This window comes from Lacticaseibacillus absianus (assembly GCF_013407595.1).
In the GTDB taxonomy this organism is placed as follows: Bacteria; Bacillota; Bacilli; order Lactobacillales; family Lactobacillaceae; genus Lacticaseibacillus; species Lacticaseibacillus absianus.
On record NZ_JABEKX010000003.1, the window covers coordinates 170660 to 228330 of the forward strand.

The 57671-nt window shown below is 62.1% G+C and carries 50 protein-coding genes (1 of these 50 cut by a window edge); 44 read left to right on the top strand and 6 right to left on the bottom strand.

The window, feature by feature from the left end; genetic code table 11:
* From HII33_RS11455 to HII33_RS11465, 3 genes are all read right to left on the bottom strand, one after another.
* Positions 1 to 841, bottom strand: partial view of a hypothetical protein gene (locus HII33_RS11455; RefSeq protein WP_179395944.1) — the 5' portion only. Its footprint begins 413 nt before the window's first position; 841 of the gene's 1254 nt are visible here — the first part of the coding sequence; the start codon lies at positions 839 to 841; its stop codon lies off the left edge, out of view.
* The gene (locus tag HII33_RS11460) at positions 842 to 1936 is read right to left on the bottom strand and encodes a hypothetical protein (RefSeq protein WP_179395945.1); all 1095 of its coding nucleotides are present in this window, start codon (positions 1934 to 1936) and stop codon (positions 842 to 844) included. It lies immediately after the preceding gene.
* A gap of 288 nt (positions 1937 to 2224) precedes the next feature.
* A complete protein-coding gene (locus HII33_RS11465) occupies positions 2225 to 3451 on the bottom strand; it encodes a hypothetical protein (RefSeq protein WP_179395946.1) in 1227 nt (408 codons plus the stop codon).
* 218 nt (positions 3452 to 3669) lie between these two features.
* Here HII33_RS11465 and HII33_RS11470 point away from each other — a divergent pair, with 218 nt between their 5' ends.
* The 8 genes from HII33_RS11470 to HII33_RS11505 all read left to right on the top strand — a co-directional run bounded on the left by HII33_RS11470 (position 3670) and on the right by HII33_RS11505 (position 13732).
* Positions 3670 to 3864 carry a hypothetical protein gene (locus HII33_RS11470; protein ID WP_179395947.1) on the top strand — a complete coding sequence of 65 codons (195 nt, stop codon included), beginning with the start codon at positions 3670 to 3672 and terminating at the stop codon, positions 3862 to 3864.
* An 11-nt stretch (positions 3865 to 3875) separates the two neighbouring features.
* The gene (locus HII33_RS11475) at positions 3876 to 4304 is read left to right on the top strand and encodes a hypothetical protein (protein ID WP_179395948.1); all 429 of its coding nucleotides are present in this window, start codon (positions 3876 to 3878) and stop codon (positions 4302 to 4304) included.
* 47 nt (positions 4305 to 4351) lie between these two features.
* Entirely contained in the window at positions 4352 to 5518 is a 1167-nt protein-coding gene (locus HII33_RS11480) for an MFS transporter (RefSeq protein WP_179395949.1), read from the top strand.
* The gene (locus tag HII33_RS11485; RefSeq protein WP_179395950.1) at positions 5518 to 5865 is read left to right on the top strand and encodes a DUF1827 family protein; all 348 of its coding nucleotides are present in this window, start codon (positions 5518 to 5520) and stop codon (positions 5863 to 5865) included. The genes HII33_RS11480 and HII33_RS11485 overlap by 1 nt, the downstream gene beginning before the upstream one ends.
* 362 nt (positions 5866 to 6227) lie before the next feature.
* Positions 6228 to 8063 carry an APC family permease gene (locus HII33_RS11490; RefSeq protein WP_179395951.1) on the top strand — a complete coding sequence of 612 codons (1836 nt, stop codon included), beginning with the start codon at positions 6228 to 6230 and terminating at the stop codon, positions 8061 to 8063.
* 391 nt (positions 8064 to 8454) lie between these two features.
* The gene (mutS, locus tag HII33_RS11495) at positions 8455 to 11169 is read left to right on the top strand and encodes a DNA mismatch repair protein MutS (protein WP_179395952.1); all 2715 of its coding nucleotides are present in this window, start codon (positions 8455 to 8457) and stop codon (positions 11167 to 11169) included.
* Between the two features lie 5 nt (positions 11170 to 11174).
* On the top strand, positions 11175 to 13175 hold the full coding sequence (gene mutL, locus HII33_RS11500) for a DNA mismatch repair endonuclease MutL (RefSeq protein WP_179395953.1): 2001 nt from the start codon (positions 11175 to 11177) through the stop codon (positions 13173 to 13175).
* Positions 13172 to 13732, top strand: coding sequence for a Maf family nucleotide pyrophosphatase (locus HII33_RS11505; protein ID WP_179395954.1), 561 nt, complete (start codon positions 13172 to 13174; stop codon positions 13730 to 13732). Before mutL ends, HII33_RS11505 begins: the two co-directional genes overlap by 4 nt.
* 246 nt (positions 13733 to 13978) lie before the next feature.
* Here HII33_RS11505 and HII33_RS11510 read toward each other — a convergent pair whose 3' ends face one another.
* Complete coding sequence (locus HII33_RS11510) at positions 13979 to 14518, bottom strand: VanZ family protein (protein WP_179395955.1); 540 nt, start codon at positions 14516 to 14518, stop codon at positions 13979 to 13981.
* 278 nt (positions 14519 to 14796) lie between these two features.
* Between HII33_RS11510 and HII33_RS11515 the strand changes: the two genes are divergently transcribed.
* Entirely contained in the window at positions 14797 to 15513 is a 717-nt protein-coding gene (locus tag HII33_RS11515; RefSeq protein WP_179395956.1) for a hypothetical protein, read from the top strand.
* Positions 15514 to 15671: 158 nt separating this feature from the next.
* Here HII33_RS11515 and HII33_RS11520 read toward each other — a convergent pair whose 3' ends face one another.
* Positions 15672 to 16265: a TVP38/TMEM64 family protein gene (locus tag HII33_RS11520; RefSeq protein ID WP_179395957.1), complete on the bottom strand. Its 594-nt coding sequence runs from the start codon at positions 16263 to 16265 to the stop codon at positions 15672 to 15674.
* 221 nt (positions 16266 to 16486) lie between these two features.
* Here HII33_RS11520 and ruvA point away from each other — a divergent pair, with 221 nt between their 5' ends.
* The 35 genes from ruvA to trxA all read left to right on the top strand — a co-directional run bounded on the left by ruvA (position 16487) and on the right by trxA (position 57114).
* Entirely contained in the window at positions 16487 to 17068 is a 582-nt protein-coding gene (gene ruvA / locus HII33_RS11525) for a Holliday junction branch migration protein RuvA (RefSeq protein ID WP_179395958.1), read from the top strand.
* 21 nt (positions 17069 to 17089) lie between these two features.
* Positions 17090 to 18091: a Holliday junction branch migration DNA helicase RuvB gene (gene ruvB, locus HII33_RS11530; protein ID WP_179395959.1), complete on the top strand. Its 1002-nt coding sequence runs from the start codon at positions 17090 to 17092 to the stop codon at positions 18089 to 18091.
* Positions 18092 to 18107: 16 nt separating this feature from the next.
* A complete protein-coding gene (queA, locus tag HII33_RS11535) occupies positions 18108 to 19142 on the top strand; it encodes a tRNA preQ1(34) S-adenosylmethionine ribosyltransferase-isomerase QueA (protein WP_179395960.1) in 1035 nt (344 codons plus the stop codon).
* 258 nt (positions 19143 to 19400) lie between these two features.
* Entirely contained in the window at positions 19401 to 20543 is a 1143-nt protein-coding gene (gene tgt / locus HII33_RS11540) for a tRNA guanosine(34) transglycosylase Tgt (protein ID WP_179395961.1), read from the top strand.
* A 68-nt stretch (positions 20544 to 20611) separates the two neighbouring features.
* A complete protein-coding gene (yajC, locus tag HII33_RS11545; RefSeq protein ID WP_179395962.1) occupies positions 20612 to 20986 on the top strand; it encodes a preprotein translocase subunit YajC in 375 nt (124 codons plus the stop codon).
* 150 nt (positions 20987 to 21136) lie between these two features.
* Positions 21137 to 22804, top strand: a complete 1668-nt coding sequence (locus HII33_RS11550; RefSeq protein WP_179395963.1) for a glycoside hydrolase family 13 protein — start codon at positions 21137 to 21139, stop codon at positions 22802 to 22804.
* Complete coding sequence (locus HII33_RS11555; RefSeq protein ID WP_179395964.1) at positions 22801 to 24549, top strand: glycoside hydrolase family 13 protein; 1749 nt, start codon at positions 22801 to 22803, stop codon at positions 24547 to 24549. Before HII33_RS11550 ends, HII33_RS11555 begins: the two co-directional genes overlap by 4 nt.
* Before the next feature lie 103 nt (positions 24550 to 24652).
* A complete protein-coding gene (locus HII33_RS11560) occupies positions 24653 to 26914 on the top strand; it encodes a family 65 glycosyl hydrolase domain-containing protein (RefSeq protein ID WP_179396023.1) in 2262 nt (753 codons plus the stop codon).
* Positions 26907 to 27578 carry a beta-phosphoglucomutase gene (gene pgmB, locus HII33_RS11565; protein WP_179395965.1) on the top strand — a complete coding sequence of 224 codons (672 nt, stop codon included), beginning with the start codon at positions 26907 to 26909 and terminating at the stop codon, positions 27576 to 27578. The genes HII33_RS11560 and pgmB overlap by 8 nt, the downstream gene beginning before the upstream one ends.
* Positions 27578 to 29230 carry a glycoside hydrolase family 13 protein gene (locus HII33_RS11570; protein WP_179395966.1) on the top strand — a complete coding sequence of 551 codons (1653 nt, stop codon included), beginning with the start codon at positions 27578 to 27580 and terminating at the stop codon, positions 29228 to 29230. The genes pgmB and HII33_RS11570 overlap by 1 nt, the downstream gene beginning before the upstream one ends.
* Positions 29230 to 30462, top strand: a complete 1233-nt coding sequence (locus HII33_RS11575) for an extracellular solute-binding protein (protein WP_179395967.1) — start codon at positions 29230 to 29232, stop codon at positions 30460 to 30462. Before HII33_RS11570 ends, HII33_RS11575 begins: the two co-directional genes overlap by 1 nt.
* 98 nt (positions 30463 to 30560) lie before the next feature.
* A complete protein-coding gene (locus HII33_RS11580; protein WP_179395968.1) occupies positions 30561 to 31922 on the top strand; it encodes a carbohydrate ABC transporter permease in 1362 nt (453 codons plus the stop codon).
* Between the two features lie 3 nt (positions 31923 to 31925).
* Positions 31926 to 32783: a sugar ABC transporter permease gene (locus HII33_RS11585; protein WP_179395969.1), complete on the top strand. Its 858-nt coding sequence runs from the start codon at positions 31926 to 31928 to the stop codon at positions 32781 to 32783.
* A 217-nt stretch (positions 32784 to 33000) separates the two neighbouring features.
* Positions 33001 to 33954 carry a LacI family DNA-binding transcriptional regulator gene (locus HII33_RS11590; RefSeq protein WP_179395970.1) on the top strand — a complete coding sequence of 318 codons (954 nt, stop codon included), beginning with the start codon at positions 33001 to 33003 and terminating at the stop codon, positions 33952 to 33954.
* 322 nt (positions 33955 to 34276) lie between these two features.
* The gene (gene adhE / locus HII33_RS11595; RefSeq protein WP_179395971.1) at positions 34277 to 36892 is read left to right on the top strand and encodes a bifunctional acetaldehyde-CoA/alcohol dehydrogenase; all 2616 of its coding nucleotides are present in this window, start codon (positions 34277 to 34279) and stop codon (positions 36890 to 36892) included.
* Positions 36893 to 37065: 173 nt separating this feature from the next.
* Entirely contained in the window at positions 37066 to 37716 is a 651-nt protein-coding gene (locus tag HII33_RS11600) for a metal-dependent transcriptional regulator (protein WP_179395972.1), read from the top strand.
* A 19-nt stretch (positions 37717 to 37735) separates the two neighbouring features.
* On the top strand, positions 37736 to 39217 hold the full coding sequence (zwf, locus tag HII33_RS11605) for a glucose-6-phosphate dehydrogenase (RefSeq protein WP_179395973.1): 1482 nt from the start codon (positions 37736 to 37738) through the stop codon (positions 39215 to 39217).
* Between the two features lie 110 nt (positions 39218 to 39327).
* Positions 39328 to 40425 (top strand): DNA polymerase IV, encoded by a 1098-nt coding sequence (dinB, locus tag HII33_RS11610; RefSeq protein ID WP_179395974.1) that lies wholly within the window; start codon positions 39328 to 39330, stop codon positions 40423 to 40425.
* Between the two features lie 64 nt (positions 40426 to 40489).
* A complete protein-coding gene (locus HII33_RS11615) occupies positions 40490 to 41812 on the top strand; it encodes a DRTGG domain-containing protein (protein WP_179395975.1) in 1323 nt (440 codons plus the stop codon).
* Complete coding sequence (locus HII33_RS11620; protein WP_179395976.1) at positions 41809 to 42756, top strand: DHH family phosphoesterase; 948 nt, start codon at positions 41809 to 41811, stop codon at positions 42754 to 42756. Before HII33_RS11615 ends, HII33_RS11620 begins: the two co-directional genes overlap by 4 nt.
* A gap of 2 nt (positions 42757 to 42758) precedes the next feature.
* A complete protein-coding gene (locus HII33_RS11625; RefSeq protein WP_179395977.1) occupies positions 42759 to 44102 on the top strand; it encodes a DEAD/DEAH box helicase in 1344 nt (447 codons plus the stop codon).
* Between the two features lie 12 nt (positions 44103 to 44114).
* The gene (locus HII33_RS11630; RefSeq protein ID WP_179395978.1) at positions 44115 to 45047 is read left to right on the top strand and encodes a hypothetical protein; all 933 of its coding nucleotides are present in this window, start codon (positions 44115 to 44117) and stop codon (positions 45045 to 45047) included.
* A gap of 529 nt (positions 45048 to 45576) precedes the next feature.
* Complete coding sequence (locus HII33_RS11635) at positions 45577 to 46383, top strand: hypothetical protein (protein ID WP_179395979.1); 807 nt, start codon at positions 45577 to 45579, stop codon at positions 46381 to 46383.
* Positions 46370 to 47074 (top strand): hypothetical protein, encoded by a 705-nt coding sequence (locus HII33_RS11640; protein ID WP_179395980.1) that lies wholly within the window; start codon positions 46370 to 46372, stop codon positions 47072 to 47074. The genes HII33_RS11635 and HII33_RS11640 overlap by 14 nt, the downstream gene beginning before the upstream one ends.
* Positions 47071 to 47730 (top strand): hypothetical protein, encoded by a 660-nt coding sequence (locus HII33_RS11645; protein ID WP_179395981.1) that lies wholly within the window; start codon positions 47071 to 47073, stop codon positions 47728 to 47730. The genes HII33_RS11640 and HII33_RS11645 overlap by 4 nt, the downstream gene beginning before the upstream one ends.
* A 5-nt stretch (positions 47731 to 47735) precedes the next feature.
* Positions 47736 to 48383, top strand: coding sequence for an ATP-binding cassette domain-containing protein (locus HII33_RS11650; RefSeq protein ID WP_179395982.1), 648 nt, complete (start codon positions 47736 to 47738; stop codon positions 48381 to 48383).
* On the top strand, positions 48380 to 48844 hold the full coding sequence (locus HII33_RS11655) for a hypothetical protein (RefSeq protein ID WP_179395983.1): 465 nt from the start codon (positions 48380 to 48382) through the stop codon (positions 48842 to 48844). Before HII33_RS11650 ends, HII33_RS11655 begins: the two co-directional genes overlap by 4 nt.
* Before the next feature lie 649 nt (positions 48845 to 49493).
* Positions 49494 to 52136 carry an alanine--tRNA ligase gene (alaS, locus tag HII33_RS11660; RefSeq protein WP_179395984.1) on the top strand — a complete coding sequence of 881 codons (2643 nt, stop codon included), beginning with the start codon at positions 49494 to 49496 and terminating at the stop codon, positions 52134 to 52136.
* 89 nt (positions 52137 to 52225) lie between these two features.
* Positions 52226 to 52486: an IreB family regulatory phosphoprotein gene (locus HII33_RS11665; protein WP_179395985.1), complete on the top strand. Its 261-nt coding sequence runs from the start codon at positions 52226 to 52228 to the stop codon at positions 52484 to 52486.
* A complete protein-coding gene (gene ruvX / locus HII33_RS11670; protein ID WP_179395986.1) occupies positions 52487 to 52909 on the top strand; it encodes a Holliday junction resolvase RuvX in 423 nt (140 codons plus the stop codon).
* A gap of 21 nt (positions 52910 to 52930) precedes the next feature.
* Positions 52931 to 53251, top strand: a complete 321-nt coding sequence (locus HII33_RS11675) for a DUF1292 domain-containing protein (RefSeq protein WP_179395987.1) — start codon at positions 52931 to 52933, stop codon at positions 53249 to 53251.
* 250 nt (positions 53252 to 53501) lie between these two features.
* Positions 53502 to 53741: a cell division protein ZapA gene (locus tag HII33_RS11680; protein WP_179395988.1), complete on the top strand. Its 240-nt coding sequence runs from the start codon at positions 53502 to 53504 to the stop codon at positions 53739 to 53741.
* 4 nt (positions 53742 to 53745) lie between these two features.
* The gene (locus tag HII33_RS11685) at positions 53746 to 54285 is read left to right on the top strand and encodes a CvpA family protein (protein WP_179395989.1); all 540 of its coding nucleotides are present in this window, start codon (positions 53746 to 53748) and stop codon (positions 54283 to 54285) included.
* A gap of 81 nt (positions 54286 to 54366) precedes the next feature.
* On the top strand, positions 54367 to 56724 hold the full coding sequence (locus HII33_RS11690) for an endonuclease MutS2 (protein WP_179395990.1): 2358 nt from the start codon (positions 54367 to 54369) through the stop codon (positions 56722 to 56724).
* Positions 56725 to 56802: 78 nt separating this feature from the next.
* Entirely contained in the window at positions 56803 to 57114 is a 312-nt protein-coding gene (gene trxA, locus HII33_RS11695) for a thioredoxin (protein WP_179395991.1), read from the top strand.
* A gap of 74 nt (positions 57115 to 57188) precedes the next feature.
* Here trxA and HII33_RS11700 read toward each other — a convergent pair whose 3' ends face one another.
* Positions 57189 to 57656: a DUF2507 domain-containing protein gene (locus HII33_RS11700; RefSeq protein WP_179395992.1), complete on the bottom strand. Its 468-nt coding sequence runs from the start codon at positions 57654 to 57656 to the stop codon at positions 57189 to 57191.
* Between the last annotated feature and the right edge of the window lie 15 nt (positions 57657 to 57671).

Here is a 57671-nt window from a genome sequence, read left to right on the forward strand (position 1 = left end):
TGAAGCTGCCCGGACCGTTGATCAAGTAGCTGCTGAGAATGAACCCGCCGAGGACGGCGAGGCCTGCGATGACCTCACTCACGGCGACGAGCAGGAAGCTGGTGACGAGGTTGCGTTCCTCACGCACGCCGGTCAGCTGGAGCAGCACGTTTTGCTTCGTCGCGGCCTGCCGCTGGAACGTGAACCCGAGTGAAAAAACGATCGTCAAGACGGCGATCAGGATCAGCCCCGCATCTTGTTCGACCAGGTTTTGCAGTTGGTACCACCCGTACTCGTAGAACCGCGACAGCGACTGGTACCGCGCCAGGATCGCCAGGGGCGTCTGACTCTCATCGGTGTGCTCGTTGGCCAGCAGGCGGGCCGGCATCATCGGGACGAGGGCGTTTTGTTGAACCAGGGTCAACTCCGTCATCGCACTGTAGAGCTCACCGACGTTAGGGTCCGAGAACGCGGCATTCCTCAATACGGCCTCAGGGGTCTTGACGGCAGCGATCGGGTGGCCGGTGTCGTCGACTGACCGCATCGCGGCGGGCGTTTTCCCATAGGCCTTGAGCGTTGAGAGGTACGCCGCAAGATAGGTCGTCGGGGAACTGAAGGAGAGGGTGTGCTCGCGTTGAAGTTTTTGTCTTCTGGCGAGCGAATCTTTATCCTGGGCGGGGGACTGGCGATTCTTCGCGACCTGGGTCTGGATCTCTGCCCGGTAAGCGGTCAAATAATCCTGGCGTTGCTTCTCGGCGACCCAAAGGCTCCCAAACAGCGCCAAGACCGTCAGGATCAGGGGCCACCACAGGGGGAAGAACCGGCGGCGCACGATGTGTAGCCAGAGCCATACTGCTTGCATCTACAACACCGCCTTTCCTTGCGCAAAGCGGGTGCCGAGCAGCGTTGCAAGCCCGGCGCTGACGAGGAGGCTGACCCCGAGAACCGGCAGCCCAGGGACCGTGATCAGCCACGCGGCGGGATTCCAGGCCTGCTGCAGCGCCGTGATCAGCAGCGTCACGAGCGTCCAGCCCGCGACAGCGGCGCCCAGTAGCCCCGCCATCAAGTAAGGGCGGAACGCGCGCCACAAGACGAGCTGCAGGAGGCTCGCCAATAGGAGCGAAAAACTGACAAAGCCCACACCGCGACCGAGCACGAGCGTGACCAGCGGTTGCGGGACCTCCGCGAACCGCACGTGCCAGCCCGTTCGCCCGAGACTACCGATCAGGAAGGGGTGCCCGAACAGGTGGCCGGCCGCCCAGCAGGTGCCAACCGTCACCAGCAGCCCGGCACCCAGCAGCCCAACGACGGTCATGAGCTGGAAGGGCACGAGTTGCCAGCGCCTCTGCGCGCCCAAGACCCAGACGGTTCGATCAGGGCGGGTCCGGTCCAGGAGCAGGTCGAGCGTCAGAAGCGTGGTGGCAGCCAGCGCGCCCATGCCCGAAAACAGGACGCGCAAGACCATCAGCAGATTGTTCGGAAAGAGCGTGCTCGCGTCGAGGGGCTCCAGCAGCTCGTGGCGGCGCACTTTTTGCTGATAGATCGCGACCTTGGGCTTGAGCATCGCCTGGGGTTCAGCCAGGAGCCAGACACCGGCGGACCGCTGATACACGCCACTTGCGCGGTAGGTCTCGATGACCGCCTTCATGTACGTCTCGCCGTTGAGCTTGTCCAGGCTGGCCGATTGCGCATCTAGGCCGTCGCTGATCGCAAAGACTTGATCGAGTGCGCGCTGATTGGCCTTGGTGGGCATCGCCTTGTTGAGCGCCCGCAGGTTCTCGATCGTCTGGCCGATCCGGGCCGCATCACCCGCAATGGCCTGGTTCCAGCGCGTGATCGTGGCCTCCTGCGTCTGAACTGCCCTGAAGTTCAGCAAGAGGACCGCGGCCACCAGGATCGCAAGCACCGAGATCCAGACGGCCGACTTGCGTGTTTTGTTCACCCAAAATCTAACCATTTACTCACCCCAATTTAACGGTTTCACACATTATATATTTACTTACTTATAAATGCATCAACAAAAAAATGGTTAAAAGTAGCCACACTATGCACTAGCCTGAGAAAGGCAGGGGGGAGATCCTGTGTTGATAACGCTTAGCTGCGCGCGATCATGATGGCGTCGTGGCGAAGACTCTGGGCGGCCTCTGACCGATCAGCTGCGGCCGCGTCACGCCTGACTAGGCGCGCAAAAAGACGCGATCAGACTGATCGCGCCGCTTGTTGGGGCTTGAGACGAGGGCCACGCTCACAGCCCCGGCCGCGGGGCGTACCACATCAGTGCGGCCTTGACTGCGCGAAACGGGGCACCGGCCTTGCCGCTGGTGGTCGCGTGGTAGGCGGTGACCAGCCGACGCAGGTCGAGACGTGCCAGCGGGGTGGCTGTTGGCGTGTGAGTCAGGCCGTCCGTGCTGGTCGCGATGGCAAAAGTCGCCAGCGCGTCGGCCGTCGTCGCGACCCGCACGTGGCCAGTCGCGTAGAAGGCGACTTGATCACCCTTGGTCCAGGTATAAAAAGTGAAGACTTCGCCGGCGTCACCGGCGGTCGTCCAGTACACCGTCAGGTCGCGGCCGTACTGGTGGCAGTAGTACTCGCGGGTGACGCGGGCCATCTGGGCGGGCAGGGTACCGTCGGTCAGTGCCCAGTAGGCCATCTGGGCCAGCGTGGCTGCGTCGCCGCGCGCTAGGTGCTTCGTACTGGCAGGCGTCGCACGGGTCAGCGCGGCGGCCGCTGGGGTCATCTCAGTCGGGGTCTGGGTCGACTGGTCGCTAGCCGCGTCTGCGCTGGCCGTTGTCGCTGCACTTGAGGCGCTACGGGTGGCGCTGCTCGACGTGCGGCCGCTAGCTGGCTGCACCGTCGTGGGCTCGGTGCCCATGCGCGGCGACCAGACGTCGTCGCTAAGGGTGGGATCGCCGCCGATGCTGAGCCCCACGCCAGTCGCCAACACCGCCGCAAGGGCTAATCCGGTGAGGCGTAGCCGGAGGTCGCGGGTTAGGCGGTCCGCAGGGGTCCAGTAGAGGTCGCTTGGGCCGCCGGCATGGGCGGCGTCGGCCGCGCGTTGCACACCGGTCAGCCAGTGGGTGAGCCAGGCGGTCAGGCCTGCCCACGCCAGGGTGGCCAGGACGGCGACCAGCGCTAGCCCGGCGATCCAAGGGGTCGGATCGCTCAGGTCAACGGTGACCGGTGTCGGTAAGACGACCCAGCCGCGGGCGTCGGCCCACAGCGCGAGCGCCCCGGCACCGGTGAGGCCCGCCACCACGCCGACTGTGACCGCGATGGCGCGAATGCGCCGCGGACCGGTGGCTTCGCGGATCAAGCCCCGGGTGTAGGTACGGCGCGCCCCGCGGATCTGGCGCGGCAGCATCATTTTGTGCGTCGTCAGCTGTAAGTCGATGATCGCCTGCTGGTTGTGCCACCACAAGCCGAGGACGCCCAGCGCGATCACGGCCACGCCGCTCAAGACTGGCCAAGCCATGGCCATCGCCTCCTATGCGAGAATGCGCTTAGCTTAGCACAAGTGGCGCGCGCCGTCCACGCGCCGAGACTTATCCACATTGGCCACTTGGCTGACTGCGCCGGCCGCGGGGTTGTCCCCACGGTCCCCAGTGGGGCGGGGGATAACCCCGACTTATCCCCAGGGGCTCCCCGTGACCGGCAGAATATGCGATAATGCCTGTAGATGGAGGTGTTGAGATGACGGGTGTGATCGTTCCTGCAGCCCTGTTGGCGCTGATCCTGATGGGTGTCGGGATCACGTTATTGCTGTCGGCCAAAAAGGCCCCGGTGGCCAAGTTCACGCGGGTCTTGCAGACGCTGATCGGGTTGGTGATGATCGGCGGCAGTGTGTATTGGCTGTGGATTCTGTGGCAATTCGCAACGGGGTTATAGGGGGCCAGTCTATGGATGGGTTATGGCTAATCGGGGTGAGCGTGCTTGTCGGGCTAGCCGCTTTGGCTGGGTGGGTACTGCTGGCGACCACGGTTGCCCAGTTGCACAGCCGGCAGGCGCTGAGTCGGCAAGCGGCGCGGTGGAGCATCGCGCTGCTCGGGGTGACCGTGGGGCTGGACTGGCTGCGCGCCTGGCGCACCGGCGACGGCAACGCGTGGCTGACGACCGGTGTGCTCTTGGTGCTCGGCGGGCTGATCGGCGTGTCGCGCTGGGTGCACCGGCGCGGGCAGGCCGCGGTCCCGGAGACGCTGGTCCCGGAGGCCAGCGCCCTGCTGGCGGCGGGGCAGGGGCCGCTAGCGACTGTGGCCGCTTTGCGCGAAGCGCACCCGACGCTGTCGGTGGCAGTGGCCCGCCACGCGGTCGAGCGGGCCAGGGTGTGACTTGACCGGATCGGTCGTGTTCGGCCAAGTGGCCAGATCGGAGTTTCATGCAACTGAAGCGTCAACTGACAGCCGCGTACGCGTACAGTTTTCTTGCGTTCTTCGGCATCACCCAGCTGTGGGTGATCTACCTTGGCCAGCGGGGCCTGAGTCTCATGCAGATCGGACTGTGTGAGAGTATTTTTCATGTCGCGAGCTTCGGCTTCGAGGTCCCGTCCGGCGTCTTGGCCGACCGGTTCACCTACCGCCGGATGCTGGCGTTGAGCCGGCTGGCCGCCTTGGCCGCCAGCGCGATGATGCTGGCGACCGGGGGGTTCTGGTGGTTCGCGGTGAGCTTCGTGCTGTCGGCGTGGTCGTATAACCTGCAGTCCGGTACGCTGGAGGCGTTGCTGTACGAATCGCTGAAGCAGACGGGCGAGACCGGACGCTGGCCGCGGGTGACGAGCCGGTTGAACACGGTGATCGAGCTGGCCGCCAGCAGCGGGCTGCTGCTGGGGGGCGCGATGGTACACTGGCACTTCGAGTGGACGTATGTGATCGCCTGTGGTCTGGCGGTGCTCGCGCTCGGCGCGTGCCTGGCCCTGCAGGAGCCGGTGGCCCACCGGATCAGTGAGCACCAGACGATCGGCCGGATCGTGCGCACCGCCACTCAGGTGCTGCGCCACGACCGGCACTTGCGGCGCCTGATGGCTTACGATGCGGTGTTCTCAGCGGTCAGCTCGACGTATTACTATTATTTTCAAGACGTGATGGTGCGGCGCCACTTTTCAGGCGTCGTGATCACCGCACTGCTCCTGGCCGCGTCTTTGACCGCGATCGGTGTGATCCAAGGGTCGGCACGCGTGGCGACCTGGCCGCGGCGGCGTGTCGCGGTGGGGCTGCTCAGCGTGATGGCGGCGTGCCTGCTGCTGACGGCGTGGGGCACCAGCCCGGTCCTGGCCGGGGTGTACCTCGCAGTCTACGCGCTGGGGGCCCTCCTACCACCGGTGTTCACAGTCTACTACAACGCGGCGATCCCCAGCGCCCAGCGCGCGACGCTGCTGTCGGTCGCCTCGCTGCTGTATTCGGTCGTGATGATCGGGCTTTTCCCGCTGGTCGGGTGGGGGATCGACCGCTTCGGCTTCACGCTGACCTTCACGCTGATCGGCGTGTGCTTCGCCGCTTCGGCCCTGGCCTTGAGTGTGGTAAAATCAAGAAAAGGAGCTGATGCTTGATGAAGTTGATTGAAAACCCGATCCGCTTGAACGCGAGTCTGCACAAGATGCTGCCGTACACGATGCGCTACCTTTACGGGCAGAGCACCGTCAAGGCCTTTCGCCTCTACACGCTGGGCTCGGTCCACGTGTATTTCATCGAGGGGTTCGAGAAGGATGAGCTGGTGATGACACACGACACCCGCAACATCAAGGACGACGAGATCGATTTTGTCATCGAGAAGCTGTTCACTGCCGCGGATAAGCCCGCGCTGAAGGTCAACCACGCCGCCAAGAACCAGATCGAAGCCGACCTGCACCGCAAAGTGCGGGTGAAGGATCTGGTCATTGTCGAGAAGCAACACTGAGCGCTTGTTTAGGGGCTGTGCCATAACGCGGTTTTAGCCCAGAGTTATAAGAGCGATCCTCTGCAAAACCCGCACTTAGGTTTTGCAGGGGATCGCTCTTATACGGCAAGGGCGTTGCGTTATGGCACGTCACGTTCTGGAATAGTCGTGCCACCAGAGGTGATGTCACACCCCCTTTTCGCGTCTTAACGGGCCTGGTGTGCGCGGGTGTCTGCGGGTGGCAGACAGTGGCCTGTCTGGTGTAGACGGTGAAGGCGCTGCCTTTACCAATGCTTAAACTTCTGCTAGTATTTCCTCGATGTGAGTTTTATAATGCTAAGGTTTGTTAACTCGAATGATACTTGTGAAATGGAGAGTCTTGTATGTTGCATTTGAAGCGACTATTGGTGGGGAAACCCCTCAAATCCTCCGATGAAGGCGGGCAGAAGCTCGGCAAGCTCAAAGCGCTGGCGATGCTGTCCAGCGATGCGCTGTCCTCCGTGGCGTACGGGACCGAGCAGATCGTGCTGGTCTTGACCACGCTGTCGGCCGCCGCGATCTGGTACTCGCTGCCGATCGCGGCCTTCGTGCTGATCCTGCTGCTGGCGCTGACCCTGTCGTACCGGCAGATCATCCACGCCTACCCGAGCGGTGGGGGCGCCTACCTGGTCGCCAGTGAGAACTTAGGCCAAAACGCGGGCCTAGCCGCTGGCGGGAGCCTCTTGATCGACTACATGCTGACCGCAGCGGTCTCGTCGTCCGCCGGGGCGGAGGCGATCACCTCTGCGATCCCGAGCCTGTACGGCCACGAGGCGATCATCGCCTTGATCATCATTGTGATCCTGACGGCGATGAACCTGCGCGGGCTGAGCGAGTCCGCCAACTTCCTGATGGTGCCGGTCTACCTCTTCGTGGTGTCGATCACCGCGATGATCCTCTGGGGCGGCTACCAGATCGCGACCGGTGCGATCCCGTACCACGCCACCGCGGCAGTTGGCGGTATCGTGCCGGGTATCTCCATGGCCCTGATCTTCCGCGCTTTTTCAAGCGGGTCGAGTTCTTTGACCGGGGTCGAGGCGATCAGTAACGCCGTGCCGTTCTTCAAAAAACCGCGCGAGCATAACGCCGCGACCACCCTGGCGATCATGGCCGCCATCCTCGGCTTCTTCTTCGCCGGCATCACCTTCTTGAACTACTGGTACGGGATCGTGCCAGAAGCCAAGGTGACCGTGCTCTCCCAAGTCGCCAAGGCGACCTTCGGCGGCACCGGGGTGATGTATTACGTGATCCAGCTGGCCACCGCCTTGATCTTGGCGGTCGCGGCCAACACCGGGTTCTCCGCGTTCCCGATGCTCGCGTATAACATGGCCAAGGATAAGTACATGCCCCACATGTACATGGACCGCGGCGACCGGTTGGGCTATTCCAACGGGATCTTGACGCTGGGCATCGGTGCGGGCTTCTTGATCCTCTTGTTCCAAGGCTCCACCGAGCGCTTGATCCCGCTGTACGCGGTCGGGGTGTTCATCCCGTTCACGCTGTCGCAGACCGGGATGATCCGGCACTGGTGGGCGCGGCACAAGACGGAGAAAGGGTGGATCGGCAAGAGTATCGCGAACTTCTCCGGCGCGCTGATCTCGTTTGCCATCCTCGTGATCCTGTTCGTCTACCGGTTGGCGGACATCTGGCCGTTTTTCATCATCATGCCGACCTTGGTCTTCGTCTTCTGGAAGATCCACGACCACTACAAGCAAGTCGCTGAGCAGCTGCGCCTGCCGCAAGACATCGAGCTGCACGACTACGCCGGCTCCACGGTCATCGTGCTCGTCGGCAACGTGACCCGCGTGACGCGCGGGGCGCTGAACTACGCGCAGACCATCGGGGATTACGTCATCGCGATGCACGTCTCGATGGACGAGAACCCGAACAAGGAGCAGGAGACGCAAGCCGAGTTCAAGCGCGACTTCCCGGACGTGCGCTTCGTCGACGTCCACTCGTCTTACCGCTCTGTCGAAGGCCCGACCATCCGCTTCGTGGACATCGTGGCCCGCAACGCCGCTAAGCGCAACTTCACCACGACCGTCTTGATCCCGCAGTTCGTGCCGAAGAAGCCGTGGCAGAACATCCTGCACAACCAGACGACCCTGCGCCTGCGCGCCGCGTTCGCCAGCCGCGAGAACGTCATCATCGCGACCTACAGCTACCACCTCAAGCGGTGATGGCGCGACCGGGTTGTGACATCACCTCTGGTGGCACGACTATTCCAGAACGTTACGTGCCATAACGCAACGCCCTTTCTAACGCATGTCTGCCTGTAACTCACTCCGTTCGAACGGGCAGCGCAAGCCGTATAAGAGCGACCCCCCGCAAAACCTAAGTTCGGGTTTTGCGGGGGGTCGCTCTTATACTCTCGGCTAAAACCGCGTTATGGCACAGCCCTGTTTTAGCTTCTAGGGCGAGCGAGCAGGGCACCGGCGGCTGCGCCGCGGGGCGTGGGTCAGTCCGCCGGCGTGATACCCGCCCACTTGGCCGTTGCGATCGGCCCTCTCCCCCAAACCGGCGATCAATGTTAAAATAGACCGTAATCAACCCAAGTTAAGGAGCGCCATCATGCCGCAAAAAACGCAAGATACGCCGATGATGCAACAGTATCAGGCGATCAAAGATCAGTACCCGGATGCTTTTTTGTTCTACCGCATCGGGGACTTCTATGAGCTCTTCTACGAGGACGCCATCAAGGGCTCTCAGCTTCTGGAGCTGACCCTGACGGCGCGCAACAAGAGCGCGGATGATCCGATCCCGATGTGTGGGGTGCCGCACCACGCGGCGCAGAGCTATGTCGATATTTTGGTCGATCAGGGCTACAAGGTCGCTATCTGTGAGCAGATGGAGGACCCCAAGAAGGCCGTGGGGATGGTGCGGCGCGAGGTGATCCAGCTGGTCACGCCGGGCACGAAGATGGACGTCCGCCCCGGTGAAGCGAAGGCGAACAACTACCTCGCCGCCGTGGTGCCCGCCGGTGAGCGCTACGGGCTGGCTTACGCGGATCTGTCGACCGGTGAGTTCAAGGTGACGACGCTAGCCAACCGCTTCACGCTTCAAAACGAACTGGCGGCACTGGGCACGCGGGAGGTCGTGGTGCCGACGGATCTGAGCGACGCCGACCGGACGCTGCTGGGGCAGGGGCGGCTACTCAGCCCGAGCGATGCGGCCGTGTTGGCGGAGGCCAGCTACGTCAGCCAGGACCTGACGGACACCCTGCAGGTGACGGTCGTCGCGATGCTGATGAACTACCTGCTGACGACGCAGAAGCGCAGCTTGGCCCACATCCAAAAAGCGGTGGCCTATCAGCCCAGCGAGTTTTTGGAAATGGACCAAGACGCCCGCGCGAACCTGGACATTCTGAAAAACAGCCGCACCGGGCGCAAGGGTGATACGTTGCTGGCGGTGCTCGACAAGACCAAGACCGCGATGGGCGGGCGCTTGTTGAAGCAGTGGCTGGACCGGCCGCTGCTGGACCTGGCCGCGATCACGGCGCGCCAGGAGCAGGTGCAGACCCTGATGGATCACTACTTCGAGCGCAGTGAGCTGCAGGAGCGCCTGACGAAGGTGTACGACCTGGAGCGCCTGGCCGGCCGGGTGGCGTACGGCACGGTCAACGGGCGCGACTTGATCCAGCTGCAGACCAGCTTGGATCAGATCCCTGCGCTGCAGACTATCCTGAGCACGTTGGATGACGGCAGCTTCACCGAACTGTTAGCCGCCTTGGACCCAGTGCAAGACGTCGCCAACCTGATCCGGCGCGCGATCGAACCGGAGCCGCCGATCTCGATCATGGACGGTGGGCTCATCCTGCGCGGCTACAACGAGAAACTCGATACGTACCGCGATACGATGGCCAACTCCAAGCAGTGGATCGCCGAGCTGGAGGCCAGCGAGCGCGAAGCCACCGGCATCCACAACCTGCGCATCCGCTTCAACAAGGTGTTCGGCTACTACATCGAGGTGACCCGCGCGAACCTGAGCAAGGTGCCGGCGGACCGCTACGAGCGCAAGCAGACGCTGACCAACGCCGAACGCTTTTCCACCCCGGCCTTGAAGGCCAAAGAGGCGCTGATCCTGGAAGCTCAGGAGCACGCGACGGCGCTGGAGTACGACTTGTTCCAAGACATCCGCGAGCAGGTCAAGACCCAGATCGGCCGCCTGCAGACGCTGGCCGCCAAGGTCGCCGCGCTCGACGTGTTGCAGAGCTTCGCGGTGGCCGCCGAGAACGATCACTTCGTACGCCCGAGCATGCACGCCGGCCACCACGACCTCGCGATCCACGGCGGTCGTCACCCGGTCGTCGAGCAGGTGCTCGGTGAGGCACAGTACATCCCGAACGACGTGGTGATGGACACCGAGACCGACATCCTCTTGATCACGGGGCCGAACATGTCGGGTAAAAGCACGTACATGCGCCAGCTCGCCCTGACCGTGATCATGGCGCAGGCCGGTAGCTTCGTTCCGGCGGATGACGCGAGCCTGCCAGTATTCGATCAGATCTTCACGCGCATCGGTGCGGCCGACGACCTCGCCAACGGCCAGAGCACGTTCATGGTCGAGATGATGGAGGCCGAGGCGGCCTTGAGCCACGCGACCGCCAGCTCCCTGATCTTGTTCGATGAGATCGGGCGCGGCACCGCGACCTACGACGGCATGGCGCTGGCCCAGGCGATCATCGAGTACCTGCACGATCACGTGCACGCCAAGACCCTGTTTTCGACCCACTACCATGAACTGACCGCCTTGGCCGACCGCCTTGATCAGCTGGTCAACGTCCACGTCGGGGCGGTCGAGGAGAACGGCACGCTGGTCTTTTTGCACAAAATGCTCCCGGGCCCGGCCGACAAGTCCTACGGGATCCACGTCGCCAAGCTCGCCGGCCTGCCGGCCAGCTTGTTGCACCGCGCGGATCTGATCCTCACGCAGCTGGAGGACCAGCCGCGCGCGCTGATCGACGCGCCGAGTGCGGCGGCACACCCAAGTCCGGTGGCCCTCGACGCGGCGCCGGTTGTCGCAGTCGATGCCGACGCGACGCCGCCTGTTGCGCGCGAGTCTGACGTGGCCGGCCCCAGCGCCACGCCGACGTCAGCCCGCACCGCCGTCGCACCACCGGTGGTGGCGGAGGCAGACGGCCAGCTCTCGCTGTTCGGTCCGGCACCGGTCACGACCAAGCCGGACCCGCTGCTGCGCAAGCTCGAGAAGTTCGACTTGATGGACGCGACCCCGATGGACGCAATGAACCTGCTGTATGAGATCCAAAAGCAACTCAAGAAGAGGTGAGCCACTTGGCTAAGATCCACGAATTATCCCCGACGCTCGCGAATCAGATCGCGGCCGGGGAAGTGATCGAACGACCGGCCAGCGTCGTCAAGGAGCTGGTCGAAAACGCGATCGACGCCGGCGCGACGCAGGTCGACGTGCTGGTCGAAGACGCCGGGCTGCGCCTGGTGCAGGTGATCGATAACGGCGCCGGCATCGAGCCAGACGACGTGCCCACGGCCTTCGTGCGCCATGCGACCTCCAAGATCCTGACCACGCGCGACTTGTTCAACGTGCACAGTCTCGGGTTTCGCGGGGAAGCGCTGGCCTCGATCGCCGCGGTCGCCGATGTGACGCTGGTGACCGCCACCGAGAACGGGCTGGGCACCAGCGCGCACATCGTCGGCGGCGCCATGCAGGATCAGCACACCACGGCCGCGCGGCAAGGCACGAGCCTGAGCGTGCGCGACCTCTTTTATAACACCCCTGCGCGCCTGAAGTACGTCAAGTCGCAGGCCACCGAACTGTCGCGCATCGTCGACATCGTCAACCGCCTTGCGCTGGCGCACCCAGAAGTCGCGTTCACGCTTAAGAACGGGCAGAACACGATGCTCAAAACGGCGGGGCACGGCGACCTCCAGCAGACCATCGCCGGCATCTACGGCGTGGCGACGGCCAAGAGCATGCTGCAGATCACGGGCCAGGACCTCGACTTCACCGTCCAGGGCTTCACCAGCCTGCCGGATACCACGCGCGCCAGTCGCAACTACCTGAGCCTGATGGTCAACGGCCGCTACATCAAGAACTACCAGCTGGTCAAGGCGCTGATCGCCGGCTATGGCTCCAAGCTGATGGTCGGCCGCTACCCGATCGCCGTGATCGACATCACGATGGATCCGCTGCTCGTCGACGTCAACGTGCACCCGACCAAGCAGGAGGTGCGCCTGAGCAAGGAGGAGCAGCTCAGCGAGTTGCTGACCACGGCGATCCGTAGCCGCCTGGGTCAGGAGAACCTGATCCCGGACGCCTTGCACAACCTGCGTCGCCGCGAGCCGGTCAACATGGACCAGCTGACGATCGCGCTGAACGCGGCGTCGCAGGCCAATGTGGTCAGCGATCACCAAGTTCCGTTGCCGGTCACCGAGGCCCCGGCGCCTGAACCCGACGCTTCGGTCACGCCGACAGACGCCGGCGCGACACGCACTACCGCGCGTCCAACGGCGGCGCCAGCGCAGGGGGCGTCGATCACCCCGCTTGCCCGGCCGGTCGGGCCACAAGACGACTTCGGCTTGACCATCGACGCGCTGGATCCGGCGCCGATCTTCAACGACGCTGAACGCTTGGCCGACTGGGATACGCGCCACGCTGAGCCAGTCTCGGCGCCGACGCCGCTGCGCCCGGTGGCCGCCCCGGCGCAGCGCTTTCCGCAGCTGCGCTACCTGGCCCAGCTCCACGGCACGTACCTGCTGGCGGAAGCCGACGACGGGCTGTACCTGCTGGATCAGCACGCCGCGCAGGAGCGCGTGAACTACGAGTTTTACCGCCAGGCGATCGGCCAGGTCGCCGCGGATCAGCAGGCGCTCTTGGTGCCGCTGGTGCTCGACTATCCGGCGAGCGACGCCGTCGCGATCCGCGCGCACCGCGACGTGTTGGCGAGCGTCGGGTTGTTCCTCGAGGACTGGGGCCAAAACACCTTTGAAGTCCGCCAGCACCCGACGTGGTTCAAGGCGGGCCAGGAGGAAGACACCATCCGCGAGATGGTCGACTGGGTCCTGCGCGACGGGCGCATCTCGGTCGCCAAGTTCCGGGAGAAAACCGCGATCATGATGAGCTGTAAGCGGGCGATCAAGGCCAACCACCACCTCGATGAGGCGCAGGCCAAGGCGCTCTTGGTCAAGCTCGCTGACTGCGAGAACCCGTTCAACTGCCCGCACGGCCGCCCGGTGCTCGTACAGTTCACCAACACCGACTTGGAGAAAATGTTCAAGCGCATTCAAGACAGCCACGAAAGCGGGGATGACTTGTGATCATCCTCGCCAGTGGTTCCCCCCGGCGCCGTGAGCTGCTCGCGCGCGTCGTGCCGACGTTCACCGTCGTGCCGGCGCAGATCGATGAGCGGGCGCTGCCGCTCCTGCCGCCGCGGGCCTATGTCCAGCAGCTGGCTCGCACCAAGGCGCTGGCCGTCGCGGCACAACACCCTGAAGCGACCGTGATCGCCGCAGACACCATGTGTTTTTGGCGTGACACCTTCCTCGGCCAGCCGGTGGACCGCGCAGATGCGGCGCGCATGCTGCGCCAGTTGGCGGGGCAGACCCACCAGTGCTGCACTGGGTTGGCAATCGCCCGCCCGGACCAGCCGGTGCAACAGGCCGTGGTGACGACTGAGGTGACCTTTTGGCCGCTCGACGCCGCGGCGATCGACGCCTACCTCGACACTGGCGAGTACGTCGACAAGGCGGGGGCGTACGGTATCCAGGGCCAAGGCGCCCTGCTGGTGCGCGGGCTGGTCGGCGACTACTACAACGTCGTCGGCCTCCCGATCAGCACGCTGGCGCGGATGCTGGCCGGCCAGTCGCTCGATTGAAAAAACGGTGGGGCTGTGCCCATAACGCGGTTTTAGCCCAGAGTATAAGAGCGCTCCCCTGCAAAACCCGAACTTAGGTTTTGCAGGGGAGCGCTCTTATCCGGCTTGCGCTGCCCGTTCGAACGGAGTGAGTGACAGGCAGACATGCGTTAGAAAGGGCGTTGCGTTATGGCACGTCACGTTCTGGAATAGTCGTGCCGCCAGAGGTGATGGCACAGCACCGTTTTGAGGTGCTACGGCTAGTCGTCACGCTGCAGGGTTCAGGCGGTCGACCCAGTCGGGACGCCAACGCCGGACCAAGGCGAAAGCGGCATAGCCCAGCAGGCCGCCGGCGGTATTGAGCAGCAGGTCATTGAGGTCGAAGCTGCGACGCGCTAGGTCCAGCGCGGTCAGGACCACTTGCAGACATTCGATCGTCAGGCTGGTCAGCAGGCAGAGGACCAGGACCCGGCGTAAGTGGGCGAGGTGTGGCCACAGTAGCGGGGCGATGACCGCCAGCGGGGCGAGCAGCACCAGGTTACCGAGCAGCTGGCGGGGTTGCCAGTTCAGCAGGTCGCGCAACGAAAGCGCGATGATCACGCGTGGGCCGGCACTGACACCGACTGGTTCCGGCCACAAGGTCAACACGATCACGTTTTGCACGTAGACGGCTAAGGCGGCGAGGACGGCTAGTCGCCAGCCGTTCACCTGCCTGGCGCGGCATTGACGCGCCAGGATGATGACCCAGCCGACGAGCATGGCGAGCGGGGGCACGTACGCGATCAACTGAGTCGCACTCAGATCCATGGGGATTCCCTTCCTTCAGCGGCGGTGCCTCGGTGGGCGTGGCCGCGGTATTATCGTCAGCATCGTCGAAGCGCAGGCGAGCGGTAAGACCGATCGCCACTCATCTGAGGTCGGCGTGCCACCGTGAGCACCTGGCGCAACGGCTCATTGAGGTTGGCCACGAGCCAAATGTTCGCCAAAAAGTCGGGTCAATGATAACCTATGGGCGAAGGCGCATGTGGATTGGACGCCAACAGCTGGCGCAACGGGACATCAACGCCGGATAGGAGGCGAACCAAATGAAAAAAAGTGGTTGGTGGCTCAGTAGCCTGGCGCTCGGGTCACTCTTAGTCGCAGGGCTCGGACGTTATCTTACTACGCGCGGTGGTCAAGCGACCGACGCCGCACCTTCAGCGGCCGCATTCGAGAACGGGATGAAAGACCACCAGTTTGGGCAGCGGCTATTCTTAGACGCCAAAACCAAAGGTTTCGACTCGGCAGAGGCATTAGCCCAGGCGGCGCAGTCGATCGTGATCGCGACCAAGACGGACCAGCATCAACCGACCGTCTCCTACGACCGTGATGACTTGATCGAATACGCGTATACCCGGTCTGACTTTGTCGTTGATCGAGTGATCAGGAGCAGTCAGCTTCACGCCGGTGAGACGTTCGCTGTCCTTGAGAACGAAGCGTATAATGCGCGGCAGAAAGTCACTTATCACATTGCGGGGTATACCCTCATGGACCAAGGCGCCAGATACCTCCTCTTTCTTAATTATTCGGACTCGGATGGTTGGTATATTCCCCTGGGGACCAACACAGGTAAGGTGAATCTGGATAATAACGGGACCCGATATGCTGATAAGGTCATCCAAGCAGTTCGCGATGCACCTACCGGGGGCAGTCAAGGCAAAGCAGGCGTCCGTGAGGCGCTCTTGACGAACGCCCAACGGGACACGCAGATCCACGCGGCCGCCCGTGCAAAGTACGCCCGACAGATCGCCGCTGACCAGTAGACGTGCCGATGAAGAAGACGGCCCTCAAAAAGCCAGCCCAATGACGCCCAATGTGGGCGTGCTGGGCTGGCTTTTTGAGGGGACCGACCGACGCTTCTGGTGCCACCCCCCAACCGGGCCCCGTCGCAACGCGCGCGTGGGGTCCGGTTTTGGGTGGATCAGAGCCACTGGGTCAGCCACTGCGCCCCGACGATCAGCGCGTAGCTGTAAGCGGCGATGGTGATCGGTTTGCCGAGGATGATGATCCAAAAGAAGGTCGAGAACTTCATCTTGGTCAGCCCGGCGATCAGGCAGAGCACGTCGTCTGGCGCGACTGGCGCGATGATCGCCCCGGCGAAGAGCCAGTTGAAGCGGCGCTGGTTGGTCGTCTTGGCCATGTACTTCTCGTAGGTCGCTTCGCTGATGATCGCGAGGATGAACGGCTTACCGTACCGGCGGGCGAGGGCGAAGTTGATGCACGAGCCGATCGCGATGCCGATGTAGTTGTAGGCGAACCCCGCCCACGGGCCGAAGAGCAAGACGCCGGCCGCGGTGCTGATGCCACCGGGGATGATGGGGATGACCACCTGGAGGATCTGGATGGCGATGAAGATCAGCGGGCCGATCAGGCCGATCGCACTGAGGTAGGCTTGCAGGCTCGGAATGTCGTGAAAGATCCCGAGTTTGTACCAGTACACACAGAGGCTGAGCGAGGCGATCAGGCTGAGCAGCGTGCCGACGTTGATCAGTCGACGGGTCAGGGGCGCGGACATGGGGTCACCTCCAGGCGTTGGGCAGGGTCAACAACCGATTGCTGTTGATTTAATTTTAGCAGGTGGCTTCGGTCTTGCCTAGCGGGGCCACGGGCTGAACTGCGCTCAGGCGCAGGCCCGAGCGCGCGGCACAGGGGTTTGATCCCCAACGAACAGTTTCGTCACCATGGCGTAAGTATGATAGAATGGGGACCAAACGTGTGTACTGAAAGGACGGCAACATGTACGAATATTTCAAGGGCACGATCGCCGCGGTCACGCCCAGCTATGTCGTGATCGATGTCAGCGGCGTCGGCTACCGGCTCCTGGTGACCAATCCCTACGCTTACGCGGTCGGGGCCCCGGCGACGATCTACGTCCAGCACATCATCCGCGACAACGACCAGGCGCTGTACGGCTTCGCGTCCGCGACGGACAAGCAGACGTTCAACCAGCTCCTGACGGTGACGGGTATCGGGCCCAAGTCCGCGCTCGCGATCCTGGCTAACGCCAACCCCGACGGCCTCGCCAACGCGGTGGCGGCCGGCGATGTGACTTATCTGACGAAGTTCCCCGGCATCGGCAAGAAGACCGCCCAGCAGATCATCCTCGACCTCAAGGGCAAGCTCGACGCCCCGGCCGGGGACCTGTTCACGCCGGCGGCCCCGGTCGCCGACGCCGCGCTGAGCGACGCACTAGCGGCGCTGGTCGCGCTGGGCTACCCGGAAAAAAGCGTGGAGAAGCTGACCAAGACCCTGACGCAGACCGGTGCGACGACCACCGATGCCTACTTGCGCGAAGGGCTGAAGTTGCTGAGCAAGTGATCAGACCAAAGGAGGGCCACTGTGAGCGAAGAGCGTATCGTTTCTACCCATGAATCGGCCGATGAAGACGCGATCGAGCGCAGCCTGCGTCCGCACCGCCTGAACGATTACATCGGTCAGACCGCCGTCAAGTCGCAGCTGGCGGTGTACATTCAAGCGGCCCAGAAGCGCGAAGAGGCATTGGACCACGTCTTGTTGTACGGCCCACCGGGCTTGGGCAAGACCACCTTGGCGCTGGTGATCGCGACTGAGCTGAGCGTCAACATCCGCACCACTTCCGGCCCGGCGATCGAAAAACCCGGGGACCTCGTCGCCTTGCTGAACGAGCTGCAGCCCGGTGACGTGCTGTTCATCGATGAGATCCACCGGTTGCCGAAGATCGTCGAGGAGATGCTGTACTCCGCGATGGAGGACTACTACATCGACATCGTGGTCGGGCAGGGCCCGACCGCGCATCCGGTGCATTTTCCCCTGCCGCCGTTCACCCTGATCGGGGCGACGACGCGCGCGGGGATGCTGTCTGCGCCGCTGCGCGACCGCTTCGGCATCACCGAGCACATGGCGTATTATCAAGACGCCGAGCTGCAAGAGATCGTGCTGCGCTCCGCCGGCATCTTCGACATGGCGCTGCCGACCGATTCCGCGCTCGAGATCGCGCGCCGCTCGCGCGGGACGCCGCGGATCGCCAACCGCCTGTTGAAGCGGATCCGGGACTTCGCTGACGTCGCCGAGTCCAGCGTCACGGTGCCGATCGTCGATCACGCACTGGACCAGCTGCAAGTCGACGACCGCGGGCTCGATGCGATCGACCGCAAGCTCCTGATGATGATGATCCGCGATTACGCCGGCGGGCCCGTCGGCTTGTCGACCATTGCCGCCAACATCGGTGAGGAGACAGCCACCATCGAGGAGATGTACGAGCCGTACCTGCTACAGATCGGCTTCTTGAAGCGCACGCCGCGCGGCCGCATGGTCACGCCGGCGGGCTTCGCGCACCTCGACATGCCATACCAGACCAATTAAGGGAGAAAACACTGCAATGCTGACCACTGAAGATTTTGATTACGACCTGCCCCAAGAACTGATCGCCCAGACCCCGCTGCAGAAGCGCGACGCCAGCCGTATGCTGGTGCTCAACGCTGAGACCGGGGCGCTAGAGGACAAGCATTTTTACGACATCCTCGACTACCTCGAACCCGGGGACGCGATCGTGATGAACGACACGCGCGTGATGCCAGCGCGGCTCTACGGCGTCAAGCCGGAGACCGGGGCGCACATGGAAGTCCTGTTGCTCCGCAACATCGAAGGCGATCAGTGGGAGACCCTGATGAAGCCGGCCAAAAAAGCGCCGGTCGGCACCGAGATCGACTTCGGGGACGGCCTGCTGACCGCGACCGTCGTGGAAGAGCTCGAACACGGCGGCCGCATCATCGAGTTCCACTACGACGGCATCTTCATGGAGATCCTCGACCAGCTCGGTGAGACCCCACTGCCACCGTACATCAAGGAGAAGCTCGACGACCCCGAGATGTACCAGACCGTCTACGCCAAGGAGATCGGCTCCGCGGCCGCCCCGACTGCGGGCCTGCACTGGACCGAAGCGCTGCTCCAAAAAGCGCAGGACATGGGCGTTCACCTCGTCTACCTGACCCTGCACGTCGGCTTGGGCACTTTTCGGCCCGTGTCGGTGATGAACATCGAGGACCACAAGATGCACAGCGAGTTCTACCGCTTCTCCCAAGAAGCGGCCGACACCCTGAACGCCGTCCGCAAGAACGGCGGTCGCATCATCGCGACCGGCACCACCTCGATCCGCACCCTTGAGACCATCGGCACCAAGTTCGACGGCGAGCTGCGCGCGGATTCCGGCTGGACCGACATCTTCATCAAGCCCGGCTACCAGTGGCGCGCCGTCGATGCGTTCATCACCAACTTCCACCTGCCTAAGTCGACCCTCGTGATGCTCGTCGCGTCCTTCACCGGCCGCGAGAACATCCTCAACGCATACGCGCACGCGATCCAGGAACGCTACCGCTTCTTCAGCTTCGGCGACGCGATGTTCATTCATAAGTAACCAGAGCGCCGGCCTCGCGGACTTAGCGGGGCGGGTAGCCTAGTCAAGCGCGGTGCGCCTGTACTTAGGCGCGACGTGGTTGACGTCGCTAGACGCGTCCGCGTTGCGAGACTGGGGCTCGACGAAACCAGAGCGCCGGCCTCGCGGGCTTAGCGGGGTGGGTAGCCTAGTCAAGCGCGGTGCGCCCTTGCTTTTTGGGCGCGCACCCGGTACACTGACCTTCACTGATTTTAGCCCCTCACGACAAGGAGTTGCCCTATGGAACCCGCAATCAAGTACCACCTGATCCACACAGACAAACACACCGGCGCGCGCCTCGGCGAGCTGATCACACCGCACGGGACGTTCCCGACGCCGATGTTCATGCCCGTCGGCACGCAGGCGACGGTCAAGACGCTCGCCCCAGAAGAGCTCGATGAGATGGGCGCCGGCGTGATCCTCGCCAACACCTACCACCTGTGGCTGCGGCCGGGGGAGGACCTGGTCGAGGAAGCCGGGGGCCTGCACAAGTTCATGAACTGGGACAAGGGGATCTTGACTGATTCCGGCGGTTTCCAGGTCTTTTCGCTGGCCGAGATGCGCAACATCACTGAAGAAGGCGTGCACTTCAAGAACCACCTGAACGGCGCCAAGATGTTTCTGTCGCCGGAAAAAGCGATCGCGATCGAGAACGCCTTAGGTCCGGACATCATGATGAGCCTCGACGAGTGTCCGCCGTTCTTCGAGTCTTACGACTACGTGCGCAAGTCCGTCGCGCGCACCAGTCGCTGGGCCGAGCGCGGGCTGCGCGCCCACAAGAACCCGGACTGGCAGGGGTTGTTCGGCATCGTGCAAGGTGCTGGGTACCGCGATCTGCGTGAGCAAAGCGCCAAGGACCTGGTCTCACTCGATTTTCCCGGCTACTCGATCGGCGGCCTGTCCGTCGGCGAGTCCAAGGAGGAGATGAACCACGTCCTCGACTTTACCACCCCGCTGCTGCCGGCGAACAAGCCGCGCTACTTGATGGGCGTGGGCTCGCCAGACGCGTTGATCGACGGCGTGATCCGCGGGATCGACATGTTCGATTGCGTCTTGCCGACGCGCATCGCGCGCAAGGGGACCGTGATGACGAGTCACGGGCGTGTGGTGATCAAAAACGCCCAGTACGCCCGCGACTTCACGCCGTTGGACGACCAGTGCGACTGCTACACCTGCCGCAACTACACCCGGGCCTACATCCGCCACCTGCTCAAGGCAGACGAGTCCTTCGGCGAGCGGCTGACCAGCTACCACAACGTGTATTTCCTGTTGCACCTGATGAAGCAGATCCGCGAGGCGATCGCGGCGGACCAACTGACAGAGTTTCGCGAAGCCTACTTCGAGCAGTACGGCTACAACAAGCCGAACGCCCGGAATTTCTAGGGCTGGTGTAAAGCCGGCCAATTTGGTACAGTATTCATTGAACATTCAAAGAAAACGAGGTGCCGATAATGGGGCAAGGAACATCCATGATCATCATGATGGTCGTATTGTTCGCATTCATGTACTTTGGGATGATGCGACCACAGAAGAAGCAACAACAGAAGCGTCAGGAAATGCTGAGTGGCGTGAAGAAGGGTGATAAGATCATCACCATCGGCGGTCTGCACGGTATGGTCGACTCGATCGATCAAGAGGCCGGCACGGTCGATATCGACGTCGACGGCGTCTTCTTGACCTTCAACCTATCCGCCATCCGCACCGTCAACCCGACGGCGCCGGCCGCACCGGCGACCCCGACGGAAGCCCCGAAGGCCGATGACGCGGCGTCTTCTGATGACGCTGACGACAAGGGTTACTCCGAAGGCGACGACGACAACAAGTAATGGCGCTAACGCCGCCCCTGCGCGCGACCGATCCGGTCACGCGCAGGGGCGGTTTTTCGTCCGCCTGCAATCTGATAGCGGTAACATGGCGCGGCCGCTTGTGCAAAGCGGGCCGCTTCCTTACGCTTAAAGAAGAATGGAGGTGCACACATGGCTTGGTATGACCATGCGATCATTTATCAGCTTTACCCCAAAAGTTTTCAGGACAGCAACGGCGATGGGGTCGGGGACCTCAACGGCATTCGCGCGCACATCCCGTACCTCAAGGCGTTGGGGATCACGGCGGTGTGGCTGAACCCGGTATTCACCTCGCCCCAGGTGGACAACGGCTACGATGTGGCCAACTACTACGCGATCGACCCGACGATGGGCACGATGGCGGACATGGACGCGCTGATCGACGCCTTTCACGCCGCCGGGATCCATGTGATCCTCGACTTTGTCCTCAACCACACGTCGGATCGCCACCCGTGGTTCCAAGACGCGCTCCGTGGCCCGGCCAGCCTGTACCGCGATTACTACATCTTCGCGGGGCACGACGGCCAGCGGCCCAATAACTGGGGCAGCTTCTTCGGCGGCTCGGTGTGGGCACCGGACCCCAGCGGCAGCGGGCAGTCGTATTTTCACCTGTTTGACCGCCGCATGCCGGACTTGAACTGGGCCAACCCGGAAGTGCGCCACGCGATGAGTGACGTCGCGGACTACTGGTTGCAAAAAGGGGTGGATGGGCTGCGCCTTGATGCGTTCATCCACATCGCCAAGGTCAAGCTCGACCAGGACTTTCCGGTGCCCACCGCGGATGACGCGCCGGTGTTGGCCGAACCGTTTTACGCCAACCTGCCACAGGTGCAGACGTGGCTGCGGCCGTTTTGCCAGCGCGTCAAGGCGGACTACCCAGAGGTCTTCCTGCTGGGGGAGGCGGCGAGCGCTAACGTGCAGTTGGCCGCAGCGTACACGGCGCCAGATGCGGGGCTGATGGACAGTGTGGTCACGTTCCGCTACTTCCCGGAGGATGCGAGTGGGCTGGATCAGCAGCTGCCTGCACAGTACCAAGCGCACCCGCTGGACTTGCCTGCGTTCAAGCAGACGCAGGTGGTGTGGCAACAGACGCTGGCCGGGCTGGCTCAGCCCACGTTGTACTGGAGCAATCACGACATGCCGCGCCTGCTGGGCCGGGTGGCCCACTCGGCCCAGCAGGCGCAGAGCCTGGCGATGCTGATGTACTTGCAGCGTGGGCTCCCGATCATTTATTACGGCGAGGAGCTCGGGCTGACCAACCTGACGTTGCCAGACGTCGCGACCTTCGAGGACCCGACGGTGACTGACTTCGTGACCCAGGCAACGGCCGCCGGGCTGACCACTGAGGCTGCCGTGGCGCTGGTCAGCACCACGCACAAGTTGCCTGCGCGCGGGCCGATGCCCTGGACTGACGGCGTGCAGCGCGGCTTCACCACCGGCACCCCGTGGCTCCAGGGTTCGGCGGCCCCGGTGGCCAGCGCTGCCGAGCAGGCCGCGGACCCGACCAGCATGCTCGCGTTCTACCAGAAGCTGATCGCACTGAAGAAGCGTGCGCTGTTCCAAGACGGGGACTACCACCTGCTGACCACCGACCAAGCCAGCTACGTGTACACCCGGCAACTGGATGACGCCTTGGCCGTCGTGGCGGTGGCGCTTGAGGCCACCGCGACCACGGTCACGCTACCCGAGGGCCACTACCGGCCGCTGTTGAGCAGCGGCTCGGTGGACCTGGTCGGCGCGCAACTGACGCTGGGCCCAGACGCCGGCGTCGTCTTGATTCGAGAAGGAGAGATCAAATGAACATTGCAGCAATGCGCCACCGCCCCGAAAGCGAAGACTGTTTCCTGACCCCAGACCAAGACTTGCGCCTGCGCCTGCGCACGGCCAAGGGTGACATCACCGCCGTCAGCGTCATCTGCGGCGACCCGTACTGGCAGCTGCCTGGCCCCGACGGTCAGGCCGAGTTCGCCCCGCAGACGGTGCCCATGGCCCGCATTGGCAGTGGGCAGGTCCATGACTACTGGGGCGTAACGCTGACGGCGCCATACGCGCGGATGCAGTACCTGTTTGCGGTGACCGATACCAGCGGGGCCCAAGTGCTGATCGGTGACCGCGGCCCGCGCGAGGCGACCGCGGCGGAACGCCAGGAGATGGGCAACTACTTTCGGGTGCCGTATTACCATGCGATCGACCAGGTGACGATCCCAGCGTGGGTCCAAGACACCGTATGGTACCAGATCTTTCCGGAGCGGTTTGCCAACGGTGACCCGCGCAACGACCCGGCTGGGACCAAGCCCTGGCAGCCGACGGATCACCCGGGCCGCAACGACTACTACGGCGGGGATCTACAAGGCGTGCTCGACCACCTCGACGACCTCGAGGCGCTGGGGGTGAACGGGCTGTACTTCTGCCCGGTGTTCAAGGCCAGCTCTAACCACAAGTACGACACCATCGACTACTACGAGATCGACCCCGACTTTGGCGACAAGGCGCTGTTTGCGACGCTCGTGCAGGCCGCCCACGCCCGCGGTATGCGGGTGATGCTGGACGCCGTGTTCAACCACCTTGGCGCGCAGTCGCTGCAGTGGCAAGACGTACTGGCTAACGGGCGCGCGTCCCGGTTCTACGATTGGTTCCACATCCACGAGCTGCCGTTGACGCCGTTCCACGATCCGACTAAGGGCGATGAGGCGCCTCAGTACGACACCTTTGCCTTCGAGCCGTCGATGCCCAAGCTCAACACGGCCAACCCGGCGGTGCAGGATTATCTGCTGGACATCGCGACGTACTGGATCCGCCAGTTCGACATCGACGCGTGGCGGCTGGACGTCGCCAACGAGGTCGACCACCACTTCTGGCGGCGCTTCTACGCGGCCGTGACGGCGGCCAAACCAGACTTTTACGTGCTCGGCGAGGTCTGGCACAGCGCGCAGCCATGGCTGAACGGCGGGGAGTTCAGCGGGGTGATGAACTACGCGTTCACCCAGCAGATCGAGGACCACTTCCTGACCGGCGCAGTGCCGGCGGCGACAATGACCGCGCGCCTGGTCGATCAACTGATGCTGTACCGCGACCAGACCAACCAGGCGATGCTGAACATGCTGGATTCACACGACACGCCGCGGCTGCTAACGGTCGCAGGCGGCGACCTAGACCGGGCGCTGACCGCGCTGGCCTTCACCTTCGTCCAGACCGGGACCCCGTGCCTGTATTACGGCACCGAGATGGGGATGACCGGGGCCAACGACCCGGATGACCGCAAGCCGATGGACTGGGCGCAACTCAACGGCCCAACCTGGCAGCGCGTGGCGGCCCTGGTCCACTTCCGGCGGGCGCACAGTCAGCTGCTCAGCGCAGGCACCACGGCCTACCAGGTGACGGCGGCCGGGCTGATCCAGGTCACCCGGACGCTGGGGCCGCAGACGCTGACGGCGTGGTTCAACACCACCGCGGCCCCGCAGTCGCTCCACGTCACGCCAGCGTTGGCGCAGGGTTACGCCGACGATCAGCTGGCAGCGCAGGGGTTTGTCTTGTCACTGAATTGATATTCTGATAGCGGTAACAAGGTTTTGCTTATTGTAAAAGCGGTTTCACGCCGGCAAACTTAAAGGTGCAAGCGAAACGGAGTGAACGACAATGACAACAGCAATTAAGCGCCTCTTCGCGGTCGACCCTTGGGTGATCACGACGCAGGCTTTGGCCCAGAAGGATAAACGACTACAGGAGAGCCTGACCGCGATCGGGAATGGCTACATGGGGATGCGGGGCAACTTCGAGGAAGGCTACTCGGGCGATCACCTGCAGGGGACCTACCTCGGGGGCGTCTGGTTCCCCGACAAGACCCGGGTCGGCTGGTGGAAGAACGGCTACCCGGAATACTTCGGCAAGGCGATCAACGCCCCGAGCTTCATCGACCTACCCATCACGCTCAACGGTCAGCCCATCGACTTGGCGACTGGCCAGTTCCATGATTTTGAGCTGACGCTAGATCTGCATCAGGGGTTGCTGTCGCGCCGCTTCGTCTATGAAGTGGGCGACACGGCCGTCGCCTTGACCTTCCGGCGCTTCGTCAGCAACGTGATCCAACAAGCGGCGCTGATCGAAGTCACTCTGAAGTGCCTGCGCGGCCACGCTGACCTGACCCTAGCGGCGGGCCTTGATGGCAATGTCACGAACGAAGACAGCAACTACGACGAGCGCTTCTGGGTGCCCCAAGGCGAATCGGCCGACGCTGGCACGATCCAGCTGCAGACGCGGCCCAACCCGTTCGGCGTCCCACAGTTCACCGTCCTGTTGCAGCAGGCGCTGCGCGTGGCCGGCCAGCCGGTGCAGGGTGTGCGCACCACGACGCCGGGCACCTTGACCGAGACCCTGCACGCGACCCTGGCGGCGGGTGAGGCGCTGACGGTTGAAAAAGACGTGATCGTGCTGACCAGCCGCGATGTCGCCCCGACGGCCCAGACCGCGGCGGCTGCGCAGCTGATGACACAGCTACAGACCGACAGCTTCGCGGCGGCGCTGGCCGCCCACACCGCCGTGTGGGCCGAGCGCTGGGCGCAAAGCGATGTGCAGATCGACGGCGATCCAGCTGCGCAGCAGGGCATTCGCTTCAACATCGCCCAGCTGTTCATGACCTACTACGGGCAAGACCCGCGGCTGAACATCGGGCCTAAGGGGTTCACCGGCGAGAAATACGGTGGGGCGACCTACTGGGACACCGAGGCCTATGTGGTGCCGATGTATCTCGCCGTGACCCCGCCGCGCGTCACGCGGGCGCTGCTACAGTACCGCCACGATCAGCTGCCCGGCGCCTTCCACAACGCCGCGCAGCAGGGGCTGGCCGGTGCGTTGTACCCGATGGTGACGTTCAACGGGATCGAGTGCCACAATGAGTGGGAGATCACCTTCGAGGAGTTACACCGCAACTCGGCCGTGGCGTTTGCCATCTACGAGTACACGGCGTACACCGGGGATGAGACCTACGTGAACACGGCCGGCATCGAGGTCTTGGTCGGGATCGCGCGCTTCTGGGCGGATCGCGTCCACTACAGCAAGCGGCACGGCCAGTACATGATCCACGGGGTGACCGGCCCTAACGAGTACGAAAACAACGTCAACAACAACTGGTACACGAACCTGATGGCTCAGTGGGTGCTGGAATACACCCTGGCGCGCCTGCCTCAGGCGGACGCAGAGGTGGTGGCCAAGCTGGCCGTGGGCGCCGACGAACAGGCACACTGGCAGGCCATCATCGATCACATGTACCTGCCGGAGGACCCGGACCTGGGTATCTTCGTGCAGCACGACACGTTTTTGGATAAAGACATCCGCCCGGCCAGCACGATCCCGGCGGATCAGCGGCCGATCAATCAGCACTGGTCGTGGGACAAGATCCTGCGCTCGCCGTTCATCAAGCAGGCCGATGTCCTGCAGGGCATCTACTTCCTGAATGACCGCTTCACCCGGGCTGAGAAAGAACGTAACTTCGACTTCTACGAGCCGCTGACCGTGCACGAAAGCTCCCTGAGCGCCTCGATCCACGCGATCCTGGCCGCCGAGCTGGGGCGGGCCGACAAGGCTGTCGAGCTGTACGCCCGCACCGCCCGGCTGGATCTGGATAACTACAACAATGACACCGAAGACGGGTTGCACATCACCTCGATGTCTGGGGGGTGGCTGGCGATCGTGCAAGGCTTTGCCGGCATGCGTTACGATCACGATCAGTTACGCTTCGCCCCGTTTCTGCCCAAAGGCTGGACGCGTTACAGCTTCAGCCTGACCTACCGCGGCCGGGTGTTGGCCGTGACCGTCACGGACGAGACCCAGATCAGGCTGGTGGCCGGTGCGCCGCTGGATGTCTGGGTCAACGGCACTAAGCGACACTTGGTGCAGGAGGTGGCGGATGCTTAAAGGGTTACTGTTCGACCTCGACGGCGTGATCGCCGACACGGCCCGCTTCCACTTGGCCGCTTGGAATCAGGTCGCGACGCAACTGGGCATTACCTTGCCACCGGCCGCCAACGACGCCCTGCGCGGCCGTTCGCGAGAAAGCTCGCTGGCGCTGGTCCTGAGCTACGGCGATCCACACGCGGTCTACACCGACGCCCAGAAGGCGGACCTGGCGGCGCAAAAAAACGCCTGGTACCTGCAGGCCATCGACGCGTTGACGCCGGCGGACATCCTGCCCGGCATCACGCGCCTGCTGGCAGACGCCCAAGCCGCCGGGTTGCACCTGGCGATCGCCTCGGCGTCCAAGAACGCCCCGGCGATCCTGACTAAGCTCGGGCTGGCCGCTGCCTTTGAGACGCGGGTCGACCCGGCAACGCTGCACCGCGGCAAGCCGGATCCGGAGATCTACCAACGCGCCCAGGCTCAGCTTGGGTTGACGGCGCAGGAGGTGGTTGGGTTCGAGGATGCCAGCGCCGGGGTGGCGGCCATCAAGGCCGCCGGCCAGTTCGCCGTGGGAATCGGTGACGCCACCACCCTGGCCGCCGCCGACTTCATCGTCCCGAACACAGCGGCGCTGGACCTGGCGGCGATCACCGCCGCCCACGCCGCAAAGGAGGGCGACTGATGACGCAGTGGTGGCAGCAAGCGGTCGTGTACCAGATCTACCCGCGCAGTTTTCAGGACAGCAACGGCGATGGCATCGGGGACCTCCCGGGGATCATCAGCCGCCTGGACTACCTGCAAGACCTGGGGGTGGACGCCCTGTGGCTGAGTCCCGTCTATCGGTCGCCCGGGGTGGACAACGGCTACGACATCTCGGATTATGAGGCCATCGACCCCCAGTTCGGGACGATGGCGGACATGCGCCGACTGATCCAAGCCGCCAAGGCGCGCCACATCAAGATCGTGATGGACCTCGTGGTCAATCACACCTCGGATCAGCACCCCTGGTTCCAGGCCGCAGCGCGGTCGCGCGCCGATCCCCACCGCGACTGGTATATCTGGCGCGATCCGGTCGATGGCCACGAACCCAACGATCTGCGCTCGACCTTCTCCGGGTCCGCCTGGGCGTGGTCGGCGGCGACCGGCCAGTATTACCTGCACCTGTTTGGCCGCCAACAGCCAGACCTCAACTGGGCTAACCCGGTGCTGCGCCAGGCCATCTACCGGATGATGAACTTCTGGCTGGACGAGGGTATCGGCGGGTTCCGCCTCGATGTCATCGACCTGATCGGCAAAGACCCCGATGCGGGCATCACCGCTAACGGCCCGCACCTGCACGACTACTTGCGGGAGATGAACGCGGCCACCTTCGGCCGCTTCCCGGTGATGACGGTGGGGGAGACCTGGGGCGCCACGCCGGCGATCGCCCAGCAGTTCTCGGATCCGGCGCACCACGAGTTGTCCATGGTCTTTCAGTTCGAGGCGATGCAGCTGGACCAGGTCCCCGGCCAGAGCAAGTGGGTCACACGCCCGCTGGATCATCAGGCGCTGCGCGACGTCTTGTGCAAGTGGCAGACCGAGCTGGATTACCACCACGGGTGGAACGCCCTGTTCTGGAACAACCACGACCTGCCTCGGATCGTCTCGCGGTGGGGCGATGATGGCCGCTACCGGGTGCGCAGCGCCAAGATGTTGGCCATCTTGCTCCACCTGCTACGCGGGACGCCGTACATCTACCAAGGCGAAGAGCTCGGCATGACCAACGCACCGATCGAGCGGATCGAGCAGGTGCAGGACATCGAGAGCCGCAACGCTTACGCCGAGCAGGTGGCGGCTGGCGTCGCGCCGGCAACGATGTTGGCGGCCATCAACCGCATGGGACGCGACAATGCACGCACCCCGATGCAGTGGACGGCTGGCCCGCAGGCGGGGTTCACGGCGGGGACCCCGTGGTTGCCGGTCAACGCCAACCACCGGCAGATCAACGCGGCGGCCGCGCAGGCGGATCAGGATTCCGTCCTCGCGACGTACCGTCAGCTGGTGGCGCTGCGGCACACGCACCCACTCGTCGTCTGGGGCGAGTTCGCCCCGCTGACCACGGTGCCTGGCGTCATGGCTTACACCCGGACGTATCAAGGGGAGACTTGGCTCATCGTGGCTAACCTCACCGGCACCGCGCAATCATTCACCAGTCCGGCACACCTGGATGCGGTCATCATCAGTAACATGACGGCACCCACCACACTTTCTTCACTTCAACTCGCACCATATCAAGCATTTGTCGCGAAGGTCACGGGGGAACGCGACCTCAACACACATCGGAGGGAAAGTTAATGAAATCACTGAGCAAAGTACTCTTGGGCAGCGCAACGCTGCTGGCTGCGATCACACTGGCCGCTTGTGGGAAGAGCAATAACGAAAGCACCTCCAGCGACAGCGACACCGTTAGTGGGACGGTCAAGCTGTGGGTCGACACGACCAAAGTCCCGTACTATAAGACGATCGTGAAGGACTTTAACAAGCAGTATCCAGACGTGAAGGTGACCGTGACCCAAAGCCCGAACGGGTCCGCCAACGCAAAGACCGACGTCGGCAAGGACCCGAGCAAGGCCGCGGATGTCTTCGAGGTCCCGAATGATCAGCTGGGTTCCATGGCGGATCAGGGGTATATCAACCCGCTGTCACCGGCTGCGACCAAGGCGGTGAAGAAGAACAGCGTCGCCGTGGCCAGCGAAGCGGTGACCTGGGACGGCAAGATGTACGGCTACCCGACCTCGCAGCAGGCGCAGACGCTGTATTACAATAAGTCCAAGCTGTCTGCTGACGACGTGAAGACCTGGGCGGGCTTGACCGCCAAGGGCGTGCTCGCCACCGATTTCACCAACGCCTACAACTTCTACCCCGTCTTCCTGTCCGCCGGGACCTACCTCTACGGCAAGAACGGTGAGACCTTGAAGGGGACCGATGCTAACTCCGCCGCTGGGGTCGCCGCGATGACCTGGTTTGCGCAGCAGAAGGCCAATAAGGGCGTCATGCAGACCAGCAACGCGCTGAACCAGCTGAAGTCCGGCAACGCCGCGGCGACACTTGACGGCCCATGGGACTCCGAGAACATCAAGAAGATCCTCGGTGACGACTTCGCCGTTGCCCCTTACCCGACCATCAACGTGGGCGGCAAGGAAGTTCAGATGCAGGCGTTCCTCGGCGTTGGGTGCTTCGCGGTGAACTCCAACACCGCGACGAAGAACCAGAAGGCGGCGGCAACGTTGGCGCAGTACGTCACCAACAAGAAGTCGCAGCTGGTGGTCTACAAGAACTCTGGGGCCATCCCTGTCGACAAAGCCGCCCAGGCGTCTAGCACCGTTGCCAGCGACCCAGTGGCCAAGGCTGTGATCACGATGAGCCAAGACGGTTACTCGACGATCATGCCGAAGATGACCCAGATGGCGACCTTCTGGAACCTGTCCGCACCGCTGATCAACGGGGCCTACACCGGCTCCATCCCAGCTGCGCAGTACCAGGCTAAGCTCGACACCTTCGTCAGCGCCATCTCGAAGGCCAACTAAGCACTCGATTGCTGCACCACCGCGCAAGTCACCGCCGTGGCTTGCGTCATGGTACAGCAATCACCGGCATCACGTCGGACTGGGGGAAGGAGAAGTTTATGTTCAAAAGAAAATCAAAGTACCCACGGCCAACGGCCACTTACCGCGAGGTGTGGGCGAAAGGCGATCCGAGTTTCAAGCTGTCCTTCTTCTTCATGGGGCTCGCCCAGCTCAAGCACAAGCAGTGGGCTAAGGGACTCGCCTTTTTGGGCCTAGAGCTCGCGTTCTTGGCCTGGTTCGTCTTCAGCGGCATCAGCTCGCTGGGGATGCTGAGCGACTTGGGCGTCGTCAAGACCAAAAAAGTCGTCTTCGACGCCAGCCAAGGGGTCTATGTGACCAAGCTGCCCGATAATTCCGTCGTCATCCTGCTGTTCGGGGTGATGAGCGTCATCCTACTGGTCGCCATGCTCGGCCTGTACATCGCCAACCTGCGATCGGTCCGCACGCTGTACGTGCAGCTGCGCGACGGCGAGCACGTGCCGACCAACCGTGAGGACCTGCACTCGCTGCTCGACAGCCGCCTGCACGCGACGCTGATGATGATCCCGATCATCGGGATCGTGGCGTTCACGATCTTGCCCACGCTTTACATGATCTCCATGGCGTTCACCAACTACGACGGCAAGCACCCGATCGGATTTTCTTGGACCGGCTTCAAGGCCTTCGGCAACGTCTTGACCGGGGACTTGGCCGGGACCTTCTTCCCAGTGCTCGGCTGGACGTTGATCTGGGCCGTTGCGGCCACCGTGACCACGTTCTTCTTCGGCGTGTTGCTGGCGATGCTGATCGAATCCAAGGGGATCAAGCATAAGGGCTTCTGGCGCACGATCTTCGTCATTGTCTACGCCGTGCCGCAGTTCGTGTCGCTGTTGATGATGGCGCAGTTCCTGGACTTGCAGGGCCCGCTGAACAACCTGCTGATGAACTGGCACCTGATCTCCAGCCCGATCAACTTCATCGGCGCCTCCGCTAATCCGCTGGTTGCCCGGATCACGGTCATCGTGGTCAATATGTGGATCGGGATCCCTGTCTCCATGCTTGTGTCGACTGCTATTATTCAGAACCTGCCGCAAGATCAGATCGAAGCGGCGCGCATGGACGGGGCCAACGCCCTGCAAGTGTTCCGCACAATCACGTTCCCTCAGATCTTGTTCGTGATGTCGCCGGCGCTGATTCAGCAGTTCATTGGGAACATCAACAACTTCAACGTCATCTACTTGCTGACCGGGGGTTACCCGATGAACAACAACTATAACGGCGCGGGGGACACCGACCTGCTGGTCACCTGGCTGTATAACCTGGTGTTCGGGCAGACGCAGCGCTACAACGCCTCGGCGGTCTTGGGGATCTTGATCTTCATCCTCAGCGCGACGTTCAGTCTGATCGCCTACCGTCGCACGAACGCATTCAAGGAGGGCTAAACGATGAAATCATATCATGCACAACGGCGCCTTTCCTTGGGCTTCCGCTACCTCTTGCTGATCCTCTTGGCGGTGGTCTGGCTCGTGCCGATCGTCTGGATCGTCCTGGCCAGCTTTTCGGCTAACGACACGGGGTTCGTCTCCACCTACTGGCCGAAGGAATTCACGTTGCAAAATTACATCGGGATCTTCACCAGTGAGCAGTTCCCGTTCGTCTACTGGATCCGCAACACCCTGATGGTCGCCATCGTCTCCACCATCCTGTCGACCTTCGTGACCATCTGTGTGGCCTACACGCTGTCGCGCCTGCGCTTCCGCTTCCGCAAGCCGTTCCTGCAGATCGCCTTGGTCTTGGGGATGTTTCCTGGCTTCATGTCGATGATCGCCTTGTATTACATCCTGAAGAGCTTCAACATGCTGAACCTCGGCGGCCTGGTCCTGGTCTATGTCGGCGGGGCCGGGCTGGGCTTCTACATCGCCAAGGGCTTCTTTGACACCATTCCGGTCGCCATCGATGAGGCCGCGGTGATGGACGGCGCGACGAAGTGGCAGGTGTTCTGGCACATCGGGCTGCCGATGTCCCGCCCGATCATCGTCTACACGGCGTTGACGACCTTCATCGCCCCGTGGATCGACTTCATCTTCTCGGGTATCATCCTCTCGGCGTCTGGCGATTCGAAGACCTATACCATCGCCTATGGCCTGTACAACATGCTGCACAGCACGCGTGGCGCGTCGACCACGTATTTCACGCAGTTCATCGCGGGGTGTGTCATCATCGCGATCCCGATCACCGTGCTGTTCGTGATCATGCAGAAGTTTTACGTCAATGGCATCACGGCTGGGGCCGACAAGGGCTAAGCCCTGGTCGCTCCGCCGACTCGCCGCGCCCCGTTCGCCCTTAGCCAAGGCGGCGACGGGACGCACCAGCCTTAACCAGCCAATTGCAGTCTCACCGCCTGGTTGAGGCTGTTTTTGCGCGCTAGACCGGGGGGATCGACCGAGGCCAAAAGTGAGACCGGCAAACGGCGCCCCTGGCTGAGGCGTGCTAGAATAGAGACCAAAAGGGGGGATCTGCATGGTGACGCTGTCAGATGTGGCCAAGCGGGCGAATGTTTCTAAAATGACGGTGTCGCGGGTGATCAATCACCCGGAGCAAGTGACCACGGAGCTGCGCGAGATCGTCGTGGCGGCCATGACCGCGCTGAATTACCAACCTAACGTGGCGGCCAAGGCCTTGGCGAACAATCGCAGCAACATGGTGAAGTTTCTGATCCTTGAGGATATCGATACCACAGAACCGTATTACATGAACCTGCTGTTTGGCATTGCCCGTGGGCTGGACAAGGCCCAGTACGCGCTACAGTTGATCACGGACCGCGACCGCCTGACCATTGGGAACGCCGATGGCTACCTGATCACTGGGGCGCGCACCAGTGATTTTCCGTGGCTGGATCAGCTCAAGCGTCCGCTCGTGTTGTTCGGCGAGAATCGCTACGGGTATGACTTCATCGATACAGACAATAAGCTGGGGACCCAGATGGCGACCCAGTACGCCCTAGCCAAGAACTATCAGTCGCTGATCTTTATCGGCATTGACGTGAAGGAACCCTTTGAGTATTCGCGCGAGGCGGGCTACATCAACACGCTTCAGCAGCACGCCAAGCTACCGCGTATCTACCGGATGGCCAACCGCAGCCACCTGTCGCAGCAATACATCACCGAGCACTGGCACGAGTTCGCGCCCAACACCTGTTTCATCTGCGCCAGCGATCGCCTAGCCATTGGCGTGGTGCGTGCCATTTTGCAACAAGGGGGCAGTATTCCCCGAGACTACGGGGTGATCGGGCACGACGGCGTCTTCTTGGACCAAGTCTCGAACCCGCAGCTGACAACGGTGCAGCAGCAGGTGCCGCTGCTGGGCGAGCACCTGGCGCGGATGCTCCTGTCCAAGATCGCCCAGTCCGGGGCGCAACAGGGGGAGGTCCTGCTGGCGCCGCAGCTGGTGACCCGGGGCACGACCCGCGACTGAGTGCGGCGCAAGCAAGCAGAGGGGATGATCGTTGTCATCCTCTTTTTTTTGCAGCAAAAAAAATTTGGGGGGCGCGTGAGAATTTTTGGGTACAGTCTGCCAGCTGCCATCATCACCAAACCGCCTGCGATGAATCCGGTTACGCTCAATTAGTAACAGAAGGTTGAATGACTAAAACAGTTGACAAACCGCGGATAAAACAGAATATTCGGGATTCCGTGAAAAAATTCACCAAAGTCTGTTTACAAATTCACAAATCCTTGGTACATTATATTCGTGAAATGGTTAACAAAAAAACGTCAACAAACGTGGAGGGATCCAGATGCTGAAAGATACACCAAAAACTGATGCGCCGATCGATGTTCAAGCGATGATCGACGAACTTGTCGCCAACGCGCAAGAGGCCCTGAAGATCATGAAGACCTTCGACCAGGCCAAGGTCGACCACATCGTGCACCGCATGGCCATTGCCGGGCTCGACCACCACATGGAGCTTGCAAAGCTCGCCGTTGAAGAAACGGGTCGTGGGGTCTACGAAGATAAGGCGATCAAGAACATGTTCGCCACCGAAGAGATCTGGCACGCCATCAAGGACAACAAGACCGTGGGCGTGATCGCCGAAGATAAGCAACGCGGGATCGTTTCCTTAGCAGAACCGATCGGGGTCATCGCCGGTGTAACGCCTGTGACCAACCCGACCTCCACGACGATGTTCAAATCCGAGATCGCCATCAAGACCCGCAACCCGATCATCTTCTCCTTCCACCCAGGGGCGCAGAACTCTTCCGCCAAGGCGCTGGAAGTGATCCGGGAAGAAGCCGAGAAGGCTGGGTTGCCAAAGGGCGCACTGCAATACATCCCAGTGCCGTCCATCGAAGCCTGCCAGAAGCTGATGAACCACCCAGGCATCGCCACGGTCCTGGCGACCGGCGGCCCTGGCATGGTCAAGGCGGCCTACTCCACCGGCAAACCAGCGCTGGGCGTTGGGGCCGGGAACGTGCCAGCCTACATCGAGGCGAGCGCCAACATCAAGCAGGCCGTCAACGACGTGATCCTGTCCAAGAGCTTCGATAACGGCATGGTCTGCGCTTCCGAGCAGGCGATCATCGTCGATGCATCCATCTACGACGCCGTCAAAGAAGAATTCAAGGCGCAAGGAGCGATCTTTGCGAAGCAAAAGGACATCCCAGCCTTGAGCAAGACCGTCATCAACCTGGAGAAGGGCTCCGTCAACCCACCGATCGTCGGCCAGAGCGCCTACACCATCGCGAAGTGGGCGGGCATCGACATTCCAGAAGACGCGCCGATCCTGATCGCCGAGCTCAAGGGGATCGGGCCGAAGTTCCCGCTGTCCCGCGAAAAGCTCAGCCCAGTCCTGGCTATGGTCAAGGCTGAAGACCACGCCGATGGGTTCGACAAGGCCGAAGCGATGTTGAACAACGGTGGCCTGGGCCACACCGCGGTGATCCACTCCGCTGACGAGCAGCTCGTCCTCGACTATGCCGATCGCATGAGCGCCTGCCGGATCCTGGTCAACAGCCCGTCCACGATGGGCGGCATCGGGGACCTGTACAACGAGATGATCCCATCGCTGACCCTGGGCTGCGGCTCTTACGGCGGCAACTCGATCTCCCACAACGTCGGGACCATCGACCTGCTGAACATCAAGACCCTCACCAAGCGCCGCAACAACATGCAGTGGGTGAAGCTCCCCCCCAAGATCTACTTCGAGCGTAACTCGGTCCGCTACCTCGAAAAGATGGAAGGCTTGGACCGCGTCCTGATCGTCGGCGACCGGGGCATGGAGAAGCTCGGCTACGTCAAGATCGTTGAAGACGTGCTGAACAGCCGCAACAACGACGTTCAGATTCAGACCTTCGTCGACGTTGAACCGGACCCGTCCTCCAACACCGTTTATAAGGGCACGGAGATCGCCAAGTCCTTCAAGCCAGACGCGATCGTTGCGATCGGCGGCGGCTCCGTCATGGACGCGGCCAAGGGCATGTGGCTGTTCTACGATGGTGACGGTGACTTCTTCGGCGCCAAGCAGAAGTTCTTGGATATTCGCAAGCGGACGTACAAGTTCCCGAAGCCGACTAAGTCCAAGCTGATCTGCATCCCGACCACGTCGGGAACCGGGTCTGAAGTCACGCCATTCGCGGTCATCACCGATTCCGATACCGGCATCAAGTACCCGCTGGCCGACTACGCGCTGACCCCAGACGTTGCCTTGGTCGACAGCCAGTTCATCGAGACTGTGCCGCCGAAGGTCGTGGCTGATACCGGGCTGGACGTTCTGTGCCACGCGACGGAAAGCTACGTCTCCACCATGGCGACCGACTACACCAAGGGCCTGTCGCTGCAAGCCATCAAGTCCGTCTTCGCAAACTTGGAGAACTCCTACAAAGGGGACCTCGACGCCAAGGCCAAGATGCACGACGCCTCGACGATCGCCGGGATGGCCTTTGCCAACGCCCTGCTGGGGATCAACCACAGTATCGCGCACAAGCTGGGCCAGACGTTCCACCTGCCTCACGGGCGGTGCATCGCGATCACGATGCCACACGTCATCCGCTACAACGCTAAGACCCCGAAGAAGCGGGCGATCTGGGCGAAGTACAACTACTTCCAGGCCGCTGAAGACTACGCGGACATCGCGCGTGCGCTCGGCCTGAAGGGGGAGACCACCGAAGAGCTGGTCGAAGCCTACGTTCAGGCGATCATCGACCTGTCCCACCGCGTTGGCGTTCAGCTGAGCCTGAAAGACCAAGGCATCAGCAAGGAAGACGTCTTGGCTAACGTGGATCGTATCGCCGAACTCGCTTACGAAGATAACTGCACGGTCACGAACCCAGTGGAACCACTGATCGCCGACATGAAGCAGATCGTCCTCGACGAATTCGTTGGCACCGACTCCGCAGCCAGTGTCCGCATCTAATCCTTTCACACTTGCACCAGCCGCTTGCGGCTGGTGTTTTTGCGTCCACTGGCGGTCAGGGCGGTGGGGCCCGGCAGGCGCTGGCGGGCATCTGACAGTTGCACGTGTATTTTGACCGACTTTCAGGCATAATAAGGGGTAGTGACTTTAAGGCCAAAAAGGAAAGAAAGCACATGACACCGAATAAAGAAGACTACTTAAAAATGATATTCGAACTGGGTGGCGACACGGCGCTGATCTCGAACAAGCAGATCGTGGCGGGGCTCAGCGTCAGCGCGGCCAGTGTCAGTGAGATGATCACCAAGCTGGTCGAACAGCATTACGTGACCCACACGCCGTATCAGGGGATCAAGCTCACCGCCAGCGGCCAGCAAAAAGCCGCGATGCTGGTGCGCAACCACCGGCTGTGGGAAGTGTTTCTTGTGCAATCGCTGGGCTATCCGGTCGATGCGATCCACCAAGAGGCCGAAAAACTCGAGCACGCGACGACCGGCGAGATGGCCGATCGACTCGCGGCAATGCTGGGTGAGCCGCATTACTGTCCGCACGGTGGGGTGATCCCGGACGCCGATGGCCATTACATCGACCAGAGCCGCGTGGCGTTGGCTGAGTGCACGCCAGGGACCAAGGGCCACATCGAGCGCGTCGTTGATGAGGCGGCGGTGATCGATTACATCTTCGCGCTGGGCCTGCATATCGAGGACCACTTCACGGTGGTCGACAACGACGCGAAGGCGGTGACGATCCACCAGACCGAGACTGGTCGGGACCTGGTCGTTGATCGCGTCCGCGCGCAGCATATCTTCGTCGAACTGAAAGCATAGAAAGTGGTGGCGTTACAAGATGTCTAAAGAAATCTCTGCGGTGATCACGTTATTCGGCGGCTCAGGCGACCTCGCGCAGCGCAAGCTGTACCCGGCGCTGTTTGGGCTGTACCGGCGCGGGGTGCTCAAGGACCACTTTGCCGTGATCGGCACCGCCCGGCGGCCGTGGTCGGATGAGCACTACCGCGACATCGTGCGCGAAGCCGTGTGCGACGATTCGATCGAAGCGACGGCGCAGGCCAGCGCGTTTGCGAGCCATTTTTACTACCAGTCGCACGACGTGACCGACGCGGCGCATTACACCACGCTCAAGGAGCTGGCGGCGCAGTTGGATGAACAGTACGCGGTGGGCGGTAACCGGCTGTTCTACATGGCGATGGCGCCGAACTTCTTTGCGACGATCGCCAGTCACCTCAAGTCCGAGGCGCTGCTGACCGAGGACGGGTTCAACCGCCTGATCATCGAAAAACCCTTCGGCCACGACTACGCTAGCGCGGCGGCGCTCAACGCGTCGATCACGGCGACGTTCGACGAGCGGCAGATCTACCGCATTGACCACTACCTCGGCAAGGAGATGGCCCAGGCAATCTTGGGCCTGCGCTTTGGCAATCCGCTTTTGCGCGGGGTGTGGCACAAGGACTACATTCACGACATCCAGATCACCCTGGCTGAGGCGGTCGGGGTGGAGGAGCGCGCCGGCTACTACGAGACCTCCGGAGCGCTGCGCGATATGGTCCAGAACCACGTGATGCAGCTGCTCGCCTACCTGACGATGGACGAGCCGAGTGCCTTGACGCCGGAAGCGGTGCACGAGGTGAAGGCCCGCGCCTTCGATCAGTTGCACCGCTACACCGAGGCGGAAGTCGCGGCTAACTTCGTGCGCGGCCAGTACACCGCCGCAACGATCGCCGGCACTGCGATCCCGGGCTACCGGGAAGAAGACGGGGTGGCGCAGCAGTCGATGACCGAGACCTTCGTTGCCGGCCGGATCCTGACTGATGCCCCGGCCTTTGCCGGGGTGCCGATTTTCATCCGCACCGGCAAGCGCCTGACGCGCAAGTCGACGCAGGTGACCGTGACCTTCAAGCCTCAGGCGGCCGGGCTGTTCGGTGCCCAGCCGGCCAACACCCTGACGATCTACGTGGAGCCCAGCGAGGGCTTCTCACTGGAGCTCAACGGGCAGGCGCTCGGGCAGACGAACGTGCTAGAGCCTGAAGAGCTGCGCTTCCGCCACGACCCGGCGGCGGCCAAGGCCGCCCCAGAGGCTTATGAGCGGCTGATCAACGATGCGCTGCACGGGGATCAGACGAACTTCAACCACTGGAACGAGCTGGCCCAGACCTGGCGCTACGTCGACGTGATCCTCGCGGCTTGGGCCAAGGATGAGACGATGCCGACTTACGCGGCCGGCACGATGGGGCCTGACGCCGCGACCGCGCTACTTGAACGCGACGGGCACCACTGGTTCTGGCAACCGACGCGGATCCAGATGGCGGACTGATCGGGACTTGACCGCCTGATAACTGACTGACCGATGCCCTGAGGGGTCTGCGGAGACCGGATCGCCGGCTTCTGCAGGCCCCTTGTTTGAGCCCGCAAGGAGGCCCCCGAATGCTTGAGCTACCGCTGTTGAACGACACGAGCCGCAAGATCATCCACGTTGACATGGATGCGTTTTACGCGTCGATCGAAGAGCGCGACGAGCCGCGCCTGCGCCAGCTGGCGCTGGTCATCGCCCATGATCCGCGCACGACGGGGGGCAAGGGCGTCGTGACGACGGCTAACTACATTGCCCGCCAGTACGGGGTGCACTCCGCGATGCCGGCCAGCCAAGCCCTGCGGTTGGTGCCCAAGCGACTGCTGGTCTTTCGCGAGCCGGACTTCACCAAGTACCGCGCGGTCTCGGCGCAGATCCACGCGCTGTTTCACCAAGTGACCGACTTGATCGAACCGGTCGCGCTGGACGAGGCGTACCTCGACGTGACGGCCAACCGCGATTTTCCCAACACGATCCGCCTGGCGCTGTGGCTGCAAGACCAGATCCGGCGCACGACGGGGCTGACGAGTTCGATCGGGCTGTCGTACAACAAGTTTCTCGCCAAGGAGGCCTCCGAGTATAACAAGCCGCAGGGGCGCACGGTCATCTTGCCGGAGCAGGCGCAAGCGTTCCTCGACCGGCTCCCGATCGGCGAATTCCGCGGTGTCGGTGCGAAGACCGCCCCGCAGCTGGAGGCGCTGGGGATCACTGACGGCGCGAGCTTGCGGGCACACAGTCAAGCAGAGCTGATCGCGGCCTTTGGCAAAATGGGCTTGGGACTGTATCAACACGCGCGCGGCGTCGACAACCGACCGGTGGTCGTGCGCGACGCCAAGTCGGTCGGCAAGGAGCGCACCTATCGCAGTGTCTTGACCACCGAAGCCCAGGTGCAGGCCCAGCTGCACGAGCTGGCGGCGCTTGTCGCCGCCGCTTTGGCCCGCAAGCAAAAACACGGGAAGACAGTCGTGCTCAAGGTGCGCGATCCCGAGTTCAACACACTGACGCGCCGCATCACGCAAGACCACTACGTCGCCGGCGAAGCGGCGCTATACGCCTTGGCGTGGCAGCTGTGGCAGAGCCTGCCGGTCAAGCCCGAGGCGGTCCGGCTGCTGGGGATCACCGCGACCGGGCTCGATCCGCAACAATACGAGAACATCGACCTCAAACTGTAGCAATACAGCTCACCAACTATGGTATAATCGGCCTAAAGACTGTATTCGACAGGGAGCTTGAACAATGGCGACTAAACATGAACAGATCCTGAGCTATATTGCTAGCCTCGGCGTTGGCACCAAGATTTCGGTCCGCACGATCGCGAAGCAGCAGAAGGTGAGCGAAGGCACCGCCTACCGCGCGATCAAGGAGGCGGAGACCACCGGACTGGTCTCGACCATCGAGCGCGTCGGGACCATTCGCATCGAGCAAAAACCGGTGAACAACATCGATTCGCTGACCTTCCGCGCGCTGTTGAAGCTGATCGACGCGAAGGTGCTCGGCGGCTCGGCGGGGCTAGCCAAGAAGCTCGACAAGTTCGTCATCGGGGCGATGACCCCCGACGAGATGACGCGCTACATCACCAAGGACGCGCTGGTGATCATCGGGAACCGTGAAGACGCCCAGCGCCTCGCGCTGCAAAACGGGGCGGCGGTCCTGATCACCGGGGGCTTCATGACCTCCGACGCCGTGATCGGGCTCGCCAACTCGCTGTCGCAACCGGTGATGCAGACCAGCTACGACACCTTCACCGTCGCAACGATGATCAATCGGGCGCTGTCCGATCAGGCGATCAAGCAAGACATTCTGACCGTCGCGTCGATCTACACCCCGCTGGCCGAGACGAAGACCGCCTTGGTCGATGACACGGTGGCGGACTTCATGCGCCTGCGCGAAGACCGCGCCGACTTCGCCTTACCGATCATCACACCGGGCGGCCGGCTGGTGGGTATGGTCACCCCGAAGCTCGTCGCCGGCAAAAAAGCGACGACCCCGCTTGAGCGCGTGATGGTCAAGGACCCGCAGACGGTGCGGCCGTACCTCAGCGTGACGACGGTCGGGCACACTATGCAAGGCAACGGCTTGAACCTGCTGCCGGTGGTCGATGACTCCTGGCAGCTGTTGGGGATCGTCACCCGGGCCAGTGTGTTCGCCAGCCTGGCCGACCTGGGGAGCACCAGCGTCGGCACGACCATCGCAGATCAAGTCGACGCGCAGATCGAGCTGGCCAAGCGCCAGCCCGAGAGCGGCGCCGTCTACGAGATGCACACCACCCCGATGATGACCAACAAGCTGGGCACGCTGAGCTTTGGGGTGATGAGCGAGGCGGTCAACACAGTCGTCACTCACTTCCTGAACGCCAGCGGTCGGCGCAACGTGCTGATCGAGCAGCTATCGCTTCACACGTTCCGGCCGATCCAGCTGGAGTCGACGGTGCAGATCACGCTGCGGGCACTCGAGATGACCCGCCACGAAGGCTCTTTTGACATCGAACTGCAGACAGATGGCCTGCCTGTCGCTAAGGCGCTCGTCACCTGTCAGCTACTAGAAAGGAACACACGATGATCCAATCCGATATCCTCGCTGCGATCGCGCAGTATGACACGATCTTGATCCACCGCCACATCAATCCCGACCCGGACGCCCTGGGGGCCCAAGGTGGACTGGCGGCGGCGATCCGCGCCGGGGCCCCGACCAAGCACGTCTACCAGGTCGGCGAAGGGGTGGGCAACCTCGACTGGCTCGCGACGAGCCAGGCGGTCCCCGATGACCGCTACGCGAATGCGTTGGTCATCGTCTGCGACACCGCCGATCGCCCGCGGGTCTCGGATCAGCGCTTCACGACCGGGCAGAAGCTGATCAAGATCGATCACCACCCCAACGATGACGCATACGGGGACTTAGTCTGGGTCGATGAGACCGCCAGCTCGACGTCAGAGCTGATCTACGACTTGATCCAGCAGTCCAACGGGCAGCTGAAGCTGGATGCCGCGGCGGCGCGCCTGCTGTACGCAGGCATCGTTGGGGACACGGGGCGCTTCTTGTTCAACAATACGACGCCGCACACGCTGACCGTTGCGGCGGACTTGATCCAGCAGGATTTTGATCCGACTGCCCTGAACAACCGGATGAACCAGATCACCTTCGCTCAGGCCAAGCTGCAGAGCTACGTGTTCAACCACCTGCAGATCAGCCCGGCCGGCGCGGCGACAGTCCAGATCCCGCTGAGTGTCGTGCGCGACCTCGGGCTGACCAGTGATCAGGTGCATGCCGCCGTCGGCACCCCAGGCCGTTTGGGCGAAGTCGTCGCCTGGGCGATCTTCGTCGAGCAGGAGGGCGCCCCGTACCGGGTGAACCTGCGATCCAAAGGCCCGGTCATCAACGGCATCGCCCGGGCGCACAACGGCGGCGGTCACCCGCTAGCCAGCGGCGCCAAGGCCCAGGACCTGGCGGAGATCGCCGCGATCACAGAAGAGCTGACCGCGCTTGTCGCGGCCGATAAGGAGTAAACATGACCAACCAATTCAAGCAGTACGGCCTCAAGCCGTTTTTGATCACGGCCTTAGACCAGATGCAGATCACGGTGCCGACCCCGATCCAGGAGCAGGTGATCCCTGCCGTGCGCCGCGGGGAAAGCGTGATCGGCCAAAGCCAGACCGGTAGTGGCAAGACCCACGCCTTCCTGCTGCCGCTGCTAGACGCGATCGATCCGACGCTGGACACGGTCCAGCTCGTCATCACCGCCCCGTCGCGGGAGCTCGCGACGCAGATCTTCACGGTCGCCACGCAGCTGGCCGCCGGTGCCCCTGACCTGCGCATTCAGAACTACGTCGGGGGCACGGACAAGGGCCGCCAGGTCGACAAACTCGGCCACCAGCAGCCCCACGTCGCCATCGGGACGCCTGGCCGCCTGCTGGATCTGATCAAGTCTCAGGCGCTGGCGGCGCACACGGCCACGGCCTTTGTCGTCGACGAGGCGGACATGACGCTGGACATGGGGTTCTTGACCATTGTCGATCAGATCGCCAGCCTGTTCCCGGCTGATCTGCAGATGCTGGTGTTCTCCGCCACCATCCCACCGAAGCTCCAACCGTTTTTGAAAAAATATATGACGCATCCGACCGAGATCGTGATCAAGCCTAAGCACGTGATCGCCGATTCCGTCGATAACTGGTTGATGTCCGTCAAGGGCCAGGACAAAAACGCGCTGATCTACAAATTACTGACCATGGGCACCCCGTTTCTCGCCTTGGTGTTCGCGAACACCAAAGACAGCGCCGATGCGATCCACCGCTACCTGGTCAGCCAGGGGCTCAAGGTCGCTAAGATCCACGGCGGCATTGCGCCGCGTGAGCGTAAGCGGGTGATGAAGGACGTCGCGGACCTCAAGTACCAATACGTGGTTGCCACCGACTTGGCCGCGCGCGGGATCGACATCGACGGGGTGTCGCTGGTGATCAACGCTGAATTGCCGAACGACAACGAGTTCTTCATTCACCGGGTCGGCCGGACCGGGCGCAAGGGGCTCGGTGGGACTGCGATCACGCTGTACCTGCCGGGGCAAGAAGCCAAGATCGCCGAGCTCGAACACCTCGGGATCCACTTCACGCCTAAGCAGCTCAAAGACGGCGCGCTGGTCGACGGCTACGACCGTAACCGGCGCCAGGCGCGCAAGCCGAAGCAAGAAGAGATGAGCCTGACCATTCGCGGCCTGGCCAAGAAGGAAGCCAAGAAGAAGAAGCCGGGCTACAAGAAGAAGATCCAAGCGGCGATCGCCGATGAGCGCCGCCGCAACAACAAGATCAAGAAGCGTGAGGAGTTGCGCAGTGCCCGTAAGGCGAAGAAGAGCAAGTAAGGAGGGATCCTGGTGGCAGACGGAGACTTGTTATGGGGTCAGTGGCAGGGGCTGTCGGCCGCGCAGCGCGAATTCGCGGCGGCCCAGCTGAGCCGCTATTTTCTCAGCCCCCTGCTGGCCGTCGACGCGCGGGAGCCGGTGCGGGTCACCACCTTCGGCCAGACCTTTGAGACCTATGATTTTCTGATCGCTGGGGAATGGCTCCGCTTCGTCCCGGGGATGGGGCGGGTGCCGCTGGGTGTCGCCACGCCGCTGCCGCGCCCGATGCACGCCGTGGCGCAGCAGATGGGTCTGGCGCCAGACGCGGTCGGCGCCGCACTCAGCCCGGCCACGACCGTTGACATGCCGCCGATGCTGGTCGCGCGCACGAGCATTCCAAGCACGCTGGAGATGATCGGCCAAGTCGACCTGACCACTCAGCAGTTTCGCGGCAATCACTTCGCCTACCAGCCAGTGCGCCAGGCGGTCCTTCGCCTGCTAACGCCGACCGTGGCCTCACTGGATCCCGCCGCCGCCGAACTGGCGCCGGTGATGGCGACCGAGACGCTGGAGCTGCGGCAAGTCGGGGCGACCACCTATCAGGTCGCGCTGCGCCACCCGGACTGGGATCGCCAGGCGCTTCAGAAGCGCCTCGGCGGGTTCGGGTTCGCCTTGGCCAGCGAGCGCGAGTATGAGTACCTGATGGGCGGCGGGCAGGCCGAGCTGTTCCCGTGGGGCAACCGCCTGCCGGACGCCCCGATGAACTTCGTGCCCAACCGCTTCGGCCTGACCGTGCCGCTGCGGCGGCCCGGCAGCGAGTTGATCGATGCGCCGGTGGGCAAGAGCTTATCGCTGGCGGGGCCGCCGACTGGGGCCGACTGGCTGTCGCTGTCGCCGTTCTTCCGCACGGCGGCGCCAGCCTTTGCCACGACGCGTTACCGCAAGATCGTGCGGATCGCGCTTTGAAGGCGGTCTACCGACTAAGACCGAGGGATACTTCGTCTGAAGTATCCCTTTTTTGGTGCGCCAAGCGGTGGCCGGCGGAGGCGAGACAGACACGCCGGTTCTTGAGGAAGTGTGATGGTTTTTAGTTATTTTTGTCTTAATTGGTATATCTTCAAAATATATTGGCCGATCGCTAGCCATCTCGCTTTACGCCAGGAATGATGGGGCGTAGAATGCAACGTAAGCCGTGAGGCGATATACATGAAAAATTATGATCCCACGATATTTTTCGCCCCGCACTGACGGCGGCCATCTGTGCCGTGGCGGGTGGTCGCGTGACCAGCGTATGAGCAGTGACCCGTTCTGGATCGGCTGGCTAGTGCGCGTACGGGGCGTTGGCGCCCGCTTCCGGCGGTCGGCGGGCGGCCGACGATGCCCGGAGTGCGTCACGCCGCTAGACATAGCCTAGCCCCCTTGGATCGACTAGCCAAGGCTTTGCGCGCGGTCGGCAAGGGCCACACATCGCCGTAAGACGTTAGGAGGCACGTTTGTGAATGATGTCGCGTATTGGACACACCGGCTCGCTGATCGACGATATTTTGTTGGCTTGCTGATCGGGTGTCTCATTATCATTGGTCACCTGATCAGTACGATTCCTGACTCAGTGGCCAGGCTGGACGGGAATGAGTACCTGTTCACACCCTACACACAATGGCTCGCTCTGCATACAGATGGCTGGACGATCGCGTTTTACTTCTGCTTGCCGATCACCTGTGCGTTGAGCTTTGGGCAAACGGTGGGGGAAGACCGGCGGAGTGGCTTCTTCTGGCACGTACTCCCCGAGTTGTCGCAATCGCGGGTGGTTGCCGAATCGTTGGGGGTCAGCTTTCTAGGTGGGGCGCTGACCGCGATGATCCCGCTTGCGCTCGACTTCGGGGTGTTGAGCTGTTTTCTGCCGCTGATCGCACCGGACACTGTTATGAACGCAGCGCTCGGCGTCACGACTGATTTTTCGTTTTGGCCGACGCTGTTGTTCACATCACCGGGTCTTTGGGTCCTGTTTTATATTGGACTTGCAGGGGCAGTCGGTGGGGGGTACGCCCTGCTCGCCAGCACAAGCGCCTTGTTCCTTCGTGACCGGTTCTCACCGCTTGGCATCGGATTCGTTGGGACAATGGTCCTGAACGTCCTGAATGCGACCCTGATCCAAGTGGCCGTCTCGCCAGTTCTGTTCAGCATCGGGACGAGCCCGGCCGCTCTGCCGGCCTTACCCTGGATCATCGGTTTTGGGGGGCTCAGTTGTCTCTGCTTGGGGATCGGCTCTGCCTGGGGAGTGCGACGCAATGCGATCAGATAAATACTTGCGTCTGCGCACTGACAGGGGCTTCCCAGTGCTTGTCGGTCTTCTCTGGCTGGCGTGGACATTGGTGATCTATGGCTGCTTAACGTCTGTCGCCAGTGGCCGGCGGATCGGACTCCTGAAACTGCTCATCATGACGCTGACGAGCCAACACCAGGAATTGTTTTTCTTGTTGCCGTGCAGCATCGGCGGCTGGCTACTTTTTTTTCAGCCGCCCACGGCCCTGGAGTTACCCTATTTGGTCAATGCTCGACGCTTGCGCCCACTTTTGGGGCAATACATTTGGCGATGGCTGACGCTCTATTTGATCAGCATCTGTAGTGCTTGCGTGGTGCTTGGCCTGTTCAACCCTCGAGTGACTTGGGATGGGCACGACTGGGGGCTTGCCCTCATTTTGTTACTTGGCCATTGGATGGGCAGTGTGATCTGCTGGCTGACGCTTGGCTTACTCACAATACTGTGGCGGCGAACGCTGGCGGTGCTTGTGTGGGTGCTCCTGATCTTGGCCGATCAGTGGCTGTTCGGCCGCTGGGGGTGGTCGGTGTTTTTGACTAACGGGTTGACACTGGGGTCAAGGCAGTATGGGGTCAATCTCTTCACGAATCTGTGCCTATATGGTGCGTATATTGGGTTGTTGATCTCGGCACTACGCCCTGCAATGATGAGACAAGGGAGGCGCTTGCCATGAGGAAAGAGCGACTGATCTTTCGCTACATCAGTCAGCGGTACTGGGCGACGACACGCACTCGATTCATCCTGATCGTGGCGGTCGACCTGCTCGTGATTGGGCTCGCGCGCGTGCAAGGACAGACGTTTGCGGCCGTTTTTCGCGGGGTGGTCCAGGTCGGGCGAACATTTGACCTACCGCTGACATGGCTCTTCTTGGTCCTATCGCCGACCTTGATCGTGGGCGCGTCGATGCGCCAGCTGATCCGGCGCGATTACCCGCGGGTCTTTCGCAGTTCGCTGACCTGCTATGTTGCGCTCAGCATGCTTGTCTTGTCCAGTAGCCTGCTTGTTCCGTTCGGCCTCTGGGTCACGGTCAGCGTGGCTGTAGACTGGCAGTTTGCCCTGGTGTTGTTCGCTGTTTCGGCGACACTTCTGGGGGCCTTTGCGGTCGGACAATGCTTCGTTGCGGCCCACTGGCTCCAAAGCGGGCTACTGGTGCTACTTGCGGCCACTGCAGGGTGGAACCGGATGCCGGTCTTATCGCAATTGATGGCCAGTCGGTTTTCACCTGAGCTGACGGTACCGACACTACTGATCTGCTTGGGGGTCATGGGCGTCGTCGCACTGCTGTTCCGAGCGTTGTACCGGATCGATTTTAACGATGAGAAAGGATGATCTCAATGCGCGACCCAATCATTACACTGACAGACGTCAGCAAACAGTTTCGGCACAAACGACCGCTGAAAGACCTGAATTTGACCCTCCATCGCAACAAGGTCTACGGTTTCAGTGGGCCGAACGGGTCAGGTAAGACGCTGACGTTCAAAGTGATCCTCGGGTTCGTCAGACCGACGACCGGGACCGTGATCGTGAATGGCGAGGTGATCCGCCAAGACCGCTTGTTCGCGGCGAACGTGGGGTTTGCGTTGCCGGAATACGGCCCGCTGGACGCCAAAACGGGTCAGGAGAACCTGGAGTTATTGGCGCTTCTCGCGGACTTTCCGAAGGCGCGCATCCCGGCCTTACTGCAATACGTGGGGCTTGAGCCACAGAATCCACAGCGTGTTCGGGACTATTCGCTCGGCATGAGGCAACGCCTGTTGATCGCGATCGCACTGATCGGCGATGCAGAGGTGATCATCCTTGATGAGCCGACCAACGCGTTAGATGAAGCAGGGCAGGCCTTCCTCGTGGACCTGATCGCGGACCTGAAGCGACAGGGTAAGACCATCTTGGTCTCTAGTCACGACTCGGGATTCCTCAAGCGGGTCAGTGACCACATGTTCTACTACAGCGAGGGCACGATCGTCCGGGAGGAGGCGCGATGAGGCGGGCGGGGGTCAAGGCCCTTGTGCTCACGGCGGCACTCATTCTGATCGCAGTCTTGACGTACAACTATCGACATGTGCGCATGCAGTATCGTGAGTTCGCGGTCACTAAGAAGCATGTGAACAGCGCGCAGCCGCAACTGAAGTTGGACGCCGAGACGCGGGTCGACCGCATCCGGCAGCACAAAGTCAATGGTCGCTATGTTGCCACACTTCAGGTCGTTGCCCAACGCGCGAAACCGTTCAACATCACGGCGTGGTTCCTCGATCAGGGGGTGGAAGACCAGGCGGCGCAACTGCAACTGTCTGTCAACGGCAAGGGAGACACCCGGTTGCAGCGCGGCGTCAATCAGGTCACCTTGACGGCCACGTACAGGCAAGACGCCCAAAAGCAGACGCACTTGGCCGTTCTCCTTCATCCGGCGCACGGCAAGTATGTTCGGGTCGACTTTCTTGGTTAGCGGGCGGGCTGACTGGGATCAGCGCCGACCGTAAGCCGACCGTAATTTGATGTTGGTTGAAGCTACTGCTAGCCGAGATCCCGAATTCATGATGATGGGTCCAAAGACGCCTAAGACGCGGATGCAAGGGCGCACCACAACCAGATGCGGATAGAATAACCGGCTAGCGTGAACGGACTGAACTAGACTGAGCGATCAACGCCTGGATATTGCCCGGGAAATGAGCCTGAACGATTGAACGACAGAATCACGGTGTGCTTAGGCGGATACTGTAACCTGACCCGCGTGATCCGCGATGAACTCGTGCCCCAAGGGTGCACCGCCGGGTTTCACGATGATCATCACAGAAGTCGCTAAAGTCTTGCAAGTGTCGCCGGCGCCCCGCATTACCGGGCATCGACGCCTTGACACGCCCGGGGGAGATTCGTATAATTGAGCGCGTTAGGATATACGCCCGAGACCAGCTTCCCATCCAGAAAATAGCGCATTGCTGAGAGCGCTGTGGCCTGGTCCGGGCGTGCTCCCTGATGCTTAACGTGAATAGCATAATTAAGAGGTTAACGATGACACATCGTTGCAAACAAGGTGGTACCGCGCGCAAGCGTCCTTGGATTGCAGCGGTGTTTTTTGTTAGCACGAGGAGGCACACATGAAAGAATTGACTAGCGCCCAGATCCGTCAGATGTTTCTGGACTTTTTTAAGGAAAAAGGGCATGATGTTGAGCCCAGCGCCAGCTTGGTCCCGGTCGATGACCCGACGCTACTGTGGATCAACTCCGGGGTCGCGACGCTGAAGAAGTACTTCGACGGCACTGTGGTCCCGAAGAATCCGCGCATCACCAATGCTCAGAAGTCGATCCGCACTAACGATATCGAAAACGTCGGCAAGACTGCCCGGCACCTGACGTTCTTCGAGATGCTCGGCAACTTCTCGGTCGGCGATTACTTCAAGGAATCGGCGATCCCGTGGGCGTGGGAATTCCTGACCAGCCCAAAGTGGTTGGCGCTCGACCCGGCGAAGCTCTATGTCACGGTCTATCCGAAGGACACCGAAGCCAAGCGCATCTGGCACGACGTCGTCGGTTTGGGCGACGACAAGGTCTTTGAGGTCGAGGACAACTTCTGGGATATCGGCGAAGGCCCCTCTGGCCCGGACTCCGAGATCTTTTACGACCGCGGTCAGGAATTCAACAACGTGGCTGAAGACGACCCCGAGAACTATCCGGGTGGGGAAAACGAGCGCTACCTGGAGATCTGGAATATCGTGTTTTCCGAGTTCAATCACCTGCCAGACGGCCGCTTCGTCGAGCAGCCGCACAAGAACATCGATACCGGCATGGGCCTCGAACGCTTGGTCTCGGTGATCCAGAACACCAAGACCAACTTCGAGACCGATCTGTTCATGCCGATCATCCGCAAGACTGAAGCGCTGAGCGACGGGCGCAAGTACGGTGCCGATGCGAAGGATGATGTCTCGTTCAAAATCATCGCGGACCACGCGCGCACGGTCACCTTCGCCATCGGTGACGGCGCGCTACCGTCTAACGAAGGCCGCGGCTACGTGCTGCGCCGGCTGATCCGGCGGGCCGTGGTCAACGCCAAGAAGCTCGGGATCGACCAAGCCTTCTTGTACCAGCTGGTGCCGGTGGTCGGTGAGATCATGGCCAGCTACTACCCAGAGATCTTGAAGAATCAAGACTTCATCCAAAAAGTGATCCGGTCTGAAGAAGACCGCTTCCGCGAAACGCTGGACGCTGGCTTCAGCCTGCTGGACCAGACCATCGCAGACCTGAAGGCGAGTGGCTCGACGGAGATCCCAGGGGACACGGCCTTCAAGCTCTTCGATACCTTTGGCTTCCCGGTCGAGATGACCGCCGAGATCGCTGCGGATGAAGGGTTCACGACCGACATGGCCGGGTTCCAAGTCAACATGGACGCCCAGCGCGCCCGGGCCCGGGCGGCCCGCGGTGATGCGCAGTCCATGGGTAGCCAGGACAAGGTCCTGATGGACATCAAAGACGCCAGCGCCTTTACCGGCTGGACCGACCTGACAGATGACGCTAAGCTGCTGGACATCGTGGTGGATGACACGCTGGTCGACCGCATCGCCGCCGGTACTGCCCGGTTGATCTTCGATCGCACCCCGTTTTACGCCGAGATGGGGGGCCAAGTCGCCGATCATGGGGTGATCACGGATGCTAACGGCGTCGTGGTCGCCAAGGTCACCGACGTGCAGCACGCCCCGAACGGTCAGAACCTGCACACCGTTGACGTGGAAGGGACGCTGGTCGTCGGGGAGACTTACACGCTGGCGATCGATCAGGAGCGCCGCAAGAAGGTCTCGATGAACCACACCGCGACCCACCTGCTTGACCAAGCGCTGCGCGAAGTGCTCGGGGAACACACGCACCAGGCTGGTTCGCTCGTCGAGCCCGACTACCTGCGCTTCGACTTCACCAGCTTCGGTCCGGTGACCCCGGCGCAACTGCGTGAAGTTGAGCAGATCGTCAACACCCAGATCTGGCGGCAGTTGCCGATCACCTGGGAAGAGATGCCGATCGAAGAGGCGAAGAAGCAAGGGGCCATCGCCGTGTTCGGCGATAAGTACGGCGATGTGGTCCGGATCGTCTCCATCGGCGATTACAATCGTGAGTTCGACGGGGGCACGCACCCGGTCAACACCGCAGCCTTGGGCCTGTTCAAGATCACCAGCGAGACCGGTATCGGCGCCGGTACCCGCCGCGTTGAGGCCGTCACCAGCAAGGAAGCCTATGAGTTCCTCACTCAGCAGCAAGATCTGCTGGCGGCGACCGCGGCTAGCCTCAAGCTTGACCAGCCCAACGCCGTGCCACACAAGGTCCAGGGCCTGCAGGCGGACCTGCGCACCAGCCAGAAGCTGGTCGAAGGACTCCAGGCCAAGCTCGCCGCGCAGGAAGCAGCGGGGATCTTCGACCACGCTGCACCGGCTGGCGACTTCACCCTGATCGCCAAGGCGGTCAACGTGGCGGGCATGAATGAGCTGCGCCAGCTCGGCGATCAGTGGCGTGAGAAGGACGCTTCCGACGTGCTGGTCTTGGCGACCGCCAACGATGGTAAGGTCAGCTTGCTCGTTGGGGCCAGCCCAGCGGCGATCGCCAAGGGCGTCAAGGCCGGCGATCTGATCAAGACCATCGCGCCTGCCATCGGTGGTGGCGGCGGTGGGCGCCCGGACATGGCCCAGGCCGGTGGCAAGAAGCCGGACGGGATCGATGCGGCGCTGAAGCTGGCCCAGACCACGCTGGAAGCGCGCTGAGCCCGGTCGTCGATGACGCCTTGCGGATTGTACTTTCGCGCCGATTCAAGTAGAATAGACTTGAACTGGACAGAAATGAGGTGTTAAGAATGAGCACATTAGATCAAACCGTCCACTTTGATTTTCCGGACAACAACCCGAAGAATGTTCACGAGACGTTAGAGACCGTTTACCAATCACTCGAAGAAAAAGGCTACAACCCGATCAACCAGATCGTGGGCTACCTGATCTCCGGCGACCCGGCTTACATCCCGCGCTATAACGACGCGCGGAACTTGATCCGCAAGCACGAGCGCGATGAGATCATCGAGGAGCTTGTTCGCAGCTACCTCGGCAAGGAGAAGCAGTAGATGCGCCTGATGGGACTAGATGTCGGCTCGCGGACCGTGGGTGTCGCGCTGAGCGACCCGCTCGGCTGGACGGCGCAGGGCCTCGAGATCATTCGGATCAACGAGGATAAGGCTGATTTTGGCCTGGACCGTGTGGCGGAGATCGTCGCGCAGTATACGGTGACAGAATTCGTCGTCGGCTTGCCGAAGAACATGAACAACACGCTAGGGCCGCGCGCCGAGAAGTCGCAGGCGTATGGCCAGATGCTGAAGGAACGCTTCGGGTTACCGGTCGCGTTCACAGATGAACGGTTGACGACCGTCGAAGCGTCGCGGATGCTGATCGAAGAGGCGGACGCGTCGCGTAAGCGCCAAAAGCAAGTCATCGACAAGCTGGCGGCCCAGATGATCCTGCAAAACTACTTGGACCGCGTGAGTCACTAGGTCCGCCACGGAGGAAAGCACATGGCTGAAGAAAACAACGAACACATGCACCCAGGCGAAGACGAACAGCTGATCACCTTGATCGACGAGAAGGGCAACGAAGAGTTGTACCAAGTGCTCTTCACCTTCGACTCCGATGATTACGGCAAGAGCTACGTCCTCTTGTACCCGCAAGGCGCCGCAGAAGACGAAGACGTCGAGATCCAGGCCTTCTCCTTCACCCCTGACGAGAACGGGGACGCCAGCCAAGGCGACCTCTTCCCAATCGAGGACGACGACGAATGGGCGATGGTCGAGGAAGTCCTGAACACCTTCTTGGCAGACGAGGACGACGAAGACTAGCACGACTCCTGAAAACCGGCACACGCCGGTTTTTTTGTCGATCAGCGCAGGGCGTGCGGACTTGGCCAGCCGGTCAAGTCGCCGGGCACGGCAAGCGCCGCACAAGGGGGCGATGGGCGTGGTCGTGTCAGGCCGAAGCGCAACGCCCCGCGCCGGTGGGCCGCCTAGCGTCCACTAATCAAACATGGTAAAATAAGCCAGTATGCAGTCTTCCGCGAGCGCGCGGAGGTGCAGTTGAGGAGGGTGTCGTTTGGAAGAACAGAAGCGACGGTTCAAGGCCGTCATCGGGGATAAGACGTACACGATCGTCGGCCCGGGCAGTCTCGCACACTTCGAGACGGTAACGGCGATGCTGAATGAACGGCTGACCCAGATCAAGACCCTCGCCCCGAACATCAGTGAAGAAGATGCGGCGGTCTTGTTGGCCTTCAACGCGTTATCCGACGCGGTCAAGAGCCAAGCGCAAGCGCAGCAAGCGTCGCAGGAGTAATTGAATGCTAAGCTTTCTCATTATTTTAGTTTTTTTATATTTCTTCTACGAAGGGAGCCAGCGCGGCGTCTGGTTGCAGCTGGTGCACATCGGCGGTTACCTGATCAGCCTTTTAGTGGCAACGCTGGGCTATAAGGCCTTGGCTGCGCACTTGACGCTGTTGGTGCCATACCCGTCAGCGACGGAGCAGAGCCAGTTCGTGTTTTTCTCCAACCAGGTCGGCTTGACGCTGGACCACGCCTTCTACCGAGGCGTCGCGTTCGTGCTGATCCTCGCCTTGGGGTGGCTGCTGACGCGGTTCGCCGCGCTGTGGGTGCATGATCTGAAGTACCGGCCGGTCGATCCGACGATCAACGGACTCGCCGGCGGGGTCTTGAACCTGCTGATGGGGTATGTGTTCGTATTCCTGTTGCTGTACCTCGTCGCCTTGATCCCGGTGGCCGGGTTGCAGCACATGCTGGCGGATTCCTTCGTGGCGAAGCTGATCGTCCGCTATTCGCTGGGGCTGACCGGGCTGTTCACGCACCTGTGGTTGGTCGCCTGAGTCGGAACTTAAGCATGCGGGCGGGCCGATGGTCGGCCCGTTTTTGCCGCCAGGACGTTGAAGAGGATAGAGAGGACAACGATGAACCGAAAAATTTTGCAAACGCTGGCGTATGACCAGATCAAAGCGCAGCTGCGGCAGTCGGTGACCACCGCGGCAGGCGCCGCGCGCGTTGCGGCGTTGACCCCGAGCAGTGAGCCACGGGTCGTGCAGCAGGGGCTGGACGAGACCGCAGACGGTGCGTCGATCTTGCGGCTACGTGGCGGGATCCCGATCCCTCAGTTGACGAACATCGATCCCGCCTTGAAACGGGTGAAGATCGGCGCCGTGCTCAACGGGACTGAGTTGGCGGAGTTAGGCCGTGTGCTGCGAACCGTCAGTGCTGTCGATAAATTCCTGACCGACCTTGCCGAGAACCTTGAGCTGCGGCAGGTGTACACGTTGCAGCAAGCGCTGACCAGCCTGCCGGCGCTGGAGCGGCGGCTGGTGACCGCTGTCGATGAGGAGGGCCACCTGACCGATGACGCGAGCCCAGCGTTGCGCAGCATCCGCCAGCAGATCAAGCGGTTAGAAGGCGAGATCCGGTCGCGCATGGATAACTACACGCACGGCAGTTCCGCGAAGTACCTGAGCGATCCGATCGTCACGATCCGGGATGACCGCTACGTGATCCCGGTGCGCGCCGAATATCGCGGTCAGTTCGGTGGGGTCGTACATGACCAGAGTGCTAGTGGCCAGACCTTGTTCATCGAACCGCAGGCGATCGTCGAGATGAACAACCGGCTGCGGGAAGCCCAGATCGCCGAGAGCACAGAGATCGAGCGCGTCTTGGCCGAGCTTTCAGGCGAGGTCGCACCGTATACCCGCGAGCTGAGCGCCAACGCCGGGGTCCTTGGGCACCTGGACTTCATCAATGCCAAGGCGAAGTACGCACACAGCCTACGTGCGACGGAGCCGCAGGTCTCAGCCGCCAACCACGTGGACTTGTTGGCGGCGCGCCACCCACTGCTCGACCCCAAGAAGGTCGTGCCTAACCGGATCACGATCGGCGCGGATTACCAGGCGATCGTGGTCACTGGGCCGAATACAGGGGGCAAAACGATCACGCTGAAGACGCTGGGGCTCCTGCAGCTGATGGGGCAGTCCGGCTTGTTCATCCCTGCGGCGGCAGAGAGTACGATCGGTGTGTTCTCGGATGTGTTTGCAGACATCGGGGACGAGCAGTCGATCGAGCAGAACCTCAGTACCTTCTCAGCGCACATGAGCAACATCATCACGATCCTCGCCCATGTCGATGCGCGCAGCCTCGTGTTATTCGACGAGCTGGGCGCTGGGACCGACCCGCAGGAAGGGGCCGCGCTCGCGATCGCGATCCTCGATGAGGTCGGCGCGGTCGGGGCGCAGGTGGTCGCCACGACCCACTATCCGGAGCTCAAGCTCTACGGCTACAATACGCCGGGCACGATCAACGCCTCGATGGAATTCGACGTTGCGACGCTGCAGCCGACTTACAAGCTGCTGATCGGGGTGCCGGGGCGCTCGAATGCCTTCGATATCTCCCTGCGTCTTGGGTTGGCCCCGGCCGTTGTCGATCGCGCCAAGCTCTTGATCGCCGATGACAGCCACGACCTGAACAACATGATCGCTGACTTAGAGAGCCAGCGCAAGGCGGCGGAGACCGAGTACAAGGCGACCCGCCACGAACTCGACGAAGCGACCAAGTTGCACGCCGACTTGAAGGCGGCGTACACCGAGTTCTTCACCGAGCGTGAGCGCCAGCTGAACAAGGCGAAGGACGAGGCCAACACCATCGTCGAAGAGGCGACGGCTAAGGCCGACAAGATCATCCGTGACCTGCGCCAGTTGCAACTCACGCAGCAAGGAAGCGTCAAGGAGAACCAGCTGATCGCGGCCAAAACGGCGCTGAAGGACCTGCATCAAGAGAAGGCCGAGCCGAAGAACCGGATCTTGCGTCGCGAGAAGCGTAAGCAGGCGCTGGCGCCGGGCGACACCGTCACCGTGCTCAGCTACGGCCAGACTGGGGAACTTCTGGAGCAGGTCGACGACAAGCACTGGGATGTGCAGATCGGTATCATGCGCATGCGCATCGCGACCAAGGACCTGGAGAAGCGCCAGGCACCAACGGAGGCGGCCCCGATCCGCCGCGTCGCCACGGTCAAGGGCGGCATGAGTGGCCCGTCCACGACACTGGATCTGCGGGGTGAGCGCTACGACGACGCGATGGCCAAGCTCGACAGCTACATCGACGCGGCGCTTCTAGCCAACTATGCTCAGGTGACGATCGTCCACGGCCTAGGCACCGGCGCGATCCGCAATGGGGTCACCCAGTACCTCAAGCGCAATAAGCAAGTCAAACGGTTTGGCTACGCGCCTCAAAACGCCGGTGGGTCGGGGGCAACGATCGTGGTGTTCAAGTAACGCGGCGAATCAGTCGCATTCGCGCCCGCGATGTGGTATGATATGGTTAGTTACGAAAAGTAAGAAGGAGTGACCGTGATGGTTCAAGCAGTAACAGACACAGATTTTGCGCAGGAAACTGCCACTGGCGTGACCCTCACCGACTTCTGGGCGACCTGGTGTGGCCCTTGTCGGATGCAGAGCCCGGTCATCGATGCCCTGGCCGCCGAGCGTGACGACGTGAAGTTCGTGAAGATGGATGTCGACGCGAATCCGAACACCCCGCAGTCGTTCGGGATCATGGCGATCCCAACGCTCTTGGTGAAGAAGGATGGCGAAGCGGTCGAGAAGATCGTCGGCTACCATACGAAGGAACAGCTCGCCGAGATCCTCGACAAGTACACGAAGTAAGCACAACACCCCTTGGATGCGCGCATCCAAGGGGTGTTGTCGTGATTGGCGTGCCCGGCCAAGCCGGCTTGGCGTCACAGACTGATCAGGTGCTCAGCCTGTGGTTGCGGGGTCTTGGGATCGAGCACCGCGGTCAGGGTCACTTGCTGCTTGCGCCGCTCGATCGTCGCGTTGGCCTCGACGACGACGCCGAGGGTCTGCTGGAGGCTCTGGGCGACGAAACCCGCTTCGAGGCGGAAGTCAGGGTCGTCGAAGTTTGCGAGGCGGGTCTCGACGACGGTGCCGCTCAGCAGGTAGGTGCGCTCGTGGTGTTTGCTGCTGGCCGGCGTCAGGACGCCCAGCCCGATCCGCTCGAACAGCGTCGTGATCTGGTCTTCTGCGACGGGGAGTTTGCGCGCGAGCGCGCGGCCGGCCCAGTAGGTGATGTCGTGCGTGGCTTCACCGAGCAGATCCGGGAGCAGCAGGTCGCGCAACATCAGCTGGCCGAATAGCGGCCCGGTCGCGGGCAGGGTGAGCAATTCTTGGTAATCGGCTTTTGCCATAGTTGGCCTCCTATG

Excerpts from the sequence above, each read along its gene's own strand:
- HII33_RS11460 (WP_179395945.1), bottom strand. The coding sequence starts at position 1,936 with ATGGTTAGATTTTGGGTGAACAAAACACGCAAGTCGGCCGTCTGGATC.
- HII33_RS11465 (WP_179395946.1), bottom strand. The coding sequence starts at position 3,451 with ATGGCTTGGCCAGTCTTGAGCGGCGTGGCCGTGATCGCGCTGGGCGTC.
- HII33_RS11470 (WP_179395947.1), top strand. The coding sequence starts at position 3,670 with ATGACGGGTGTGATCGTTCCTGCAGCCCTGTTGGCGCTGATCCTGATG.
- HII33_RS11475 (WP_179395948.1), top strand. The coding sequence starts at position 3,876 with ATGGATGGGTTATGGCTAATCGGGGTGAGCGTGCTTGTCGGGCTAGCC.
- HII33_RS11480 (WP_179395949.1), top strand. The coding sequence starts at position 4,352 with ATGCAACTGAAGCGTCAACTGACAGCCGCGTACGCGTACAGTTTTCTT.
- HII33_RS11485 (WP_179395950.1), top strand. The coding sequence starts at position 5,518 with ATGAAGTTGATTGAAAACCCGATCCGCTTGAACGCGAGTCTGCACAAG.
- HII33_RS11490 (WP_179395951.1), top strand. The coding sequence starts at position 6,228 with ATGTTGCATTTGAAGCGACTATTGGTGGGGAAACCCCTCAAATCCTCC.
- mutS (WP_179395952.1), top strand. The coding sequence starts at position 8,455 with ATGCCGCAAAAAACGCAAGATACGCCGATGATGCAACAGTATCAGGCG.
- HII33_RS11510 (WP_179395955.1), bottom strand. The coding sequence starts at position 14,518 with ATGGATCTGAGTGCGACTCAGTTGATCGCGTACGTGCCCCCGCTCGCC.
- HII33_RS11515 (WP_179395956.1), top strand. The coding sequence starts at position 14,797 with ATGAAAAAAAGTGGTTGGTGGCTCAGTAGCCTGGCGCTCGGGTCACTC.
- HII33_RS11520 (WP_179395957.1), bottom strand. The coding sequence starts at position 16,265 with ATGTCCGCGCCCCTGACCCGTCGACTGATCAACGTCGGCACGCTGCTC.
- ruvA (WP_179395958.1), top strand. The coding sequence starts at position 16,487 with ATGTACGAATATTTCAAGGGCACGATCGCCGCGGTCACGCCCAGCTAT.
- queA (WP_179395960.1), top strand. The coding sequence starts at position 18,108 with ATGCTGACCACTGAAGATTTTGATTACGACCTGCCCCAAGAACTGATC.
- tgt (WP_179395961.1), top strand. The coding sequence starts at position 19,401 with ATGGAACCCGCAATCAAGTACCACCTGATCCACACAGACAAACACACC.
- yajC (WP_179395962.1), top strand. The coding sequence starts at position 20,612 with ATGGGGCAAGGAACATCCATGATCATCATGATGGTCGTATTGTTCGCA.
- HII33_RS11550 (WP_179395963.1), top strand. The coding sequence starts at position 21,137 with ATGGCTTGGTATGACCATGCGATCATTTATCAGCTTTACCCCAAAAGT.
- HII33_RS11555 (WP_179395964.1), top strand. The coding sequence starts at position 22,801 with ATGAACATTGCAGCAATGCGCCACCGCCCCGAAAGCGAAGACTGTTTC.
- pgmB (WP_179395965.1), top strand. The coding sequence starts at position 26,907 with ATGCTTAAAGGGTTACTGTTCGACCTCGACGGCGTGATCGCCGACACG.
- HII33_RS11570 (WP_179395966.1), top strand. The coding sequence starts at position 27,578 with ATGACGCAGTGGTGGCAGCAAGCGGTCGTGTACCAGATCTACCCGCGC.
- HII33_RS11575 (WP_179395967.1), top strand. The coding sequence starts at position 29,230 with ATGAAATCACTGAGCAAAGTACTCTTGGGCAGCGCAACGCTGCTGGCT.
- HII33_RS11580 (WP_179395968.1), top strand. The coding sequence starts at position 30,561 with ATGTTCAAAAGAAAATCAAAGTACCCACGGCCAACGGCCACTTACCGC.
- HII33_RS11585 (WP_179395969.1), top strand. The coding sequence starts at position 31,926 with ATGAAATCATATCATGCACAACGGCGCCTTTCCTTGGGCTTCCGCTAC.
- HII33_RS11590 (WP_179395970.1), top strand. The coding sequence starts at position 33,001 with ATGGTGACGCTGTCAGATGTGGCCAAGCGGGCGAATGTTTCTAAAATG.
- adhE (WP_179395971.1), top strand. The coding sequence starts at position 34,277 with ATGCTGAAAGATACACCAAAAACTGATGCGCCGATCGATGTTCAAGCG.
- HII33_RS11600 (WP_179395972.1), top strand. The coding sequence starts at position 37,066 with ATGACACCGAATAAAGAAGACTACTTAAAAATGATATTCGAACTGGGT.
- zwf (WP_179395973.1), top strand. The coding sequence starts at position 37,736 with ATGTCTAAAGAAATCTCTGCGGTGATCACGTTATTCGGCGGCTCAGGC.
- dinB (WP_179395974.1), top strand. The coding sequence starts at position 39,328 with ATGCTTGAGCTACCGCTGTTGAACGACACGAGCCGCAAGATCATCCAC.
- HII33_RS11615 (WP_179395975.1), top strand. The coding sequence starts at position 40,490 with ATGGCGACTAAACATGAACAGATCCTGAGCTATATTGCTAGCCTCGGC.
- HII33_RS11620 (WP_179395976.1), top strand. The coding sequence starts at position 41,809 with ATGATCCAATCCGATATCCTCGCTGCGATCGCGCAGTATGACACGATC.
- HII33_RS11625 (WP_179395977.1), top strand. The coding sequence starts at position 42,759 with ATGACCAACCAATTCAAGCAGTACGGCCTCAAGCCGTTTTTGATCACG.
- HII33_RS11640 (WP_179395980.1), top strand. The coding sequence starts at position 46,370 with ATGCGATCAGATAAATACTTGCGTCTGCGCACTGACAGGGGCTTCCCA.
- HII33_RS11645 (WP_179395981.1), top strand. The coding sequence starts at position 47,071 with ATGAGGAAAGAGCGACTGATCTTTCGCTACATCAGTCAGCGGTACTGG.
- HII33_RS11650 (WP_179395982.1), top strand. The coding sequence starts at position 47,736 with ATGCGCGACCCAATCATTACACTGACAGACGTCAGCAAACAGTTTCGG.
- HII33_RS11655 (WP_179395983.1), top strand. The coding sequence starts at position 48,380 with ATGAGGCGGGCGGGGGTCAAGGCCCTTGTGCTCACGGCGGCACTCATT.
- alaS (WP_179395984.1), top strand. The coding sequence starts at position 49,494 with ATGAAAGAATTGACTAGCGCCCAGATCCGTCAGATGTTTCTGGACTTT.
- HII33_RS11665 (WP_179395985.1), top strand. The coding sequence starts at position 52,226 with ATGAGCACATTAGATCAAACCGTCCACTTTGATTTTCCGGACAACAAC.
- ruvX (WP_179395986.1), top strand. The coding sequence starts at position 52,487 with ATGCGCCTGATGGGACTAGATGTCGGCTCGCGGACCGTGGGTGTCGCG.
- HII33_RS11675 (WP_179395987.1), top strand. The coding sequence starts at position 52,931 with ATGGCTGAAGAAAACAACGAACACATGCACCCAGGCGAAGACGAACAG.
- HII33_RS11685 (WP_179395989.1), top strand. The coding sequence starts at position 53,746 with ATGCTAAGCTTTCTCATTATTTTAGTTTTTTTATATTTCTTCTACGAA.
- HII33_RS11690 (WP_179395990.1), top strand. The coding sequence starts at position 54,367 with ATGAACCGAAAAATTTTGCAAACGCTGGCGTATGACCAGATCAAAGCG.
- trxA (WP_179395991.1), top strand. The coding sequence starts at position 56,803 with ATGGTTCAAGCAGTAACAGACACAGATTTTGCGCAGGAAACTGCCACT.
- HII33_RS11700 (WP_179395992.1), bottom strand. The coding sequence starts at position 57,656 with ATGGCAAAAGCCGATTACCAAGAATTGCTCACCCTGCCCGCGACCGGG.